The 54957-nt window shown below is 63.6% G+C and carries 61 protein-coding genes and 1 riboswitch (2 of these 62 cut by a window edge); of the genes, 41 read left to right on the top strand and 20 right to left on the bottom strand.

Annotation, left to right across the window (positions count from 1 at the left end; genetic code table 11):
• Positions 1-1263, top strand: partial view of a prolyl oligopeptidase family serine peptidase gene (locus tag ACM9ME_RS04895; RefSeq protein WP_415642320.1) — the 3' portion only. 759 nt of this gene lie to the left of the window's left edge; only the last 1263 of its 2022 coding nucleotides appear in the window; the start codon falls outside the window, past its left edge; it ends in the stop codon at positions 1261-1263.
• A 101-nt stretch (positions 1264-1364) separates the two neighbouring features.
• Entirely contained in the window at positions 1365-1916 is a 552-nt protein-coding gene (locus ACM9ME_RS04890) for a hemerythrin domain-containing protein (RefSeq protein ID WP_415642319.1), read from the top strand.
• Here the strand turns inward: ACM9ME_RS04890 and ACM9ME_RS04885 are convergent, their stop codons facing one another.
• Positions 1917-2780 carry a dienelactone hydrolase family protein gene (locus ACM9ME_RS04885; RefSeq protein WP_415642318.1) on the bottom strand — a complete coding sequence of 288 codons (864 nt, stop codon included), beginning with the start codon at positions 2778-2780 and terminating at the stop codon, positions 1917-1919. It abuts the gene before it with no gap.
• A 158-nt stretch (positions 2781-2938) separates the two neighbouring features.
• Between ACM9ME_RS04885 and ACM9ME_RS04880 the strand changes: the two genes are divergently transcribed.
• From ACM9ME_RS04880 to ACM9ME_RS04855, 6 genes are all read left to right on the top strand, one after another.
• Positions 2939-4336, top strand: coding sequence for a PEPxxWA-CTERM sorting domain-containing protein (locus tag ACM9ME_RS04880; protein ID WP_415642317.1), 1398 nt, complete (start codon positions 2939-2941; stop codon positions 4334-4336).
• A 55-nt stretch (positions 4337-4391) separates the two neighbouring features.
• The gene (locus ACM9ME_RS04875; protein WP_415642316.1) at positions 4392-5021 is read left to right on the top strand and encodes a glutathione S-transferase family protein; all 630 of its coding nucleotides are present in this window, start codon (positions 4392-4394) and stop codon (positions 5019-5021) included.
• An 85-nt stretch (positions 5022-5106) separates the two neighbouring features.
• The gene (locus ACM9ME_RS04870; protein ID WP_415642315.1) at positions 5107-5916 is read left to right on the top strand and encodes a UDP-2,3-diacylglucosamine diphosphatase; all 810 of its coding nucleotides are present in this window, start codon (positions 5107-5109) and stop codon (positions 5914-5916) included.
• On the top strand, positions 5913-6932 hold the full coding sequence (locus ACM9ME_RS04865) for a glycosyltransferase family 4 protein (RefSeq protein ID WP_415642314.1): 1020 nt from the start codon (positions 5913-5915) through the stop codon (positions 6930-6932). The genes ACM9ME_RS04870 and ACM9ME_RS04865 overlap by 4 nt, the downstream gene beginning before the upstream one ends.
• A 100-nt stretch (positions 6933-7032) precedes the next feature.
• The gene (locus ACM9ME_RS04860; protein ID WP_415642313.1) at positions 7033-7716 is read left to right on the top strand and encodes a cell cycle transcriptional regulator TrcR; all 684 of its coding nucleotides are present in this window, start codon (positions 7033-7035) and stop codon (positions 7714-7716) included.
• Between the two features lie 100 nt (positions 7717-7816).
• Positions 7817-8674, top strand: a complete 858-nt coding sequence (locus ACM9ME_RS04855) for a PEPxxWA-CTERM sorting domain-containing protein (RefSeq protein WP_415642312.1) — start codon at positions 7817-7819, stop codon at positions 8672-8674.
• Here the strand turns inward: ACM9ME_RS04855 and nadB are convergent.
• Genes nadB through ACM9ME_RS04840 form a run of 3 tightly spaced genes read right to left on the bottom strand, consistent with a single transcriptional unit; the run spans position 8671 to position 12027 of the window.
• The gene (gene nadB / locus ACM9ME_RS04850; protein WP_415642311.1) at positions 8671-10239 is read right to left on the bottom strand and encodes an L-aspartate oxidase; all 1569 of its coding nucleotides are present in this window, start codon (positions 10237-10239) and stop codon (positions 8671-8673) included. The genes ACM9ME_RS04855 and nadB overlap by 4 nt on opposite strands.
• Positions 10236-11084, bottom strand: coding sequence for a formyltetrahydrofolate deformylase (gene purU / locus ACM9ME_RS04845; RefSeq protein WP_415642310.1), 849 nt, complete (start codon positions 11082-11084; stop codon positions 10236-10238). Before purU ends, nadB begins: the two co-directional genes overlap by 4 nt.
• A 22-nt stretch (positions 11085-11106) precedes the next feature.
• Complete coding sequence (locus ACM9ME_RS04840; RefSeq protein ID WP_415642309.1) at positions 11107-12027, bottom strand: ABC transporter ATP-binding protein; 921 nt, start codon at positions 12025-12027, stop codon at positions 11107-11109.
• A gap of 75 nt (positions 12028-12102) precedes the next feature.
• Here ACM9ME_RS04840 and ACM9ME_RS04835 point away from each other — a divergent pair, with 75 nt between their 5' ends.
• From ACM9ME_RS04835 to ACM9ME_RS04825, 3 genes are read left to right on the top strand one after another with little or no spacing between them, the layout of a single operon-like run.
• Positions 12103-12300 carry a zinc-finger domain-containing protein gene (locus ACM9ME_RS04835; protein ID WP_415642308.1) on the top strand — a complete coding sequence of 66 codons (198 nt, stop codon included), beginning with the start codon at positions 12103-12105 and terminating at the stop codon, positions 12298-12300.
• Between the two features lie 26 nt (positions 12301-12326).
• Entirely contained in the window at positions 12327-13736 is a 1410-nt protein-coding gene (gene tldD, locus ACM9ME_RS04830; protein WP_415642307.1) for a metalloprotease TldD, read from the top strand.
• Positions 13733-14662, top strand: coding sequence for a DUF5996 family protein (locus ACM9ME_RS04825; protein ID WP_415642306.1), 930 nt, complete (start codon positions 13733-13735; stop codon positions 14660-14662). The genes tldD and ACM9ME_RS04825 overlap by 4 nt, the downstream gene beginning before the upstream one ends.
• A gap of 4 nt (positions 14663-14666) precedes the next feature.
• Here the strand turns inward: ACM9ME_RS04825 and ACM9ME_RS04820 are convergent, their stop codons facing one another.
• Positions 14667-15545 carry a DMT family transporter gene (locus ACM9ME_RS04820; RefSeq protein WP_415642305.1) on the bottom strand — a complete coding sequence of 293 codons (879 nt, stop codon included), beginning with the start codon at positions 15543-15545 and terminating at the stop codon, positions 14667-14669.
• Between the two features lie 38 nt (positions 15546-15583).
• On the opposite strand from ACM9ME_RS04820, the gene ACM9ME_RS04815 reads away from it, so the two are divergent.
• Together ACM9ME_RS04815 and ACM9ME_RS04810 are read left to right on the top strand one after the other, a co-directional pair.
• Positions 15584-16660 (top strand): alkene reductase, encoded by a 1077-nt coding sequence (locus ACM9ME_RS04815; protein WP_415642304.1) that lies wholly within the window; start codon positions 15584-15586, stop codon positions 16658-16660.
• 22 nt (positions 16661-16682) lie between these two features.
• Positions 16683-18260: a PHA/PHB synthase family protein gene (locus ACM9ME_RS04810; RefSeq protein ID WP_415642303.1), complete on the top strand. Its 1578-nt coding sequence runs from the start codon at positions 16683-16685 to the stop codon at positions 18258-18260.
• A 51-nt stretch (positions 18261-18311) separates the two neighbouring features.
• On the opposite strand, the gene ACM9ME_RS04805 is transcribed toward ACM9ME_RS04810, so the two are convergent.
• The 3 genes from ACM9ME_RS04805 to ACM9ME_RS04795 are packed head-to-tail and all read right to left on the bottom strand — an operon-like array spanning position 18312 to position 20602.
• On the bottom strand, positions 18312-18554 hold the full coding sequence (locus ACM9ME_RS04805; RefSeq protein ID WP_415642302.1) for a hypothetical protein: 243 nt from the start codon (positions 18552-18554) through the stop codon (positions 18312-18314).
• 48 nt (positions 18555-18602) lie between these two features.
• A complete protein-coding gene (locus ACM9ME_RS04800) occupies positions 18603-19940 on the bottom strand; it encodes an ATP-binding protein (protein ID WP_415642301.1) in 1338 nt (445 codons plus the stop codon).
• On the bottom strand, positions 19937-20602 hold the full coding sequence (locus tag ACM9ME_RS04795) for a response regulator transcription factor (protein ID WP_415642300.1): 666 nt from the start codon (positions 20600-20602) through the stop codon (positions 19937-19939). Before ACM9ME_RS04795 ends, ACM9ME_RS04800 begins: the two co-directional genes overlap by 4 nt.
• 104 nt (positions 20603-20706) lie before the next feature.
• On the opposite strand from ACM9ME_RS04795, the gene ACM9ME_RS04790 reads away from it, so the two are divergent.
• Positions 20707-21348: a hypothetical protein gene (locus ACM9ME_RS04790; protein ID WP_415642299.1), complete on the top strand. Its 642-nt coding sequence runs from the start codon at positions 20707-20709 to the stop codon at positions 21346-21348.
• On the opposite strand, the gene ACM9ME_RS04785 is transcribed toward ACM9ME_RS04790, so the two are convergent.
• Positions 21306-22328 carry a cysteine synthase A gene (locus ACM9ME_RS04785; protein ID WP_415642298.1) on the bottom strand — a complete coding sequence of 341 codons (1023 nt, stop codon included), beginning with the start codon at positions 22326-22328 and terminating at the stop codon, positions 21306-21308. The genes ACM9ME_RS04790 and ACM9ME_RS04785 overlap by 43 nt on opposite strands.
• Before the next feature lie 51 nt (positions 22329-22379).
• Between ACM9ME_RS04785 and ACM9ME_RS04780 the strand changes: the two genes are divergently transcribed.
• The 7 genes from ACM9ME_RS04780 to pepN all read left to right on the top strand — a co-directional run bounded on the left by ACM9ME_RS04780 (position 22380) and on the right by pepN (position 29779).
• A complete protein-coding gene (locus ACM9ME_RS04780; RefSeq protein WP_415642297.1) occupies positions 22380-22865 on the top strand; it encodes a DNA-deoxyinosine glycosylase in 486 nt (161 codons plus the stop codon).
• Positions 22866-22901: 36 nt separating this feature from the next.
• A complete protein-coding gene (locus tag ACM9ME_RS04775; RefSeq protein ID WP_415642296.1) occupies positions 22902-23357 on the top strand; it encodes a hypothetical protein in 456 nt (151 codons plus the stop codon).
• An 81-nt stretch (positions 23358-23438) separates the two neighbouring features.
• The gene (locus ACM9ME_RS04770; RefSeq protein ID WP_415642295.1) at positions 23439-24773 is read left to right on the top strand and encodes a Y-family DNA polymerase; all 1335 of its coding nucleotides are present in this window, start codon (positions 23439-23441) and stop codon (positions 24771-24773) included.
• Between the two features lie 41 nt (positions 24774-24814).
• Positions 24815-25210, top strand: coding sequence for a hypothetical protein (locus ACM9ME_RS04765; protein ID WP_415642294.1), 396 nt, complete (start codon positions 24815-24817; stop codon positions 25208-25210).
• Positions 25211-25252: 42 nt separating this feature from the next.
• Positions 25253-26254, top strand: coding sequence for a threonine aldolase family protein (locus ACM9ME_RS04760; protein ID WP_415642293.1), 1002 nt, complete (start codon positions 25253-25255; stop codon positions 26252-26254).
• Positions 26251-27165: a DMT family transporter gene (locus tag ACM9ME_RS04755; protein WP_415642292.1), complete on the top strand. Its 915-nt coding sequence runs from the start codon at positions 26251-26253 to the stop codon at positions 27163-27165. The genes ACM9ME_RS04760 and ACM9ME_RS04755 overlap by 4 nt, the downstream gene beginning before the upstream one ends.
• A gap of 22 nt (positions 27166-27187) precedes the next feature.
• Entirely contained in the window at positions 27188-29779 is a 2592-nt protein-coding gene (gene pepN, locus ACM9ME_RS04750) for an aminopeptidase N (protein WP_415642291.1), read from the top strand.
• On the opposite strand, the gene ptsP is transcribed toward pepN, so the two are convergent.
• The 4 genes from ptsP to ACM9ME_RS04730 form a co-directional block, all read right to left on the bottom strand.
• Entirely contained in the window at positions 29780-32047 is a 2268-nt protein-coding gene (gene ptsP / locus ACM9ME_RS04745) for a phosphoenolpyruvate--protein phosphotransferase (protein WP_415642290.1), read from the bottom strand.
• Between the two features lie 89 nt (positions 32048-32136).
• The gene (locus ACM9ME_RS04740; protein ID WP_415642289.1) at positions 32137-32787 is read right to left on the bottom strand and encodes a PEPxxWA-CTERM sorting domain-containing protein; all 651 of its coding nucleotides are present in this window, start codon (positions 32785-32787) and stop codon (positions 32137-32139) included.
• A gap of 120 nt (positions 32788-32907) precedes the next feature.
• On the bottom strand, positions 32908-33915 hold the full coding sequence (locus ACM9ME_RS04735; RefSeq protein ID WP_415642288.1) for an NAD(P)H-dependent flavin oxidoreductase: 1008 nt from the start codon (positions 33913-33915) through the stop codon (positions 32908-32910).
• Positions 33916-34156: 241 nt separating this feature from the next.
• Positions 34157-34858 (bottom strand): PEPxxWA-CTERM sorting domain-containing protein, encoded by a 702-nt coding sequence (locus ACM9ME_RS04730; protein WP_415642287.1) that lies wholly within the window; start codon positions 34856-34858, stop codon positions 34157-34159.
• A gap of 160 nt (positions 34859-35018) precedes the next feature.
• On the opposite strand from ACM9ME_RS04730, the gene ACM9ME_RS04725 reads away from it, so the two are divergent.
• Positions 35019-35489, top strand: a complete 471-nt coding sequence (locus ACM9ME_RS04725) for a secondary thiamine-phosphate synthase enzyme YjbQ (protein ID WP_415642286.1) — start codon at positions 35019-35021, stop codon at positions 35487-35489.
• Between the two features lie 449 nt (positions 35490-35938).
• On the opposite strand, the gene ACM9ME_RS04720 is transcribed toward ACM9ME_RS04725, so the two are convergent.
• Positions 35939-37210 carry an aspartate kinase gene (locus tag ACM9ME_RS04720; protein ID WP_415642285.1) on the bottom strand — a complete coding sequence of 424 codons (1272 nt, stop codon included), beginning with the start codon at positions 37208-37210 and terminating at the stop codon, positions 35939-35941.
• 37 nt (positions 37211-37247) lie between these two features.
• On the opposite strand from ACM9ME_RS04720, the gene ubiG reads away from it, so the two are divergent.
• From ubiG to ACM9ME_RS04705, 3 genes are read left to right on the top strand one after another with little or no spacing between them, the layout of a single operon-like run.
• Entirely contained in the window at positions 37248-37970 is a 723-nt protein-coding gene (gene ubiG / locus ACM9ME_RS04715) for a bifunctional 2-polyprenyl-6-hydroxyphenol methylase/3-demethylubiquinol 3-O-methyltransferase UbiG (protein WP_415642284.1), read from the top strand.
• A complete protein-coding gene (locus tag ACM9ME_RS04710; RefSeq protein WP_415642283.1) occupies positions 37963-38757 on the top strand; it encodes a precorrin-2 dehydrogenase/sirohydrochlorin ferrochelatase family protein in 795 nt (264 codons plus the stop codon). Before ubiG ends, ACM9ME_RS04710 begins: the two co-directional genes overlap by 8 nt.
• Positions 38750-39703 carry a zinc transporter ZntB gene (locus ACM9ME_RS04705; protein ID WP_415642282.1) on the top strand — a complete coding sequence of 318 codons (954 nt, stop codon included), beginning with the start codon at positions 38750-38752 and terminating at the stop codon, positions 39701-39703. The genes ACM9ME_RS04710 and ACM9ME_RS04705 overlap by 8 nt, the downstream gene beginning before the upstream one ends.
• Here ACM9ME_RS04705 and ACM9ME_RS04700 read toward each other — a convergent pair.
• Entirely contained in the window at positions 39700-40266 is a 567-nt protein-coding gene (locus ACM9ME_RS04700; RefSeq protein ID WP_415642281.1) for an HNH endonuclease, read from the bottom strand. The two genes, ACM9ME_RS04705 and ACM9ME_RS04700, sit on opposite strands and share 4 nt — an antisense overlap.
• Positions 40267-40331: 65 nt before the next feature.
• Between ACM9ME_RS04700 and gluQRS the strand changes: the two genes are divergently transcribed.
• The 5 genes from gluQRS (at position 40332) to egtD (ending at position 44345) form a co-directional block, all read left to right on the top strand.
• Positions 40332-41186 (top strand): tRNA glutamyl-Q(34) synthetase GluQRS, encoded by an 855-nt coding sequence (gene gluQRS, locus ACM9ME_RS04695; RefSeq protein WP_415642280.1) that lies wholly within the window; start codon positions 40332-40334, stop codon positions 41184-41186.
• A gap of 141 nt (positions 41187-41327) precedes the next feature.
• Complete coding sequence (locus ACM9ME_RS04690; RefSeq protein ID WP_415642279.1) at positions 41328-41558, top strand: twin transmembrane helix small protein; 231 nt, start codon at positions 41328-41330, stop codon at positions 41556-41558.
• Between the two features lie 11 nt (positions 41559-41569).
• Positions 41570-42112, top strand: a complete 543-nt coding sequence (locus ACM9ME_RS04685; protein WP_415642278.1) for a cob(I)yrinic acid a,c-diamide adenosyltransferase — start codon at positions 41570-41572, stop codon at positions 42110-42112.
• Positions 42113-42154: 42 nt separating this feature from the next.
• Complete coding sequence (gene egtB / locus ACM9ME_RS04680) at positions 42155-43405, top strand: ergothioneine biosynthesis protein EgtB (RefSeq protein WP_415642277.1); 1251 nt, start codon at positions 42155-42157, stop codon at positions 43403-43405.
• Positions 43406-43415: 10 nt separating this feature from the next.
• Positions 43416-44345, top strand: a complete 930-nt coding sequence (egtD, locus tag ACM9ME_RS04675) for an L-histidine N(alpha)-methyltransferase (protein ID WP_415642276.1) — start codon at positions 43416-43418, stop codon at positions 44343-44345.
• Here egtD and ACM9ME_RS04670 read toward each other — a convergent pair.
• A complete protein-coding gene (locus ACM9ME_RS04670; RefSeq protein WP_415642275.1) occupies positions 44305-44652 on the bottom strand; it encodes a PilZ domain-containing protein in 348 nt (115 codons plus the stop codon). The genes egtD and ACM9ME_RS04670 overlap by 41 nt on opposite strands.
• A gap of 67 nt (positions 44653-44719) precedes the next feature.
• On the opposite strand from ACM9ME_RS04670, the gene ACM9ME_RS04665 reads away from it, so the two are divergent.
• Positions 44720-45589 carry a 3-hydroxyacyl-CoA dehydrogenase NAD-binding domain-containing protein gene (locus tag ACM9ME_RS04665; protein ID WP_415642274.1) on the top strand — a complete coding sequence of 290 codons (870 nt, stop codon included), beginning with the start codon at positions 44720-44722 and terminating at the stop codon, positions 45587-45589.
• A 33-nt stretch (positions 45590-45622) separates the two neighbouring features.
• Positions 45623-45724, top strand: a riboswitch (TPP riboswitch).
• A 28-nt stretch (positions 45725-45752) separates the two neighbouring features.
• Positions 45753-47672 carry a phosphomethylpyrimidine synthase ThiC gene (gene thiC / locus ACM9ME_RS04660; RefSeq protein ID WP_415642273.1) on the top strand — a complete coding sequence of 640 codons (1920 nt, stop codon included), beginning with the start codon at positions 45753-45755 and terminating at the stop codon, positions 47670-47672.
• Positions 47673-47720: 48 nt separating this feature from the next.
• Here thiC and ACM9ME_RS04655 read toward each other — a convergent pair whose 3' ends face one another.
• Positions 47721-48011 carry a hypothetical protein gene (locus ACM9ME_RS04655; RefSeq protein WP_415642272.1) on the bottom strand — a complete coding sequence of 97 codons (291 nt, stop codon included), beginning with the start codon at positions 48009-48011 and terminating at the stop codon, positions 47721-47723.
• A gap of 552 nt (positions 48012-48563) precedes the next feature.
• Between ACM9ME_RS04655 and ACM9ME_RS04650 the strand changes: the two genes are divergently transcribed.
• The 5 genes from ACM9ME_RS04650 (at position 48564) to arr (ending at position 51902) form a co-directional block, all read left to right on the top strand.
• Entirely contained in the window at positions 48564-49361 is a 798-nt protein-coding gene (locus tag ACM9ME_RS04650) for a hypothetical protein (RefSeq protein WP_415642271.1), read from the top strand.
• On the top strand, positions 49361-49894 hold the full coding sequence (locus ACM9ME_RS04645) for a hypothetical protein (protein ID WP_415642270.1): 534 nt from the start codon (positions 49361-49363) through the stop codon (positions 49892-49894). Before ACM9ME_RS04650 ends, ACM9ME_RS04645 begins: the two co-directional genes overlap by 1 nt.
• Before the next feature lie 257 nt (positions 49895-50151).
• A complete protein-coding gene (locus ACM9ME_RS04640; RefSeq protein WP_415642269.1) occupies positions 50152-50892 on the top strand; it encodes a hypothetical protein in 741 nt (246 codons plus the stop codon).
• 73 nt (positions 50893-50965) lie between these two features.
• Complete coding sequence (locus ACM9ME_RS04635) at positions 50966-51463, top strand: hypothetical protein (protein ID WP_415642268.1); 498 nt, start codon at positions 50966-50968, stop codon at positions 51461-51463.
• A 25-nt stretch (positions 51464-51488) separates the two neighbouring features.
• Positions 51489-51902: an NAD(+)--rifampin ADP-ribosyltransferase gene (gene arr, locus ACM9ME_RS04630; RefSeq protein ID WP_415642267.1), complete on the top strand. Its 414-nt coding sequence runs from the start codon at positions 51489-51491 to the stop codon at positions 51900-51902.
• A 177-nt stretch (positions 51903-52079) separates the two neighbouring features.
• On the opposite strand, the gene ACM9ME_RS04625 is transcribed toward arr, so the two are convergent.
• Positions 52080-52658, bottom strand: coding sequence for a hypothetical protein (locus ACM9ME_RS04625; protein WP_415642266.1), 579 nt, complete (start codon positions 52656-52658; stop codon positions 52080-52082).
• A 96-nt stretch (positions 52659-52754) separates the two neighbouring features.
• Between ACM9ME_RS04625 and ACM9ME_RS04620 the strand changes: the two genes are divergently transcribed.
• A complete protein-coding gene (locus tag ACM9ME_RS04620; protein WP_415642265.1) occupies positions 52755-53018 on the top strand; it encodes a DksA/TraR family C4-type zinc finger protein in 264 nt (87 codons plus the stop codon).
• Positions 53019-53021: 3 nt separating this feature from the next.
• Here the strand turns inward: ACM9ME_RS04620 and ACM9ME_RS04615 are convergent, their stop codons facing one another.
• On the bottom strand, positions 53022-53147 hold the full coding sequence (locus ACM9ME_RS04615) for a hypothetical protein (protein WP_415642264.1): 126 nt from the start codon (positions 53145-53147) through the stop codon (positions 53022-53024).
• A 64-nt stretch (positions 53148-53211) separates the two neighbouring features.
• Between ACM9ME_RS04615 and yacG the strand changes: the two genes are divergently transcribed.
• Positions 53212-53367 carry a DNA gyrase inhibitor YacG gene (gene yacG / locus ACM9ME_RS04610; RefSeq protein WP_415642263.1) on the top strand — a complete coding sequence of 52 codons (156 nt, stop codon included), beginning with the start codon at positions 53212-53214 and terminating at the stop codon, positions 53365-53367.
• 50 nt (positions 53368-53417) lie between these two features.
• Positions 53418-54179 (top strand): class II aldolase/adducin family protein, encoded by a 762-nt coding sequence (locus tag ACM9ME_RS04605; RefSeq protein ID WP_415642412.1) that lies wholly within the window; start codon positions 53418-53420, stop codon positions 54177-54179.
• A gap of 35 nt (positions 54180-54214) precedes the next feature.
• Here the strand turns inward: ACM9ME_RS04605 and ACM9ME_RS04600 are convergent, their stop codons facing one another.
• A complete protein-coding gene (locus ACM9ME_RS04600) occupies positions 54215-54574 on the bottom strand; it encodes a hypothetical protein (RefSeq protein ID WP_415642262.1) in 360 nt (119 codons plus the stop codon).
• A gap of 30 nt (positions 54575-54604) precedes the next feature.
• Between ACM9ME_RS04600 and ACM9ME_RS04595 the strand changes: the two genes are divergently transcribed.
• Positions 54605-54957: the 5' portion of an RcnB family protein gene (locus ACM9ME_RS04595; protein ID WP_415642261.1), read on the top strand. 178 nt of this gene lie beyond the right edge of the window; the window shows 353 of its 531 coding nt (coding positions 1-353); it begins with the start codon at positions 54605-54607; its stop codon lies off the right edge, out of view.

The following is a 54957-nucleotide window of genomic DNA, read 5'->3' as shown; positions in this document are numbered from 1 at the left end:
GCGACCGGTGGCATCACGGCGCTGACCAGCCGCGCGGGGCCGGACGCCAATCCCGTCGTCTCGCCCGACGGGACCAGGATCGCGTGGCTCGGCTTCGACGACCAGTTTCTCGGCTATCAGAACGCCGAGATCTACGTTGCCAATCGCGACGGCAGCGGGCGGCGCTCGCTCACCGCCAGCCTCGACCGCTCGATCGACGATGTAGTCTGGGCGGGGAACGGCGCGCTGCTGGCCAAGTATGACGATCACGCCGGCAACAAGATCGTGCGCATCGACTTGTCGGGGCGGATGACGACGGCGGTCGCCGCGCTCGTCCCGGGCGGCGGGATCGACCGGCCCTATTCGGGCGGCAGCTTCTCCAGCACGCCGTCGGGCAGCGTCGCCTATACCTGCGGCAACGAATATCGCCCCGCCGACATCTGCGTCGGCAATGGCCGTCGCTTGACGCGGCTGAATGAAGATCTGCTGGCATCCAAGGTGTTGGGCAAGGTCAGCAAGCTCGCCGTGACCGCGCCCGACGGTCGTCCGATCGACGCCTGGCTGGTTCTCCCGCCCGATGCCGATCCGGCCAAGCGCTATCCGACGTTCCTCGAAATCCACGGCGGTCCGTTTACGGCCTATGGTCCGTTTTTCTCGACCGACGATCAGTTGTATGCCGCGGCGGGCTATGCGGTGCTTTACGCAAACCCGCGCGGATCGACGTCGTACGGCGCCGAATTCGCCAATCTGATCCATCACAAATATCCGGGCGACGATTATGGTGACCTGATGGCGGCGGTCGATGCGGCAATTGCCGGCGGCCATGCCGATGGCGACAATCTGTTCGTCACCGGCGGCTCCGGCGGCGGGGTGCTGACCGCCTGGACGGTGGGCAAGACCGACCGGTTCAAGGCGGCGGCGACGCAAAAGCCGGTGATCGACTGGGCCAGCTTCGCGCTGACCGCCGACAATCCGGCCTTCTTCGCCAAATACTGGTTCGGCAAGATGCCGTGGGAAGATCCGCAGGGCTATTGGGCGCGTAGCCCGTTGTCGCTGGTCGGTAACGTCAAGACGCCGACGCTCGTTATCGTTGGCAGCGAGGATTACCGCACGCCGGTGTCGGAGGCCGAACAATATTATGCTGCGCTGCAGCTGCGCGGCGTGCCCACGGCGCTGGTCAAGGTGCCCGGTGCGGGCCACGGCACAATCGCCGCACGGCCGTCGCAGAGCGCGGCCAAGGCTGCCGCGATCCTGGCGTGGTTCGACCGATATCGGACGAAATAGCCGATAATTATCATAGGTTAAGCGCCTGAGTGAGAGTGAATCGCAAGAGGAACGGCGGCGGGGCAGGCGAGTTGACGGGGGAGCGAAACAGGAGTGTTCCCATGTCTCTACTCGATAAGGTTGCCGCTGCCGTTGCCCCCGTTGCGAGCGATGAAACCCGCGCCAAAGCGCATGCGGACGCTCGTACGTTGTCCCGCGGCAATGACTGGCTGGGCCAAGTCCTCGACCATCACGAAGAGATCGACGCGCTGTTTGAACGCACCAAGGCCGCGACCGACGTCGCCGACCGTCAGGCTGCGCTCAAGGAACTCGGCGTTCTGCTGACCGGCCATTCGATTGCCGAGGAAGCAGTGCTCTACCCCGCGTTGGTCAAGGCCGATTATGAGGGCAAGGCGACCATCGCCTACACTCAGCAATCGACCGCCAAGACCGAAATGTTCCTGTTGGAAGGTCTTGATCCGACCAGCGAGGAATGGACCGACAAGTTGGAGCACATCATCGGTGCGGTCCGTCAGCACGTCTATCAGGAAGAAAGCAGCTGGTTCGTCGCTCTGGTACAGAGTCCGGACGTCGATCAGGCGTTGCTCACCGAAAAATACGCCGAGCAGTTCGATCGCTATATGGGCGGCGACAAGCCGGCCATGTTTAACTGATCACACCAGCCACTGTCTGAACCATTGCAGGCCGTCAGCCCAGGCTTTCTGGGCGGCGGCCTCGTTATAGCTGGGTCGATAGTCGGCGAGGAAGCCGTGCTCCGCGCCTTCGAACACCTCGATCTTTGACGGCTGATGCGCCGCTGCCAATGCCGCGCGCATCGCCGCGATGTCGGTTTGCGGAATGCCCTTGTCGAGCGCACCGTACAGCCCGAGCACCGGCGCCTTCAGTTGCGGCACGATGTCGATGACAGCCGTTGCATTCCGTCCCTTGGCCAGACCGCCGTAACAGGCGACGCCCGCCTGAACCTTCCGGTTATGCGCGGCATATAGCCAAGTGATCCGCCCGCCCCAGCAATAGCCGGTGATGCCCAGCCGCGCGGTGTGGCCACCGTGCTTGCCGGCGAATGCGACCGTCGCGTCGAGGTCCGCCAGCACCTGTCCATCGGGCGTCGGTATGACGATGGTATCGATCAGCGTCTTGAAGTCCGCGACCTTCGACGCGTCGCCCTTGCGTTGAAACAGGTCCGGCGCGATCGCGTGATATCCGGCCTTGGCATAACGCCGGACCATGTCCTGAACCCATTCGTGCAGCCCGAAAATTTCGTGGATGATCAGGATCACCGGCGCGTTTTTCTTTCCCGCAGGGCGAGCGCTGTAGGCGCGCATGTCGAACCCGCCGGTCGGCACTGTTACCCAGCCCGCGTCCAATCCGGTCGCGGGCGTGTTGATCGCCGTCGCCGAAATCGGCTGCGCGGCGAGTGCATAGCCGGCGGCCACGACCCCGCCGACCATCACCCCGCGGCGCCCCAATGTCGTCGAACGGATCCAGCTTTCGGTATCGGACGGGCGGTCTTCGGACATACGACTCTCCTTTGCGGCTACCCTAGCAGAGCTGAAACCGTCCGAGAACGGTACGGTCTTATGGTTTGACGCAGATCAGTTGGCGTGTGACTTTCAACCGACTCCAACGAGAGGAGCAAAGCCGCGGTCGCATCACACGGAATGGGGGATTTCCGACGATGACGAACTTTGCTCGCCATGCGGCGCTGGTTGCCGCACTATCTACATCCACCGCGGCCTACGCCGGCACGCTGACCGTGATCGCACCGCCGAGCGGCCTCGGAATTGCGAGTGTCGCGGCGCTGGGCATCAACAATGCCGGGTGGACGTCTGGCTCAGTGCTTTACACCGATCCGGCACGCGCCGGCGACGGTTTCTTGCGCGCACCCGACGGCACGTATTCGATTTTCAGCGGCGGCCCCGGACTTTTTACTCAGGGTCGCGCTGTCAGCAATAGCAACGATGTGATCGGCTATACCTCCGACGCGAGCGGTTTCACCGGCGAGTTTCGCCGCGCGGCGGACGGCTCCTTTACGTTCTTGACCAACCCTTCGACCGGCGCGCGCCTGCTTGGGATCGCACAGGGTGTCAACGACAGCGGCGGGATCGTTGGCAATTACCCGGTCACGGTGCCCGGCTTCGGCACCCCTCGCAATCATGGCTTCTTGTTGTCGGGTGGTGCGCTGACCGACATCGCCTATCCGGGACAGCCCGGCTATTCGATCAGCGCGCGCGGGATTGCCAACGACGGAACGATCGTCGGCTTTTCAGGCAGGACGGGGCAGGCCTTTGTTCGCTCGTCTGCTGGCGCGTTTACCTTCATCACACGCCCCGAAGCGACCAACTACACGGTCCTGACGTCGATCAACAATTTGGGGATCGCCATGGGTGGCTATGACGATGCGGCGGCCAACGGCCATGCCTTTCAATATAACACCCATACCGGTATTTTCACCGATGTCGTGATCCCCGGCGCGACGTCGGTGCAGACCTTCGGCATCAACGACAGCGGCCAGTATACTGTGTCGTCCGACGTCGGCTCGTTCATCTATACACCGGGCGGGCCATCGGCACCCGATGGCAGCAATGTGTTCCTGCCGGTGGACGATGGCTCGGCGCCCGACGGCGTCGCCGACTTCAACTTTGGCGTCGTCGCTGGCCAGACCTATTATATCGACCCGAGCTTTGCCCGAGGATTCGAATATCTTAGCGGTGCCAATGTCGACTTCGCCAGCGTGACGCTTCCCGTCGGCGTCGCACCGGGCGACAGCTACACGCTCGCGCTGTGGAACGGCACCAGCTACCATTATGCCGGAACCATCGCGGCGGGTGTTGCCTATAATTTTGCCGGCGCAGTCGATCGTTTCCGTATTTACGGTATCCCGGCGGGTGCAGGAATCGATGCCGCGAACCCCGGCGGTTTTGTCACCGGTGTGACATTTTCCGGCCCTGGCCAATTTAACGGTCAGCAGATCAGCCTGGTCCCCGAACCTGCCAACTGGGCGCTGATGATCGGTGGCTTCGGCTTGGCTGGCATGGCTGCGCGGCGGCGGAAGGCACGCACCGCCATCGCTTGACTCGACTCGGTTGTTCCCCGAATGTTTCGCTTGAGACATTCGGGGACCTGAGTCGATGGCTGCACTGACATTCTACACCAATCCCATGTCGCGCGGACAGATTGCGCGCTGGATGCTTGAGGAGGTTGGTCAGCCGTACGAACAGGTCGTGCTCGACTATGGCACGACGATGAAGGCGCCCGAATACCTTGCGGTCAATCCGATGGGGAAAGTGCCCGCGATCAAACACGGTGACGTGGTCGTGACCGAAGCCGCGGCGATTTGCGCCTATCTCGCCGATGCCTTTCCCGACGCGGGCCTCGCCCCGCCGACAGGGGAGCGCGGCGCTTATTACCGCTGGCTGTTCTTCGCCGCCGGACCGGTGGAGAGCGCGGTCACTGCCAAGTCGCTGGGCGGACTTGCGCCCCCCGACAAGGCGATGATGGCCGGCTATGGCAGTTTCGAAGCGGCGATCGACAATCTGGAACGCGCGATGCCAACGGGCGACGCGTGGATTGCCGGGCCGAATTTCTCCGCCGCTGATGTCTATGTCGGGTCGCAGGTCGACTGGGGCATGATGTTCAAATCGTTCGAACCGCGCCCGGCGTTCGAAGCCTATGCCAAACGGCTGCAAGCACGCCCAGCCTATCAGCGCGCGAAGGCGATCGACACCAAATTGATTGAAGAGATGCAGGCCAAGGGCTGAGCCGGACTGTCACCGTTCGTCCATAAAAGTCGCAACCCACTGTAACATTCCACCGGCATAAGCGCCCAAACGAAGGCGCTTCGTCATGGACAGGGTTTCGGCGGCGACGAACGGCGTGCGGCGACGGTTCCGCACGATCTGGATCAGCGACGTTCACCTCGGCACGCGGGGCTGCAATGCCAAGCTGTTGACCGACTTTCTCGATCATACCGACAGCGACACGCTCTACCTTGTCGGCGACATCATCGACGGGTGGCGGATGAAGAAGCGGTTTTATTGGCCCGCCGGCCACAACGATGTCGTCTGGCGGGTGATGAAGCGCGCCAAGCGCGGCACGCGGGTCGTCTACATCCCCGGGAATCATGACGAGATGTTCCGCCAGTTCACCGGCATGAATTTCGGCGGGGTGGAAATCCGCCGCAAGGCGATTCACGATACCGCCGACGGGCGCAAACTGCTGGTGCTGCACGGCGACGAATTCGATGCGATCATGCTCGCGCACCGCTGGCTCGCGGTCGTCGGCGATCATGCATATGAATGGCTGATGCGGCTGAACGTCGTCGTGAACCGCGTCCGCGCCTGGCTTAAACTGCCTTATTGGTCGCTGTCGAAGCACGCCAAACACAAGGTCAAGAACGCCGTCGCGTTCATCTCACGCTTCGAGGAGGTCGTCGCGCATGAAGCGGGCATGCGCGGCGTCGATGGCGTCGTCTGCGGCCACATCCACAATGCCGAGATGCGCGAGATTGCCGGCGTGACCTATTATAACGACGGCGACTGGGTCGAAAGCTGTACCGCCTTGGTCGAACATTTCGACGGGCGGATGGAAATTCTCCACTGGGCCGAAGAAGTCGCCAGACGCTCCGCCCCCGCACCGCTGAGGATCGCGGCATGAATATCACCATCGTCACCGATGCCTGGGCGCCGCAGGTCAATGGCGTCGTGCGCACCCTGGAAGCAACGCGCGACCTACTCATCCTTATGGGTCACAAGGTCGCGATCATCGCGCCCGATCAATATCGCTCGCTGCCATGCCCGACCTACCCCGAAATCCGGCTGAGCGTCGCTGGCGCACGACGGGTCGGGCGCGACATTGCCGCGACCGCGCCCGATGCGATCCATCTGTCGACCGAAGGGCCGCTGTGCGTCGCCGCGCGCAATTGGTGCGTGGCGCGCGGCATTCCGTTCACCACCGCCTTTCACACGCAGTTCCCGGATTACGTCGCCGCGCGCACCGGTGTGCCGGCGCGCTGGACATGGCGGTATCTGCGCTGGTTTCATGCCCCCGCGCATGCGGTTCTGGTTTCGACTCCGACACTCAAGCGCACACTCGCCACCCACGGCATCGCGTATACGCGGCTATGGGGCCGCGGTGTCGATCTAGGCCAATTCACCCCCGATCAGCCGCTGTCCGCCGCGCTCGCCGGATTGCCGCGCCCGATCCAGCTCTATGTCGGGCGGGTCGCGGTCGAAAAGAACCTCGACGCCTTTCTCGCCACCTCGCACCCGGGCAGCAAAGTCGTGGTCGGCGATGGGCCCGCGCTCGAAACGCTGCGCCGCCGCTATACGCAGGCGCATTTTGTCGGCAAATTACACGGCGTGGAGCTCGCAGCCGCTTATGCCCATGCCGACGTCTTTGTGTTCCCGAGCCGCACCGATACGTTCGGGCTGGTGATGATCGAGGCGATGGCATGCGGCACGCCCGTTGCGGCGTATCCGGTGCCGGGGCCGATCGATGTCGTCTCGACAGAGACGGGCGCGCTCGATCCCGGCCTTGATGCCGCAATCACCCGCGCCCTGGGCTGCGACCGCGACATCGTCGCTGCTTATGGCCGGAAATTCAGCTGGGAAGCGAGCGCGCGCCAGTTCCTTGCCGCGCTGGCGCCGATCGAGCGCCGCATTGCCGCCTGACCGCACGCTTGCCCTTGCGGTTCCCGCGCGCTAGGCAAAAGTTTCACGGGCCGCTCCGATAAGGGGCGGCCCTTTACGTATCTCGTGCAGGAATTTTCGTATGGCCCAGCCGCTCATGCCGCATGCGACCGCCGCCTGGCTGGTCGACAACACCGCGCTCACCTTCGACCAGATCGCGACGTTCTGCGGCCTGCACATTCTCGAAGTTCAGGCGATTGCCGACGATACGGCGGGCAGCAAGCTGACCGGTCGCGACCCGATCCGCAGCCATGAACTGACCCAGGACGATATCGACCGCGGCCAGGCCGATCCGAACTACGTCCTCAAAATGGACCGCGAACCCGAAGCCGCGTCGCGCACCCGTGGCCCGCGTTACACGCCGGTGTCGAAGCGCGCCGACAAGCCCGACGGCATCGCCTGGATCATCCGCAATCACCCCGAAGTGACCAATGCCCAGATCGGCAAGCTGATCGGCACCACCGTCAACACGATTACGGCGATCCGCGATAAGTCGCACTGGAACATGGTCAACATCACGCCCAAGGATCCCGTGACGCTCGGCCTGACCTCGCAGCGCGAACTCGACGCCGCGGTGGCCAAGGCGGCGAAAGCTGCTGGCATCGAGCCTCAGCCCGACATGCGCATCGACGGCGACCGCGCGGCCTTGGTCGAACAGCTCCATAAGGAGCGCGCCGACGCGACGCTTTACGCCGAGGCGGTCGCGCGCGGCGAGATCGAGCCGAAGCCCGCGGCGGAAGCGCTGTTCGACCCGTTTAAGCGATAGTCCAACCGTCCCAAATCGGGATAGTCTATTGGTGGCAATGATTTACGATATTGCGTGGTCGCGCTATCGGCATGCCGTGCAGGTCTTTGGGGGTCGCAAAATGTACAAAGTTCTCTCGCTCATCGCGCTTGGTGTGGCGACGCCCGCCGCGGCGGCGTCTCAGACCGTGTATGACACCAGCCTGTATGCGCTAAACGTCGGTGCGTCGCCCGCTGACCCAGCTTATGCGCGCACTGTCGACGCCGGCAATGGCACCGTGACTTACTCCACCGGCGCGCGCGTTTCTGCGCCGTCCGCATTCGACACCTGGCAGCAAAGCGACGTCGGTGGTTTGGGTGTCGTGGGGATCACCAAGGATTTTGCGCACGACGGCAATGGGTCGCTGGTGTTCGGTGGTACCAACGCCGGCTCGAAAGCCGATCTGGTTTATTACCTGTCCAGTCCGGAACTGCTCGATAGTTTTGGCGGCGCATCGTATGATTGGTACCGCAGCTCGGTGTCGGGCACCGCGTCGTATCTCGTCCCGTCGCTGCGCATCCTCCTGACCAACAATGGCCAGTTCGGCTCGCTGATTTTCGAGCCGATCTATCAGGGCACGGTCGTCACCGACGATCAATGGACGCATTCGGATTATAATTTCCAATCGCAAGTGTGGAACAGCAACGGCAAGCTGACCAACCCCACTGGCAATTACACCAACTCGCTGTTCGATTGGGCCATCGCCAATCCCAATGCGGTGGTCGTCGGATTTTCGACCGGCAGCGGTTCGGGTTGGTCGAATAATTTCGCAGGCGCGGTCGACAATATCAGCTGGCGCTTCGGCGAAGTAAACACGTCGTCATTTAACTTCGAGGTCGCGGGCGTGCCCGAGCCGACGCAATGGGCGCTGATGATCGGTGGTTTCGGTGTGGTCGGCGCGATTTCGCGCCGCCGCCGCCGCGCGGTTGCTGCCGCCTAGGGCACCAGAACGGTATCTTCGGCGACTGGCAGGGTCTCTGGATAATCGAGCGTGTAGTGCAGCCCACGGCTTTCATGCCGGTGGAGGGCGGACCTGACGATCAGGTCCGCGACCTCGACCAGATTGCGGAGTTCGATAAGGTCGGGCGTCACACGGAAATTGCCGTAATAATCGGCGACTTCCTGGCGTAACGTGGCGATGCGATGCGCGGCGCGCTCGAGCCGCTTGGTCGTGCGGACGATGCCGACGTAATCCCACATGAAACGGCGGATCTCGCGCCAATTGTGCTGGACGATGACTTCTTCGTCCGAATCGGTGACGCGGCTCGCATCCCAGGCGCGGATCGGCGGCGGGTCCGACAATTCGCTCGCCAATATGTGCTTCGCCGCCGCCTCGCCGAACACGAAACATTCGAGCAGCGAGTTCGAGGCCAGCCGGTTGGCGCCGTGCAGCCCGGATTGCGTACATTCGCCCGCCGCATAAAGCCCCGGCAGATCGGTACAGCCATGCGCGTCGATCAGTATTCCACCGCAGGTATAATGCTGCGCCGGCACCACCGGGATCGGTCCGGTCGTCATGTCGATGCCGAGCCCAATCAGCTTCTCATAAATGTTGGGAAAATGCCCCTTCACGAATTCGGGCGGCATGTGGCTGATGTCGAGATGGACGAAGTCGAGCCCGTCGCGCTTGATCTCGGCATCGATCGCCCGCGCGACGATATCGCGCGGCGCCAGTTCCTCGCGCTTGTCATAGTCGGGCATGAACCGCCGCCCCGTCTTGGGGTTGATCAGCCGCCCGCCTTCGCCACGTACCGCCTCGGTGATCAGGAAGTTCTTGACCTCCAGATTGTAGAGGCAGGTTGGGTGGAATTGCATGAATTCCATATTGGAAATACGACAGCCCGCGCGCCATGCCATCGCGATGCCGTCGCCCGTCGCGCCCCTCGGCGCGGTCGAATACAGATAGGTCCGCCCCGCGCCGCCTGTCGCCACGATCGTTGCGCGGCCCAGAATCGCCTCGATCTCGCCCGATTTGCGGTCGAGCGCATAGACGCCCCACACCCGGCCATCGCCCGAATAGCGTTCGGCATGCCGCCCGGTGATCAGGTCCACCGCGGCATGGTCGGCAAGCAGCGTGATATTCGGATGCGCCACCGCCGCGCGCTCCAGCGCTTGCTGGATCGCCCAGCCGGTCGCGTCGTTCACATGCACGATGCGACGGTGCGAATGCCCGCCTTCGCGCGTCAGGTGCAGTTCGCCGCCTTGGGTATTGAACGGCACACCGAGCTCTTCGAGCCGCGCGATCGCGGCCGGCGCGCCCGCCACGACCATCTCGACGATCGCGCGGTTGTTGAGCCCCGCGCCGGCGATCATCGTGTCCTCGACATGACTTTCGAAGCTGTCGCCTTCCTCCAGCACCGCCGCGACGCCGCCTTGCGCCCACGCGGTCGAACCTTCGGAGAGGCCGCCCTTGGCGAGCACTGCGACCTTTTGATGCGGCGCGAGGTTAAGCGCTGCGGTCAGGCCAGCGGCGCCCGATCCGATAATGACGGTGTCGTAAGTCATCGTGCAAACACCACGGTTTTCGTGCCGTTGATCAATACGCGCTCCTCGAGATGCGCGTGGATCGCGCGCGCGAGGACCCGTTGTTCGATATTGCGGCCCTTGCGCACCAGATCGTCGGGCGTGTCGGCATGGCTGATCGGTTCGACGTCCTGTGCGATGATCGGTCCTTCGTCGAGGTCGGGTGTGACATAATGTGCGGTCGCGCCGATCAGTTTGACGCCGCGGGCATGCGCCTGATGATACGGCTTGGCGCCCTTGAAGCCGGGCAGGAAGCTGTGATGGATGTTGATGCAGCGCCCGGCATAATCGCGCGCCAGATCGTCGGACAAAATTTGCATATACCGCGCGAGCACGATCAAATCGGCGTGGCTGTCGGTGACGACGGCGCGGATGCGCGCTTCCTGGGTCGCCTTGGTTTCGGGCGTCACGGGCAGATGGTGAAACGGGATCGTACCCAATTCGGCAAAGCTCAGCGCGTCACGCGGATGGTTGGATATGATCGCAACCACATCCATCGCCAGCTCGCCGATCCGCACGCGATAAAGCAGGTCGGCCAGGCAATGGTCGAAGCGCGACACCAGAATGACTGCGCGGGGCCGCGCCGCATTGTCGCGCAGCCGCCAGTCCATTCCCGCCTGCATTGCAAACACGCTGCACCGCGCCGCCACCGGATCGTATCCGTTGGGCGACTGGAACCGTACGCGCATGAAAAAGCGCCCGCTTTCCGCATCCTCGAATTGCTGCGCCTCGAGGATATTGCCCTGTTCGGCGAGCAATCCGGCGCTGACCGTCGCCACCAGTCCCGGGCGATCCGGGCATGACAGGATCAGCGTGTAATCGAACATCGCGGCGCTTCGATCCAACGCGCTAGGCGCCGGCGCGCGTCAGGTTGAGGAATACGTCTTCCAGATCGGGCTCCTTGGTCGACACATCGACGATGCCCAGCCCCGCACCCGTCACCGCTGCCAGGACTTCGCCCGCGTTGGCGCGGTCCTTGCGATAGGTGATCTGCAATACGCGATCCCGCAATACGGTTACCTTCTCGAACACCGGCGATTGCGGCGCTTCCGCCAGATCGCGGTCGACCGTCACTTCGACGATCTTTTCCTGCGCCATATTGACCAGTTCGCGCGTCGGCTGGTTGGTGATCAGCCGCCCGTGATTGATGATCGCGATGCGGTCGCACAATTGCTCGGCTTCCTCGAGGTAATGCGTCGTCAGCACGATGGTCACGCCGTGCGAATTGAGTTCGCGGACATACGCCCAGAGCTGCTGGCGCAATTCGATATCGACGCCCGCGGTCGGCTCGTCGAGCACCAGCACCGGCGGCGAATGGACCATTGCCTTGGCGACCAGCAGCCGCCGCTTCATCCCGCCCGACAGGGTCCGGGCATAAGCGTTGGCCTTGTCCTCCAAACGCATCGCGCGGAGCAGTTCCATCGACCGCCGCTGTCCCTTGGGCACGCCGTACAATCCGGCTTGCAGCTCCAGGGCCTCGAATGGCGTGAAGAACGGATCGAACAGGATTTCCTGCGGAACGATGCCGATCGACGCTTTGGCATTGCGCGGATGATCGGTGATATCGAAGCCCCAAATCTTCGCGGAGCCGCCGGTTTTGTTGACCATGCCGGACAGGATGTTGATCAGCGTCGACTTGCCCGCGCCATTGGGTCCCAGCAGCCCAAAAATCTGCCCGCGCGGCACGTCGAAGGTCACGCCGTCGAGCGCACGCTTCCCTCCGACATAGGTTTTCTGGAGATTGTCGATCACGATGGCGGCTTCGGACATAATCGTCGCTTAGCGTCGAGCGCGCGATTGCCCAACCTTCTTCCGCTCCGTCCTCGCCGCTGCTAACCGGAGTGTATGGCAACACCGGCTCCCGAAACCATCCGCACCCCAAAACGCCGTATCGCGTGCGACGGCGGTGGCGATATCCCCGCCGCGCTCGGCCATCCGCGCGTGTGGCTGGAAATCGACGACAAGGGCTGGGTGGATTGCGGCTATTGCGACCGCCATTACATCCTGATCGGCGGCCCCGCCGATGTTGAGGCTGGCCACTAGGGGATCGCCTCCCTATCTCTCGTGGCATGAACCCCCGCGACAATCTCTACCGAGACCTCACACCCGAACGCGCCATCGAACTCACGCACCAGGCAATCGGCCAATGCGACGATGGCGAGCTGTACCTGCAATATGGCTTACATGAGAGTTTTGCATTCGACGACGGTCGCCTGAAAGTCGCCGATTACGGCACCGATCGCGGCTTCGGCCTGCGCGGGATCAGCGGCGAGACCACCGGCTTTGCGCATGCCGACGAGATCAGCGAACCGGCGATCCGCCGCGCGGCGGAGACGATGCGCCTGCTCGATTCATCGACGCAGGCCTCGGCAGCACCTCGTCGTAGCAACACGCGGCTCTACACCGACAGCGACCCGCTAAGCCTCGTCCCGTTCGAGGATAAAGTCGCGCTGATGGAGCGAATCGACGCCGCCGCGCGCGCCCGCGATCCGCGCGTCGTCCAGGTCTCGGCGTCGCTCTCGGGCAGCTGGCAGGTGATCGACATCGTCCGCGCCGACGGCTTCGTCGCGCACGATATCCGCCCGCTGGTGCGCCTCAATGTCGGTATCGTCGTCGAGACCAATGGCCGCCGCGAATCGGGCAATTTCGGGATTGGCGGGCGCTATCTCTACGACCGGTTGTTCGAAGAGGGCGTGTGGAATCGCGCGATCGACGAGGCGCTGGCCCAGGCTTTGGTCAATCTCGAATCTGTGGCCGCGCCTGTTGGCGAGATGCCCGTATTGCTCGGCCCCGGCTGGTGCGGCGTGCTGCTTCACGAAGCCGTCGGCCACGGCCTCGAAGGCGATTTCAACCGCAAGGGCTCGTCGGCCTTTTCGGGCCGTATCGGCGACCGCGTCGGCGCGCCCGGCGTGACGGTGGTCGATGATGGCGCGCTGCACGACCGGCGCGGCTCGCTGTCGATCGATGACGAAGGCACGCCGACCCAGGAAAACGTCCTGATCGAAGACGGCATCCTCAAGGGCTATATGCAGGACCGCCTCAACGCCCGCCTGATGGGCGTCGCCCCGACCGGCAATGGCCGCCGCAAAAATTACGCTCACGCCCCCATGCCGCGCATGACCAACACCTTTGCGCGCGGCGGCAATGACGATCCGGGCGAACTGCTCAGCCGCATGAAGACCGGCATTTTTTGCAAATCGTTCGGCGGCGGACAGGTCGATATCGTCAGCGGTAAATTCGTGTTCAGCTGCACCGAGGCGTATAAGGTTGAGAACGGCAAATTGGGCGCTCCGATCAAGGGCGCGACGCTGATCGGCGACGGCCCGACCGTCCTCACCCGCGTTCTCGGCATCGGCAACGACATGGCGCTCGACGAAGGCGTCGGCATCTGCGGCAAGGGCGGGCAGTCGGTTCCCGCAGGCGTCGGTCAGCCGAGCCTGCTAATCGATGCGCTGACGGTCGGCGGCACCGCAGCGTGAACGTCGACTGGCCCGCGCTTGATTATGCGGGCTGGGCGGAAACACAGCGCCACTTGCACCTGCTGACGCAAATCGTCGGCAAAGTGCGGCTCGCGCACACGCCGTGGATCAACCACAGCTGGCACGTGACGCTTTATCCCACGGCGTGCGGGCTGACGACCGGGCCAATTCCGGCGGCAGTGGACGTTCAGCTCGACTTCGATTTTGTCGACCAATTGCTGATCATCGCCTCGGCGCGCGGGGACCGGCGCGAGTTTCCTTTACGCTCAGGGAGTGTGGCCGACGCTTATCAGGCGATCATGGCGGCGCTGACGGAACTCGGTGCGCCGACCGTGATCGACGCCATGCCCAGCGAGATGCACGATGCGATCGCCTTTGATCAGGATCGCGCGAGCCGACCGTGGGACGGCGACGCCGTGCGCCGCTTTCACCGCGTGCTGCTGTCCGCCGCACGCGTTTTCACGGCGGACCGGTCGGCCTTTCTCGGCAAGGTCAGTCCGGTGCATTTCTTCTGGGGCAGTTGCGATCTGGCGGTGACCCGCTTTTCGGGCCGACGCGCCCCGCGTCATCCCGGCGGCATGCCGGGTTTGCCCGATGCAGTCGCCTGCGAAGCCTATAGCCACGAAGAAGCCAGTCTTGGTTTCTGGCCCGGCGATGCCCGCCACCCGCGCGCCGCGTTCTATGCCTATGCCTATCCCGCGCCTGCTGGTTATGCAGAGGCTGCGGCCGGACCAGGCGCGTATGACACCGCGTTGGGGGAATTCCTCCTCGACTATGATACGATGAGGCAAACGCCCGACCCTGACGCCACTCTGCTGCGCTTCGCCCGCGTCGCTTATGCTGCCGCCGCGGATCTGGGGGCTTGGGACCGCGCCGCGCTCGATTGCCCCATCGGCGTTCCCGGACAGCCGCGACTGGTCCCCTAGGCGGTCACCGCACCAGCACCAGCGCCACCGCGATCATCACCGCACCGACCAGATCAAGCGGCCCCAGCGTCTCGTGGAACAGGAAATACCCGCCGATCGCCGCGACCACCGGCTGCGTCAGCAGCGTCAGCCCGATCACCAGCGGACTGGTCCGGCCCAATGCGCGCGTCATCAATCCCTGACCCGCGATCTGGCTGCAGAACGACAAAGCGACCAGCGGCCACCAGTTGGTCGGCACGATCGTCTCGCCCATTGCCAGCGCCAGAGCCAGCAACGGCACCGCGCTCGCCAGCGTCGATGCGGCCAGCAATGGCAACGGCGACAAGGTTTCTCGCGCCCGGGCGATCGCGATGAAATAAATCGCGTAAAACATGCCCGCGAGCATGCTCAGCAAATCGCCCACCAAGTGTTCGGGGCTGAGTTCGGCGCTTCGCCCCATCAGCACCGCCGCACCCAGCGCGGCGAAGATCAGCGCTAGCCCCTGCCGCCGCGACGGCCAGGCACGGGCGGCCAGAAAGCCGTAAATCGGGAACAACAGGCTCGCCGAATTGCCGAACAACGTCGCGTTGGCGACCTTGGTCCGCACGATACCGAGGTGCCAACTGGCGAGATCGCCCGCAAATACCAGGCCTGACGCCGCGACGATCAGGATCAGGACCGGCGTGAACCCGCTCGGCTTGCCGCGCCCCGACCACGCCGCCGCGCCGGCAAGGATCGGAAAGGCGATGGCCATGCGCCAGAATGCCGACGCCACCGGCCCGACATCGCTCAGCCGCACCAGCACCGGACCAAAGGCCAGCAGCGCATTGGCGAGGATCAACGCGGCAATCGCGCGCGCGCCTTCATGCCCCCCAAGGGTTTCTTGACTTGCCGATGTCGCCACTGCGTCCCCATAGCGGAGGCAACCCCGAAAGGAACCCGATGCCCACCCTGTTCGACCCGATTAAACTCGGCGCGATCGACGCGCCGAACCGTATCATCATGGCACCCCTGACGCGCGGACGCTCAACGAAAGAGCATGTCCCGACCGAGATCATGCAGACCTATTATGCGCAGCGCGCCGGCGCGGGACTGATCCTCAGCGAGGCGACGGGGATCAGCCGCGAGGGCCTTGGCTGGCCATTCGCGCCGGGCCTGTGGACCGACGAGCAGGTCGAGGCTTGGAAGCCCGTCACTGCCGCCGTTCACGCCGCGGGCGGGCGCATCGCAGCGCAGCTGTGGCATATGGGCCGTATCGTCCATTCGAGTTTTCTCGGCGATCAGCCCCCGGTTTCGGCCTCGGCAACTCAGGCGCCGACCAAGGCGCACACTTATGAGGGGCGGTTGCCCTATGACGTCGCTCGCCCGCTCGAAGTGAGCGAAGTGCCACGGCTGGTCGAAGATTACACCAAGGCCGCGAAAAACGCCCTCGCTGCGGGCTTTGACGGGATCCAGTTGCACAGCGCCAACGGCTATCTGATCGACCAGTTCCTGCGCGATGGTTCGAACAAGCGGACGGACGAATATGGTGGCGAGATCGCGAACCGCATTCGTTTGCTCGATCAGGTCGTGTCCGCATTGGTCGCGGTGGCCGGGGCGGACAAGGTCGGCGTTCGCCTGTCGCCCAATGGCGAAAGCCAGGGTGTCGACGACAGCAATCCAGAGCCGCTGTTCACTGCCGCCGCCGCGGCGCTCGACGCACGCGGCATCGCCTATCTCGAACTGCGCGAACCTGGGGAGAATGGCACGTTCGGCCGCACCGATGTGCCGCGCCTCAGCCAGGCGATCCGCAAGGTTTTCAAGGGGCCGCTGATCCTCAATTCGGACTATACGCTGGAGGCCGCCCAGACGGCGATTGCCAGCGGTGCCGCCGATGCGATCAGTTTCGGCCGCCCGTTCATTTCGAACCCCGATCTGCCCGCGCGATTGGCCTCGGGTACGCCGCTCGCGCCCGATGTCATGGCGCAATGGTATTCGCAGGGTCCGGAGGGCTATATCGACTATCCGACCGCGACCTGACTCGCGGCGACGAGGAGAGCGCATGGCCGATCAGGACCCCGCAATGCCGCTGGCGAACGGCCTTCAGGCGGTGCTCGACGCCTGGGGTCAGATCCTCGCGCCCGTCGCTGCGGCGGGGCGGGGTGCGCTCGATCCAAAGGACAAGCGTTTCGCCGCGCCCGAATGGGATCATCCGGTGTTCGACCTGATGCGCCAGGGCTATTCGCTGATGGCCGACGCGATGATGAAATCGGTCGCGCAATTGCCCGGCCTCGACGATAGCCAGCGTCAGCGCGCCGAATTCGCGATGCGCTCGCTGGTCGAGGCGATGTCCCCCGCCAACTCGCCGTTCACCAATCCGGTCGCGCTGAACAAGGCGATCGAAACGAATGGTCAGAGCCTCGCCACCGGCTTTCAGCATTTGTTGCGCGATTTCGGCGCGGGCCAGCTCAGCCACGTTGCGGAGGGGGCGTTCGAGGTCGGTCGCAACATCGCGACGACTCCCGGCAAGGTCGTTCATGAAACTCCGCTATACCAACTGATCCAGTACAGCCCGACCACCGAAACGGTGCTGGCCACGCCGCTGGTCATCTTTCCGCCGTGGATCAACCGCTTCTACATCCTCGACCTGACGCCCGAAAAAAGCTTCATCCGCTGGGCGGTGGATCAGGGGCTGAGCGTATTCGTGGTCAGCTGGAAGTCCGCCGACGCGTCGATGAAGGATGTCGTCTGGGACGATTATATCGCCGCGCAGATCGAGGCGGTCGACACGATCCGTGATGTGCTGGACGTCCCCGCGGTCCACACCATCGGCTATTGCGTCGCGGGGACCACGCTCGCCGCGACGCTCGCGGTGCTGGCGGCGAAGGGCGAGGCGGCCAAGGTCGCCAGCGCCACCTTTTTCACCGCGCAGGTCGACTTTTCCGAAGCGGGCGAACTGCTCAATTTCATCGACGACAATTACCTCCAGATGATCGAGGCGGTGTCGGGCGAAGGGTTTCTCGACGGGCGGTATCTCGCCGCCGCGTTCAACCAATTGCGCGGCAAGGATCTGATCTGGGGTCCGGTCGCCAACCACTATTTGCTTGGCAAGGACTATCCGGCGTTCGACCTGCTCCACTGGAATGGCGACGTCACCAATCTGCCCGCCAAATGGCACAAGGCGTATTTGCTCGACCTTTACCGCGACAACAAACTGGTCGAGCCCGGTGCGATGAGCGCGCTTGGCGTGCCGATCGACTTGTCGCAGGTCATGACGCCCGCCTTCGTTCAGGCGGGCCGCGAAGACCATATCGCCCCGCTCGCCAGCGTGTGGAAATTGACCGAACATTTTACCGGGCCGGTGAAATTTCTCCTCGCCGGCAGCGGTCACATCGCCGGCGTGGTCAATCCGCCCGCATCCAACAAATACGGCTATTGGACCAACGACGCCGCACTGACCTCGCTCGACGATTTTATCGATGGGGCGACCGAGCACAAGGGCAGTTGGTGGCCCAACTGGATCGACTGGATCCGCAACCGTGACGATGCTGAAGTCCCCGCCAAGGCTGCGCGCATTCCCGGCAAAGGCAAATTGAAAGCGATCGAGGACGCCCCCGGTCGCTACGTCCGCACGCGCTAGATACTCTCCCTCGGGGAGAGGTCGACTCGGCGAAGCCGAGCGGGTGAGGGACTATTTTTTGGCCGCCGAATTCGTGGCCCCGTCGGGGGCGACACCCAGTTGCGCCATCGGGTCGGTCGCATTGCCCATCGCATTCTGCACGGTCGCCTGATTTTCGCCGACCGCATTGCGTTGCACCCCGGCCATCACCGCGAAGAACACGACCAGCAGGACGATGACGAACGCCAACCCGGTAATGCCCACGCGCAATCGCTGCATCTTGCGTTGCGGTTCGTCGGGGGGTTTCGATGCCACGATGGGCAGACTAGAAAGCTAATCGACCAGCGGCAATGCTTGCGATCGTCACGTCGCGATACCGTCACGCGCGGGCAACCGCACTTCGGCCCGCAGTCCGCCCGACGAAGCGGAACCAAGGATCAACTCGCCCCCATAAAGCGCCGCGAGCTCGCGCGCGATGGCCAGGCCGAAGCCATGACCTTCGCCGCGTTCGTCGAGCCTGACACCGGCCTGCAACGCCCGCGCGCGCGACGCTTCGGGGATACCCGGCCCGTCATCCTCGACGACCAGATGCACCATCCCCCCGACGCGCATCCCCGTCACCACCACCCGGCACACGGCATGGCGCACCGCATTGTCGATCAGATTGCCTGAGAGTTCGTCGAAATCGGCCGGGTCCATCGCCACCGCCAAATCCGCCGCGATCACGACATCGATCGCCACTTTGCGCTCGCCCGCCAACCGCATGAGCGTCGCCGCCAGATCGGCAATCGCCGGAGCGATCACCGTGCTTTTGCGAGTGCCCGCCACGCGATCGCGCGTCCGCGACAGATGATGGCGGATGACCGCGTCGATCCGCGCGACCTGCCGTGACGCCCCGGGATCGTCGCGCAATCCGAGCGCGAGCGTCGCCACCGGCGTCTTCAGTGCATGCGCCAGATTGGCGGCGGACGCGCGCGCCGCCGCCAGCGCCGCGTCATTCTCCCGAACCAGTGCATTGAGTTCCCCGGCCAGCGGCGCGAGTTCGTGCGGCTGATCATCGGGCACCGCCGCCGCCCGTCCGGCACGTACCTCGGCCACAGCGCTTTTTAGCGCTCGTAGGGGACGAAGCCCCAGCCGCACCTGGACGGCTGCCGTAACAGCGAGCACGGCCGACAGCGCCGCGAGCAACAGCATCAGCGGCATGGCCGCGGCGCGGATCGGTCGCTGGATCACCTCGCGCGGCGCACTCGCGGTCAGCCGCACATCCCCGCCGGTCGTCTTCAGGATCAACTCGCGTGCGTGCACCGGCGCGTCGTCGGCATCGCGGCCTTCACGCGGCTGCGCGCCACCGTGGCGCCGACGCTCGTCGATCGGCGGACCGGGCAGTTCGGGGTCGAGCCGCGGGAAATCGGCGGGTCCGACGGTCCGCTCCGGCGCGCTGATCTGCCACGACCAGTCGCGCCCGGCGGACAAGGCGTCGCGTACGACCGCCAGCCGCGGCATGTCGATGGTCCCGTTCGCATCGACACTGCTCGCCATCAACGCGATTTGCGCATCGAGCCGCCGGTCGATGCCCTGCGTTACGACCCGCTCCAGCACGCCGCCGATCACCGCAGCGGCAATAGCCAGCGCCACCAGACTGGTCAGCGCCGACAAGGTCAGCATCCGCCCCGCGATCGATTGCGGTAGCCAGCGCCTCACTGCGGGCCCGCCGTCAAACGATACCCGCGCCCGCGCACCGTTTCGATCAGATCGGCCCCGATCTTCTTGCGCAGCCGTCCGATGATCACGTCGAGCGTGTTGGAATCATTGTCGGTGTCGCCCTCATACACTCGCTCGATCAACGCGAGCCGCTCGATCACCACCTCGCGGGACAGCATCAGCGTCGACAGCACACGCCATTCCAGGGCGGTCAGGCGCAACGGAAAGCCATCGAGTTCGAACGCGCCCGACTGACTGTCGAACGACAATGGCCCGCAGGCCACCAATGCCGCCGCATGTCCCGCCGCGCGCCGCACGATCGCGCGCAACCGCATCAACAATTCCTCGAAGCGGAATGGCTTGGTCAGGAAATCGTCGGCCCCCGCCTTGAACCCGGCGACCTTGTCCGACCAGCCGTCGCGCGCGGTCAGGATCAGCACCGGATGCGCCCGCCCCGCGTCGCGCCAGGCTTTCAGAATCGCCAGCCCGTCCATCCCCGGCATGCCCAGATCAAGGACCGCCGCGTCATACGTCTCGGTATCGCCGAGATGCGCCGCGTCGATGCCGTCCGCCGCCAGATCGACCGCGCAATTCTCCCCGCGCAGCGCCTTTGCCAGCGCGGGCCCCAGATCGGGATCGTCTTCGACCAGCAGGATGCGCATACCCCCCGCTACGCGCCTTTAGCTAAACCGAAAATGAGCGGCGGGGTTCAGCGTGGCCGCCGGGTCCGAGTCGTACTTCATCGATCCCCACTGAGGAGGATGAAATGAAGAACATCAACGAAAGACTATCGACACTGTCCGGTTCGGCCAAAGTGGCACTGGCGGCTGGCTTGCTCGCCGTCGGCGGCGTCGCCGGTGCCAGCGTGGCGCACCTTCAGCGCCCGTCGATCGAAATGGCCCCGACCACGGTCAAGCCGATCGCCAATCTGGCCGGTGCGTCGGGCATCGTCGCGATCCGGGGTCGCGTTGCCGAAAACTTCGGCAACAACTTCGTGCTGGCGGACAATAGCGGCCGCACGCTGATCGCCGCCGATCCGAACGCCGCCGCGCCTGCCGTCGGCAGTATCGTGACGGTGCAGGGTCGCGTCGACGACGGCCGTTTGCGCCCGTCGTTCCTGACCGATCAGGCCGGCGTCGTCACGCCGGTCGGCCCGGCGCGCGGTCCGCATGACGGTCCCGGACGTGAAGGTCGCGGTGGTCCGGATCGTGATGGCCCGGGTCGCGATGGCCCGCGTCATGGACCCGATGGCCGCTGTGGTCCCGATGGCGGGCCGCCGCCCCCACCGCCCGGTGCCGGTGCGCCGCCGCCGCCCGCCGCCAACGGCGTGGCACCTCCGCTTCCGTCGGCAAACGCTCCCGCGTCTCAGCCGCAACCCGCCGCTGCACCGCGCGCGCCGTCGGCCTGATCCAGCCAGTCGAAAACCGGCAACCCTTTCGCCCGCAGCCAGTCGGCATTGTACAGGCTGGATAGATAGCGGAAGCCGGTGTCGCACAGGATCGTGACGATCGTCTTGCCCGGGCCCAGATCCCGGGCAAGGCGCATCGCCCCCGCGACGTTGATCCCGCTCGACAGGCCAAGGCACAGGCCCTCGTCGCGCAGCAATGCGGCGACCTGTTCAAGCCCCTCCTCGTCCGACACGCGATATTGCGTGTCGATCGGTGCGCCTTCGAGGTTGCCGGTGATGCGCCCCTGACCGATGCCTTCGGCCACCGAACTGCCCTCGCTGTGCAACTCGCCATACGCATAATAATCGTACAGCGCCGCGCCATGCGGGTCGGTCAGCGCAATGGTGATGGTTTCGTCCCTGGCCTTCAGACCCATGCCGACGCCCGCCAGCGTCCCGCCAGTCCCCACCGAACAGGTAAACCCATCGATCCGCCCGCCGGTCTGCGCCCAGATTTCCTCCGCCGTGCCGACGATGTGCGCGCGGCGATTGGCGACGTTATCGAACTGGTTGGCCCACAGAGCGCCCGGCGTTTCCTCGGCGATGCGCCGCGACTGGTGTACGAAATGGCAGGGGCTGGAATAGGCGGCGGCGGGAACGGTCACCAATTCCGCGCCCAATGCCCGCAACGTGTCCATCTTCTCGCGGCTCTGCGTCTCGGGCATGACGATGATCGTCTTGTAGCCCTTGGCATTGCCGACCAGCGCCAGCCCGATGCCGGTATTGCCCGCCGTCCCCTCGACGATTGTCCCGCCGGGTTTCAGCGTTCCTGCCGCTTCGGCATCCTCGACGATGAACAAGGCGGCGCGGTCCTTGATCGACGCGCCGGGGTTGGCGAATTCGCATTTGCCGAGGATTTCGCAGCCGGTGGCCTCGCTTGGCCCGTTGAGGCGCACGAGGGGCGTATTGCCGATCAGGGCGAGCGGGTTGGCGATAATCACGGACTTTGCCTATCACGCGACGGTGCGCGGGCAAGGCAGTTAGGTAAGTGCATGATCAAGCGCAGCTTTCCACCGGTGGTCGATACGCAAACGCGCCTGTTGATCCTCGGCAGCCTGCCGGGAGACGCCTCGCTCGCGGCGCAGCGCTATTATGCGCACCCGCAAAACGCGTTTTGGCGGCTGCTCGGCGCGGTGTTGAACATGAACCTCGCCGCCCTCGACTATGAAACTCGCCTGACAATCTTACGCGCTCATAAAATCGGTTTGTGGGATGTCGTCGCGGATGCCCGCCGCACGGGTAGCCTCGATGCCGCAATTCGCCACGCCACGGCAAACGACCTCCCCGCGCTTATCGCCGGCTTGCCCGGTCTGCGCGCCATCGCCTTTAACGGCCAGACCGCCGCGCGCCTCGGCCGCCTGGCGCTGGGCGACTCGCCACTCGCCCTGATCGACCTGCCGTCGAGCAGCCCCGCCTATACTTTGCCCTTGGCCGAAAAGGCTGCGCGCTGGTCGGTGCTTGCGCCGATCCTCGCATGACCGTATTGTCCATATAACACAGTCCGGAGCCTGACCATGCGCATACTGCTTCTCGTCACGATCGCCGCCCTGCCGCTCGCCGCGTGCGACATCCAACGGACCAACAAGGACGACAAGACCGTCACCTTCAACGCGTCGGACAATGGCGCGGTGGCGTTTCAGGTGCCGGGCGTGAAGGGCAATATCAAATTGCCCGGCACGATGAGGATGCACGGCGATATGGATATCGACGGCGTGAAGATCTTTCCCGACAGCCGTGTCGGCAGCGTCAACGTAAACGACCAGGATGTCGTGATCGGGTTCAAATCGCCCGGCACGGTCGCAACGGTGAAGGATTATTACGCGAAGCAATTTGCCGAAAAAGGCGTCAGCGTCACCGCCGATGGCGACGGCTTCACCGGCAAGACCAAGGACGGTGACGACTTCGCGCTGACCCTCGCCGACAGCGGCGGCGCCACGGCCGGAACGATGAAAATCCACGACAAGGAATAATCTCGCAACTCTGGTTGGTTTCTGTTATGTTCTCGCCGCGATGATTCTTGCGACGGGGCAAAGCGGCTTGGCGTTTGCGCAGTGACCAAAGATCCAGGGGTTTTTTGCGACAACGGTGCGTCACCTTTGTCACCTTTGCCCGACCTTCCGCCCCGTCCGCTGCGCTGGCTGTTCCTCGATCTGAACGCCTATTTCGCGAGCGTCGAACAACAGGAACGGCCCGAATTGCGCGGCAAGCCGATCATCGTCGCGCCGGGGGGTCGCGACACCACCGTCGCCATCGCTGCGTCCTACGAGGCCAAGGCGCGCGGCGTGAACACGCTGATGCCGGTATGGGAAGCGCGGACGCGTTGCCCCGACATCGTCGTCGTGAACCCGCGTCACGAACTCTATGTCGATTATCACGAACGCATCGTAGCGGAGATCGAGCGCCACATTCCCGTGACCAAGATTTGTTCGATCGACGAAGTCGCCTGCCGCCTGCTCGATAACGAGAATGACGAGGCGTCGGCACAGGCGCTCGCCCTGCGCATCAAGGCGGGGATTCGCGACAATGTCGGCGATTGGCTGCGCTGTTCGATCGGCATCGCGCCCAACCGGCTGTTGGCAAAACTCGGCACCGATATGCAGAAACCCGATGGATTGGTCGTGCTTCGTGCAGAAGAATTGCCACAGCGCCTCTACGCATTGCCCCTCACCGCCATCGCCGGAATCGGCGCAAAAATGGCCGCGCGGATGGCCAAGGATGGCGTCAACGACATCGAGCAATATTGTGCGCGCAAGCCGAAGGACGCGGGCCATGCCTATGGAGGGCGCGATGGCGACCGTTTGTGGTACGCGCTGCACGGCGTCGAACTGCCCGAAAAGCGCAGCGAAATGCGCTCGGTCGGCCACAGCCACGTGCTCAGCCCGCGTCACCGCGCCTCCGAGCCCGCGCGCCTCACCGCGCGTCGGCTGGCGATGAAGGCGACCGCGCGGATCCGGCGCAAGGGTGTCACCGCCCGGCTGCTGGTGATCCACGCGCGGTTCGAGGAGGGCGGCGGCAAGTGGCGCGGCTCGATCAAACTGCCCGCCACTGACGACAGTTTTCAGGTGATTGCCCAGCTCGACGCCTTGTGGCCGCGGCTGGTGGCGGAGGCGCCGAAACCGCTCAAACTTCGCATGGTCGGCGTCGCACTGACCAACTTGTCCCCCGCGCAAGGCGGGCAGGGGTCGCTCTTCGCGCAACTTGCCCCCGATCACGAACTGGCGCGCGGGGTCCGGACTGCCTCGCTCAGCCTCGCGCTCGACCGGATCAACACGCGCTTCGGCAAGAATGCGGTGTCGCTCGGGCCGCTGACCGGCGGACGGATCGACCGTGTCGGCACGTCGATCGCCTTTGGACGCATTCCCGACATCGCAGAGTTCCACGAATGACGCTTGACGATTGCGCTGCGATGCACAATTCCAGAGGACCTATGACCAAGCTCCCCCTCATCGCCGCTGCCGCGGTGCTCGTCGCGCTCTCCGCGTGCAACAACAACGCAGCCAAGCAGGACGCGGCGAACGCTGCGGCCGCCGCCAACGCCGCCGCTGCTGCCGAAGAGGCAAAGGTCGTCGCCGACATGCCCCCGCCGATCAAGACCCAGAAGGTCTATCGCTGCAAGGATGCCAGCGTGATTTATGTCGCGTTCCTCGAAGGCGACACGCAAGCGACGTTGCGCGATGGTGACAAGAACGCGATGCCGACCGCACTGAAGGCTGAAGCCGCTGGCAAGCCATTCACCGCCGAAGGCGGCTATTCAGTTTCTGGCAACGGCTCGGCAATCACCGTCGAGCGCCCAGGTAAGCCCAGCCAGGCCTGCAAAGCCTAGTCTCACATTGACCCTGCACGCCGCGCCACGCATGGCGCGGCGATGCGCTTTTTCTCCGACAATGCCGCCTCGGTGCACCCCGCGGTGCTCGAGGCGGTTGTGGCTGCCAACGCCTCCGACATCGCTTATGACGGCGACGCGATTTCCGCGCGGCTCGACGCGGCATTCTCCGACGTGTTCGAAACTCAAGTCAGCGCGCTGTGGATCGCGACCGGAACCGCCGCAAACTGCCTCGCCCTCGCGACGCTCTGCCCGCCATTTCGCGGTACGCTCTGCGCCAATGACGCGCACATCAACCAAGACGAAGCCGGCGCACCCGAATTCTACAGCGGCGGCGGCAAGCTGATCACCGTCGATGCGCCGGGCTCCAAACTGACGCCCGCCCTGGTCGAAGCGCGGCTCGGCATGATCGCCAACGACGTCCACCGCACGCAGGCGGCAGCAATATCGATCACCAACGCCACCGAATATGGCCTCAGCTACGCCGCATCCGAGGTCGGATCACTGGGCGAATTGGCCAAATCCCGTAACCTGCGCTTTCACATGGACGGCGCGCGCTTCGCCAATGCCGTGGTGCACACCAGCGCATCGCCCGCCGACCTGACATGGCGTGCAGGCGTCGATGCGCTCAGCTTCGGTTTCGTCAAAAACGGCGGCCTGTCGAGCGAAGCGCTGATCCTGTTCGATCGCGACCTCGCCGAGGAAGTGCGCGTCCGCCGCAAACGCGCCGGGCATCTCAATTCCAAGGGCCGCTTCCTCGCCGCGCAGTTGCTCGCGTTGTTGAAGGACGATTTGTGGCTCACCAACGGTCGTGCCGCCAACGATGGCGCGGCGCGACTGGCGCGGGCGGCGGCAAATCGCCTACTCTTCCCGGTGCAGGCCAACGAACTGTTCCTCCGCATGACCGTCAGCGAGGCGACCGAACTGCGCGCGCAGGGCTTCCAATTTTACGACTGGGCCGAAGGCGAAGTGCGCTTCGTCGTGTCCTGGGATCAGGATGCGCGTGAAATCGACGCGCTCGACGCCGCGCTCGCCGCGCTGTGACGCAACAGACCCTCGCCACACCCCGGGTCTTCATCCCTTTCATCGTCGCCACTTTGGTGTGGGGATCGACGTGGATCGTCATCCGCGATCAGTTGGGCGTGGTCCCGCCGGGCTGGTCGATTACCTACCGGTTCACCATCGCCGCCTTGGGCGTGTTCGCTTACGCGCTCGTCACCCGCGCGCCGTTGCGGTTGGGGCGGCAGGGCCAGATGTTCGCGGCGACTTACGGCCTGTTCCTGTTCGTGATGAACTTCAACTTCGTCTACAGGGCAGAAGCGCACATTACTTCGGGGCTGGTCGCGGTGATCTTTGCGCTGCTGATCGTTCCCAATTCGATTTTGGGGGCGATCTTCCTCGGCCAGCGATTGTCGGCGCGTTTCCTGTTGGGATCGCTGGTTGCGCTGGCGGGCGTGGCCTTGCTCATCGTCAACGAGGCGCGCGGCGACAGCTCGTCGGGCGGGCAGACCTGGCTCGGCCTCGGCCTGACCATGGCCGGCGTGCTGTGCGCCTCGGTCGCCAATGTGATGCAGGCAACGGATCGCGCGAAGGCCTTGCCGATCGTCTCGTTGATCGGCTGGGGTATGGTCTGGGGCGCAGTGTTCGACGCGATTTTGGCATGGGTCACGGTCGGCCCACCGGTGATCGAACATCGCCTGTCCTATTGGCTGGGTACCGCGCATCTCGGCCTGCTGGCCTCGTCTCTCGCGTTCATCTGCTATTTCAGCGTGATCCGCGCGATCGGCCCCGGGCCGGCGGCCTATTCGGGTATTCTCACACCGATTTTTGCGATGATCCTGTCGACATTATTCGAAGGCTATCACTGGACGATCCTCGCCGTCGGCGGTGGCGTGCTCGCCTTCGCGGGACTGCTTATCGCGCTGACCGCTCGCAAAGCGCCTAGCTCCGCCTGACCTGTATCCCTACATCTGTGGCATGGATGTCCAGACCACGCTCGCCGCCGCAACGCCCCCGACCATCCGCCGCGAGGATTATCGCCCGCCCGATTGGCTGGTCCCCGACATCGCGCTCGATTTCGATTTGGCCGCCGAGCGTACCCGCGTCCGCGCGAAACTCGATGTCGTCCGCAACGGCGATCATGCCCGCGCTCTGGTCCTCGACGGCGACGAACTGACCCCGCTGTCGGTGCATGTCGACGGACAGGCGATCAACGATTGGCGGATCGAGGATGGCAATCTGGTCATCGATTTGCCTGCCGACGCGCACGTCATCGAGACCGAAATCGAACTTCATCCCGCCGCCAATACGAAGCTGATGGGGCTTTACGCGTCGGGCGGACTGCTCTGCACCCAGTGCGAGGCTGAAGGCTTTCGCCGCATCACCTTCTTCCCCGACCGGCCCGATGTCCTCAGCCGCTACACGGTGAAGTTGGCCGCGGATCGCAATGCTTACCCGGTCTTGCTTGCGAACGGCGATAATGTGGCAAATGGCGATGGGCTGGACGGTCGCCACTGGGCTGAATGGAACGACCCCTTTCCCAAACCGAGCTATCTCTTCGCGCTCGTCGCGGGCGATCTTCAGGCCAATCGCGACAGCTTCACAACCATGTCGGGCCGCAAGATCGACCTCGGCATCTGGGTTCGCGCTGCCGACCTGCCCAAGACGCATCACGCCATGGCCGCCCTCAAGACCGCGATGAAATGGGACGAAGACGTTTACGGCCGCGAATATGATCTCGACATTTTCAACATCGTCGCGGTCGACGATTTCAACTTCGGTGCGATGGAAAATAAGGGGCTGAACATCTTCAACAGCCGTTACATTCTGGCCGATCCCGACACCGCGACCGACGCGGATTACGACGCCATCGCCGCAGTCGTCGCGCACGAATATTTCCATAATTGGTCGGGCGACCGCGTCACGTGTCGCGACTGGTTCCAGCTGTCGCTCAAGGAAGGGTTTACCGTCTTCCGCGACCAGCAATTCTCTGCCGACCAGGGCTCGGCGGCGGTCAAGCGGATCGAAGACGTCCGCACGCTCCGCGCCGCGCAATTCCCCGAGGATGCCGGCCCGCTGGCGCACCCGATCCGCCCCGAAAGCTACATGGAGATCGGCAACTTCTACACGGCGACGATCTATAACAAAGGTGCCGAAGTCATCCGCATGATGCACACCTTGCTCGGCGCCGAGCGGTTTCGGGCGGGTGCCGACCTCTATTTCGACCGCCACGATGGCGAAGCCGCGACCTGCGAGGATTTCGTTGCCGCCATGGAAGCGGGCGGGGGCATCGACCTGTCGCGCTTCCGCTTATGGTATGCACAGGCTGGCACACCCAAGGTTACCGCCCGGCTGGCGCACGACCCGATTTCCAAGGCCGCCACCTTGCGCCTTACGCAAGAGGCGCCCCCCACGCCGGGCCAACCGGTAAAGCAGCCCATGCCACTGCCCCTCTCGCTCGCCTTGTTCGCGCAAGACGGCGAGAAGCGGCACGAGCAACTGTTCGTGTTCGAGGACGCGGAGGCGGATCTGAGTTTCGACGGCTTTGCCGACGCCCCTGTCCTGTCGATCAACCGCAATTTCTCCGCGCCGGTGATCGTCGAGACCGACCGTACGCCTGCGGATCTCGCTTTCCTGTCCGCGCACGACGACGACCCGTTCGCGCGCTACGAGGCGATGCAGCAGCTGATGCTCGACACGCTCAAGGCGACGATCGAAGGCCGCACGCATGACGATGACGCGGTCGTCGCGGCGGTGCGCGCGACGCTTGAAGACCCCGCACTCGATCCCGCCTTTGTCGCGGAAGCAATGCTGTTGCCGTCCGAGCAGTTCATCGGCGACGCCATGGCCGTGGTCGATCCGGATGCGATTGCGACGGCGCGCGATGCGCTGCGTCTCAAGCTGGCGACCGAGCTCGACGGCCTTTGGCGCGACCGCTACCAGCGTCACGCCGCCGCGCAGTTTGAATACTCGCCCGCCGCCAAAGGAGCGCGACGGATGCGCAATCTGGCACTGGGCTATCTGGCGGCAAGCGGCTCTCCGGAGGTCGGCGCACAAGCGTTTGCGCAGTTCGAGGCGGCCGACAACATGACCGATCGAATCGCGGCGCTGGGAACTCTTGCAAATGGGATGTTTGTCGAACGTGCGGAGGCACTGGCTGCCTTCCATGCTCGATACTGCGACAACCCGCTGGTGATCGACAAATGGTTCACCACCCAGGCGCTGTCGCTACGCGCCGATGCGGCGGAACAGGTCGTCGCCTTGCTCAACCACCCGGATTTCGCGCTGACCAACCCCAACCGGTTCCGCAGTTTGGTTGGCGCATTCTCGGTCAATCAACGTGCATTCCACCGCGTTGATGGAGCCGGTTACGAATTGCTGGCGCAACAGATCGCGGCGCTCGACCCGATCAACCCGCAAACCGCCGCGAAGATGGTCCCGGCACTGGGTCGCTGGCGGCGGTTCGACGAGTCGCGGCAGGTGAAAATGCGCGCCGCGCTGGAACAGATTTTGGCCACCCCCGGCCTGTCGAAGGATGTGTTCGAACAGGCGTCGAAGTCGCTCGGCTAGTTAGGCGATCTCGACGCCCGAGCTTTCGGCAAATTCGGTCAGCCGCGCGCGAATGTCCGGCTCGCCCGCGTCGATCCATCCGGCCAGTTGCGCGCGCAGCGCGGGCACGTCGAGCGAGCGGACCATCGCCTTGACCGGTCCGATGGCGGCGGGCGTGATCGACAGCCGCTCGATGCCCAGCCCGATCAGCGCCATCGCCTCCAGCGGTCGGCCGCCCATTTCGCCGCAAACCGTCACCGGCGTCGTATCGCATTCGCGGCGCACCCGGCGCAGGAAGCGCAGGATCGCCGGGCTCAGCCAGTCGTATCGCTCGGCCAGCTTGGGATTGGCGCGATCGGCGGCGAACAGGAATTGCGTCAGGTCGTTGGTACCGATCGAGATGAAATCGAGCTTTGGCAGCAAGATGTCGAGCATTTCTGCCAGCGCGGGGACCTCGAGCATCGCGCCATAGCGGATCGACAATGGCCGCTTGCCGCGTTCGTGCAACCACGTCCGCTGCGCCTCGAACATCGCCTTCGCTTCGTCATACTCCCACGGTTCGCTGACCATCGGGAACATCACGTTGAGGGTGCGGCCGTGCGCCGCTTCGATCAGCGCACGCGCCTGTGCCTTCATCAGCCCCCCGCGGTCGAGCGCAACGCGGATCGCGCGCCAGCCCATCGCCGGATTTTCCTCGCCGTCGCCATCGTCCTGGCGAAGATAGGGCAGCGCCTTGTCGCCGCCGATGTCGATCGTGCGAAACACCACGGGCCGGTCGCCCGCGGTTTCGAGCACGTCGCGATACAGCCGCTGCTGCTGCTGGCGCAGCGGCATGGTTGCGGAGACGAGAAACTGGAATTCGGTGCGGAACAGCCCGATGCCGTCCGCGCCGGTCAAATCGAGCGCCGCTGCATCGTCGCGCAAGCCGGCATTTACCATCAGCGTGATCCGCGTGCCGTCCTTGGTCACCGGTGGTTTGTCGCGCAGCGCCGCGAATTGCGCGCGCCGCTTGGCACCGATGGTCAGCTTGGCCTTGAACGCATCCTCCAGCGCGGCGGTCGGGCGCACGGTGACGCTGCTCTCGCTCGCGTCCAGCAACAGCAATTCGCCCTCGCTGACATGTCGCCGCACATCGCGGGTCCGGCCCAGCACCGGCACGCCCATCGCGCGCGCGACGATGGTGACATGCGCGGTCAACGACCCTTCCTCCAGGATCACGCCCTTCAGCCGCCGACGGTCATATTCGAGTAACTCAGCCGGGCCGAGGTTGCGCGCGATCAGGATTGTGTCCTGCTTCAACCCCTGTGATGCGGCGGTGCCCAATTGCCCGGACACGATGCGCAGCAACCGGTTCGCCAGATCCTCCAGATCGTGCATCCGGTCGGCCAGCAACGGATCGTCGATCTGCCGCATCCGCATCCGCGTGCGTTGCTGGACGCGTTCGATCGCCGCTTCGGCGGTCAGACCGCTGTCGATCGCTTCGTTGATCCGCCGCGACCAGCCTTCGTCATAGGCGAACATCTTGTAGGTCTCGATGACCTCGCGGGTTTCGCCGTCCACGCCGAATTCGGCGTCGCGGCCCATCCGGTCGATGCCTTCGCGCATCTTCGCGAACGCCGAATAGACGCGGCGGCGCTCGGCTTCGGTGTCCTCGGCGACGGTGTGTTCGATGACGATGCGCGGCTGGTGGAACACCGCATGGCCGCGCGCCATGCCATCGACGAGTTTAAGGCCGGTCATCCGCACCGGCTGGTTCGACTGCGCGCCCTTGTCGCCCGCGCGGCGGGTCTCGTCGACCAGGCCGGCATTGGCGATGAGTTCGCTCAGCACCATCGCCACTGTCTGCAGCGCCTCGATTTCCTCATCGGCATAGCGGCGCGGATCGGCATGTTGCACCGCCAGCACGCCGACCGCGGCTTCGCGCCGGACGATCGGCACACCGGCAAAGCTGTGGAACAGTTCCTCCCCGGTTTCGGGTCGATAGGCGAAGTCCGGGTGACTGGTCGCTTCATCGAGGTTCAGCGTCTCGACATTCTCGGCGATGGTCCCGATCAGGCCTTCACCCAGCGCCAATTTCGTAACGTGAACCGCTTCCTGATTCAGCCCGCGTGTGGCGAACAGTTCCAGTGCGCCTTCGCGCAACAGGTAGATCGAGCAGACTTCGCTGACCAACGCTTCGCCGATGATCCCGACGACCTGATTGAGCTTGGCCTGCGCACCCGTTCGCGCGGCCATCACGTCGTGCAGCCGGGTCAGGATTTCGCGGGCGGAAGTGGCGGCGGCGGGCATGCTCCGGGACTAGCAGACCGCCACACAAAACAAAGCCCGCCGGCGCAATGGGCACCGGCGGGCTTCGTTCACCCGGCAGGGATTCGAGTTCAGGCGGTGACGGTCGTGACCGCACGGCGACGGCGGCTCACCGCACCGACGACGCCGAAGCCGCCGATCATCAGGCCCCAGGTGGCGGGCTCGGGCACATTACCCACGGTCGAAAGGACCGAACCCGACAGCGCGTTGCCGTCCATATAAGCGGTCAACGCGGTGCCGCCGCCATTTTCGTCCTGATAAATCAGGATCGAGTGGAAACCCGAAGACAGGCTGACATTATTTGCAGTGATCAGGCTGGGGCTGTGCTGGCCGCTGTTATCGACGATGAGATTGCCGTCGATGTACAAGCGCGAGCCGTCGTCCGAATACAGACCAAAGCTGTGCGTACCGGTCGAGTTGATAAAGCCGCTGAGCGTCAGGGCATGATTTCCGACATAGTCATATGGCAGTTCATTCGACAGATTGGTGGTATAACCCTGGGGAACGCCGAGGAATGTGGACAGGGCCACGCCATCGCCGGTGTCATAGCCGCAACCCGGAAAGCACACCGTGTTCGTGATGAACGTTGCCGCGGGGGTGCCGCTGGTCGGCGCGGGATAATTGCCGACATAATAGGCGCCGTTAAGACCCTGAACCGCTTGCGCAGCCGTGAACGGCGCGACGAGTGCTGCAATGGCTGCGAAAAACTTGATCGATTTCATAGCATCTGTTCCGAAAGATGGACCGGTGCGACCCGTTCCGTTAACAATGGCGTCAGTATTATTGGCACCACCCGTCGTCATCAACCCGAACTTTTGGTCAGGGAGTCTCGACGTGGGACATTATCCACGTGTCCCTAGGGCCGTGTCCGCCTGTTGCACCAATTCGGATATGATTTCTGCAATCGGTTCTTCTTGCTTGACCATGCCGACTGACTGCCCCGCCATTAAAGACCCGTTCTCCACATCGCCATCGATGACCGCGCGGCGCAATGCACCCGCCCAATAATGCTCGATCTGGAGTTGCGCTTCCATCATCGCCAGGCCGCCTTCGTCGAGCCGGTTGGCGACTTCACGCTGTTTGGCGGTGAACAATTCGCTGCCCGCATTCTTGAGTGCGCGAACCGGGATGACCGGCAGGCGCGGGTCGATCTGGACGCTCGCCACGGCATCGCGGGCGGAGGCGCGGAAGAACGCCTTTTTGAAATTGGCGTGTGCGATGCTCTCCGTTGCACAGGCGAATCGCGTCCCCAGCTGGACCCCCGCCGCACCCATTTCGAGGTACGCGGCAATCGCCTCGCCGCGCCCGATGCCGCCCGCGACGAACACCGGCATCTGATCGGCGATTTCGGGGAGCATTTCCTGCGCGAGGACGCTGGTCGACACCGGGCCAATATGCCCGCCCGCCTCCATCCCCTCGATCACCAAGGCATCGACGCCGCTGCGGATCAATTTCTTGGCAAGGCTCAGCGCGGGGGCAAAGCAGATCAGTTTCGCGCCCGCACCCTTTATCGCGTCGAGGCTGCCCGATGGTGGCAAACCGCCCGCAAGCACGATGTGCGTCACCTGATGCTTCGCGCAAACCGCGATCAGATCCATCAGCTGCGGGTGCATCGTGATCAGGTTCACCCCGAACGGTTTTTGCGTGAGCGTCTTGGTCGCGGCGATTTCCGCGTCCAGCAATTCGGGCGTCATCGCGCCGCACGCGATCAGCCCGAAGCCGCCCGCGTTCGACATGGCGGCAACGAGATTGCGCTCGCTGACCCAAGACATCGCACCGCAAATGATCGCAACGTCGCTGCCAAGGAAATCGCAGCCGCGTTGCATGAGTTGGGTGAGCCGCGGACTCATGCGCTGGCACCCTTAAGGTGACAAAGGTGACACACCGTCTCTCCCGAAACACCGGCCCGTGATGGCGCGACTGCGGCTCGGGATTGGGGGCGACATGGCAAGGCGGCGCGGGGGCTAAAGATCATGCCGCCCGCTCAAGCATGAAGCCGGGGGTGTAGGACAGAAAAAAATGACCGGACTGTTCGATGATGCCGAAGCACCGTCGAACAGCCCGGTCGAGACACACGGGTTCTGAGGCGAATTAAGCCGCGACGAGCGTCCGGCGACGGCGCATCGCGCCACCGGCCAGGCCGAAGCCGCCGATCATCAGCGCCCAGGCCGCTGGCTCCGGGACTGCCCCGGCCAGCGTGGTGCTGCCCAGACGGTCCGCGCCGAAGCTCGCGCCGCCGACATAGGTGTAGCCGAGGCTCTGCGTCGCGCGCAGGCGGATCAGATCGCCCACGCCCGGTGCGGCTGCGCCGAAATAGTTGAACCCCGAGATCGGCATCGAGAAGACCGAGTTGGGAATGCGGAATTCGAGGCTGGTCGCCGTCGACGCGACGGTGATGCCGGACAGCGGGTGCTGCGCAAAGGTGTCGAAATCGGCGGCATAGGCGCTGCCATTGCCGTTGACGCCGATGATCATGTCCGATCCGCTCGACGGACCGGCCGGCGCGTTCGGATCGATATCGACGTAAAGGTTGGCGAAGTTGTTGCCGCCGATCGCGCCCGTCGCCTGGAACAGCACCCACACCGCGCCGTTCTGGCCCTTGAAATAGACGGTATAGCCCGGACCCTCGGTCGTCGCCGACGGCGCGGAGAAATTGCTGTTCGGCGCGGCATCGTCATGCGCGACGGCGACGCCCGTGCCATAGTCGGATTCGTAATTGCCATCGAGCGTGATCGTGGCGCCCGCCTGCGTCGCCGCAAGCACAGCCGTAGCGGCGAGAATCGATTTGATCATGGTAACCCCCTAAAAAGACAAGGTTCGATAATCCGCCCGAACCCGCGCCTCAAGAATAAAGTTAATGTCTCTGTGTCAGTTTGGCACAATGGTTTGGCCGTTGGATAGATTGCCACGGCCGGGGATATCTGAACGGCAAATATTCGGGCAGCTTCCCGTCATGCATCAAGCCGTCACCGAACTAACCATCGCCACGCCGGGGCAGGGGCTGCACGACTTTACCCGCACGGTTATCGATTGGGTTGCGGCGCAAGGCGTGACCACTGGCCTGCTGACGTTGTTCGTGCGCCACACCAGCTGTTCGTTACTGATCCAGGAGAATGCCGCCCCCGCCGCGCGGCGGGATGTGGAACGCTATTTCGCGCGGATTGCGCCTGAGGATAGGACCTCTCCCCATGAGGGAGAGGTCGACTCGCGCAGCGCGCGAGCGGGTGAGGGGTTGTACGAACATGACGACGAAGGCCCCGACGACATGCCCGCGCACCTCCGCGCCGCGCTCACCGCGACGAGTTTGTCGGTGCCGGTGATCGGTGGGGCGCTAGCGCTGGGAACGTGGCAGGGGATTTATCTGTTCGAGCACCGCCGGGCGCCACATCGGCGGCGGGTGGCGGTGCATTTGATGGGGGAGTAACGTGAAGCGAAGTGCAAAGGTCTTAATCGGACTATCTGTTCTCACGGTTGCAATAGTATGTGCGACTTTGGCGCGCGCGCCTTTGGGTCGGACCAGACCAGATTTGGTTGCGTGGCCGGGCTTCGACCACGTCTATAACTCCGGAGATGTCGGGCCTTTTGCAGTTGGCGAAACCACGCATCAGGTTCTTGATGAACTTTCGCGGCAGCGTCCGTTCCAACAATTTATCAAAGGGACCGCCGCCACTGGTGAGGTTGAGGTTTGGCTAGAAGCAAAGTCCGGCGGACACGCAGGATATTTTCTGACGATCCAAGGAGGTCGGGTGTCTCAGATTAGAGTCTTTTATCATATGCTAGCCGGGCTTTAAGAAGATCAGCATGGGCAAAGCCCATGCTTCGTCGGACGGCTGCGCCGCCGGCCGGGCCAATCCGTCGGTCGTTTAGCTGACGCTAACCGCTCGCGGATTCGGCCCCATCCAACCCATAAGCTGTGTGCAGCACACGCACCGCCAGCTCGGTATAATCCTCTTCGATCAGCACGCTGACCTTGATCTCGCTGGTCGAGATTGCCTGGATGTTGATGCCGCGGTCGGCGAGCGCGCTGAACATCGTCGATGCCACGCCCGCATGGCTGCGCATGCCGACGCCGACGATCGAGATTTTGGCGACCTTGGTGTCGTGGACGATGCCCGCGAAACCGATCGCGTCCTTGGCCTTGTCCAGCGCATCCAATGCGCGGGCCAGTTCCGCCTGCGGCACGGTGAAGGTCACGTCGGTGCTGCCCGAATTGTGCGCGATGTTCTGGATGATCATATCGACGTTGATCGACAGATCGGCGAGCGGGGAGAAGATTGCGGCGACCGCGCCGGGCTTGTCCGGCACGTCGGTCAGCGTGACCTTCGCCTCATTCTTGTCGTGCGCGATGCCGGTGATCAGCTGGCGTTCCATGTCATCTCCAATTTCATCGTCGCCGACGATCATCGTTCCGGGAAGGGTATCGGCCATCGGCGCGGCGTCGGGATCGTCGAAGCTCGACAACACCTGGACGCGCACGCCCTCTTTCATCGCCAGCCCGACCGAGCGCGTCTGCAGCACCTTTGCGCCGACCGACGCCAGTTCGAGCATTTCCTCGTAAGTCACGCGCTTCAGTTTTTGAGCGCGCGGCACGATACGCGGGTCGGTGGTGTAGACCCCGTCGACATCGGTATAGATGTCGCAGCGGTCGGCCTTGACGGCGGCGGCCAGCGCCACTGCCGATGTATCGGACCCGCCGCGGCCCAGCGTCGATATACCGCCGCCTTCGGCCAAGCCCTGGAAACCCGGCACGACCGCGACTTCGCCTTTGCTCAGCGAGGTATTGAGTTCGGCAGTCTCGATGGCCTCGATCCGTGCCGAGGCGTGGGCTGAACTGGTGCGGATGGGGAGTTGCCAGCCCATCCAGCTGCGCGCGGGGACGCCCGCCGCCTGCAATGCGATGGCAAGGAGGCCCGAGGTGACCTGCTCACCCGACGCGACCACGACGTCATATTCGCGCGGATCGGCGAGGGGGCTGGCTTCCTTGCAGAAGCCGACGAGCCGGTCGGTCTCGCCGGCCATGGCGCTGACCACGACCGCGACCTGGTTGCCCGCGTCCACCTCCCGCTTCACGCGCCGCGCGACCGAGCGGATGCGCTCGATCCCCGCCATCGACGTGCCGCCGAACTTCATGACGATGCGCGCCATGCTTCCCCTTTCGTCGGGGCGCTGTAGGGTGCAGGCGATGGAAAGCGCAACCGTTCGTCCGGAGGAAGCCGCGCGTTTCGGCGCAATGGCCGCAGAGTGGTGGAATCCGCGCGGGTCGTCGGCGATGCTGCACAAGCTCAACCCGGTGCGCCTGCGCTATATCCGCGACCAGGCCGACCGGCATTGGGATCTGGATTCCGCCGACCGCCGCCCGCTGAGCGGCAAGCGCGCGCTCGACATGGGCTGTGGTGCGGGATTGCTCGCCGAACCGCTCGCGCGGCTGGGCGCGGCGGTGACCGGCGTCGATGCGGCGGCGGAGACCGTGGCGGTCGCGCGCGCGCATGCCGCGGCGGGCGGTCTAGACGTGATGTATCGGCAGGGGGATGCCGATGTCGTGGCGGGGGAAAGTTTCGACCTCGTCACCTGTCTCGAAGTCATCGAACATGTCGCGGACCCGGTGGTGTTTGTCGCGCAACTGGCAGCACTGGTCGCGCCGGGCGGACTGCTGATCCTATCCACCCCGGCCAAGACCGCTTTGTCGCGCTTCGCGATGATTTCGGTCGGGGAAACGCTGGGCGGCATTCCGCCCGGCACGCATGATTGGGACCGGTTTGTCGCGCCCGAGCAACTCCGCGCTGCCGCCGAAGCTGCGGGCCTGCGCGTGATCGATCAAAGCGGGCTGAGCTTTTCCCCTGCGCGCGGTTTCGTGCTCAGCGACAGTATGGCGCTCGATCATTTCCTGACGGCGGTGCGTGCATAGCCTGCCGATCTTCGTGCGGCTTGCTGGACGCCCGGTGATTCTCGTCGGCTCCGGCGACACGGCCGATGCGAAGCGCCGCTTGCTCGAGCGCGCCGGGGCGCAGGTGGTCGGGGAGGATGCCGAGGCGCAATTGGCGATCGTCGATAACGACGATTCGGCGGTGGCGCGGCTCAAGGCGCGCGGCATCCTCGTCAACGCCGTCGATCGGCCCGACCTGTGCGATTTTACGCTACCAGCGATTGTTGACCGCGATCCTGTGTTGGTGGCGGTCGGGACGGGTGGGGCGAGCGCGGGATTGGCGGCCGCGTTGCGGCAGCGGCTGGAAGCTGTGTTGCCGACGCATCTCGGTGATTTGGCGCGGTCGCTGCACAAAGCGCGCGAGCAACTGCGCTTGCGTTGGCCCGATCCGACAGCACGGCGGCGGGCCATTGGCGAATTGATCGACGATGGCTTTGATTCCGGCACCCTTAATCTGACTGTCGCCCCTGCGCAGGCAGGGGCCCAGATGATCCCCCCAAGCGAAACCAGATCTCATGAGGAAAGCAACTTGGACCCCTGCCTGCGCAGGGGTGACATGGTTAGGGTAGTGGTGGCCTCCCCTGACCCTGACGAGCTAACGGTCCGCACTGCCCGCCTCCTCGGCCAAGCCGACCGCATCTACCATTCCGCCGAAATCCCTCCGGCGATCCTCGCCCGCGCGCGTGCCGACGCAGTGCGAACAATCGGCCCGGCACCCGATCAACCGGAACCCGGCCTGACGCTAATATTGGAACTGGCCGATGGGTGAACGCTGCTGGGTTTTCGACGGCAAGGCCGCGAAGAAAGTATCGCGCGATGAAGCGGCGGCGGCGCTTGGCACGGCGCCGCTGGTCTGGGTTCATTTGCCCGGCAGCCACGCCGATACCGGCGACTGGCTCAAGGCGCAGGGGCTGAGCGAGATCATCGTGTCGGCACTCACGGCGATGGAGACGCGACCGCGGACCGAACCGTTCGATGACGGCGCGCTGGTCAATCTGCGCGGGCCGGTGACGCGCGAAACCGATCATCCCGATGTGCTTGGGTCGGTGCGGTTGTGGGTGTCGGACAAGCGTGTGTTCTCCGTGGCATTGACCGATCTCGAAGCCACGCACGAAGTCGAGCGGCAACTCGGCGAAGGCAAGATTCTCGACGCGGGCGATCTCGTCTGCGTCATGGCGACGGCGATCACCGCCGAGCTCGACCCCGACGTTGCCGAACTGGGCGATTCGCTCGACGATTGCGAGGAAATGCTCGATCCCAAGCGAGCCTTTGCGATGCGGGCCGACATTGCCCGCATTCGGTCGCGCGCCATCGTCTATCGCCGCTTCCTGCAGCCGCAGCGCGTGGCTCTTGAGGAACTCGCCGAGATTCAAGGGGACTGGCTGGCCGAGGATGACCGCCGCCATTTGACCGAAGCCGCCGACCGCGCCGCGCGCATGGCCGAAGAACTGGAGGCGATACGCGAACGCAGCGCGCTGATGCACGAACAGCTGACCGATTTGCGCGCCGAATTGATCGACACGCGCAGCCTGATCCTCGCCATCGCCGCGATGATTTTCCTGCCGCTGACCTTCATCACCGGGCTGTTCGGGATGAACGTCGACGGCATCCCGTACCAGCATCACCCCGCGAGTTTTTGGGTGATCACGGTTTTTTGTATGCTCGTCGCGGTCGGTGTAACGGTCTATTTCGTGTGGCGCCGCTGGTCGCGTTAAGCCAACAATTCGACATCCCAGTACAACCAATCGCGCCAGCTCGAATGCAGATGGTTCGGCGGAAATGCGCGCCCGTGTTCCTGCAGCTGCCAGCTGGTCGGGCGGATCGGCGCGATGTGCAGCGGCATGTGCGCCTGTTTCGGTGTCCGCCCGCCCTTCTTGAGGTTGCACGGCGCGCAGGCGGTGGCGACGTTTTCCCACGTCGTCTTGCCACCTTGGGCGCGCGGGATGACATGGTCGAAGGTCAGATCCTTGGGCGTGCCGCAATATTGGCAGACGAACCGGTCGCGCAGGAACAGGTTGAAACGCGTGAACGCCGGATATTGCGATGGCCGCACGAAGGATTTGAGCGCGATGACCGACGGCAGCTTGATGCTGTGGTTTGGCGACCGCACCTCGCGTTGGTACGTATCGACGATATCGACGCGATCGAGGAACACTGCCTTGACCGCGGTCTGCCACGGCCACACCGACAGCGGGTAATAGCTCAGCGGCGTATAGTCCGCGTTGAGCACGAGCGCGGGGCAACCATCGGGGTGTCGCATCAGGTCGGGATGATACATGTTGAGCCCCAGTTCCCCGTCTTACGCTATCGCTAGTGGTTACACATCCAAATCATGACCGGCGCATGACAGCATTTTCGCCCTTTGACGGTCAAGCGGTTTCGCGTTTCGCGCCATCGCCGACGGGTTTGTTGCATCTCGGCCACGCTTACTCGGCGGTGTTGGCCCGCGGTGCGGCTAGCCGCTTCCTATTGCGGATCGAAGACATTGACGGCGGGCGGTGCCGTCCGGAGTTCGTCACGGCGATCTTTGACGATCTGCACTGGCTGGGCGTGGACTGGGACGGGCCGCCGGTGATCCAGTCCGAACAGGCCGCTGCGCATGATGCGGCTTTGGCGAAGTTGCGCGATATGGGCCTGGTCTATCGCTGCATCTGCACCCGCGCCGATATCGCCGCAGCCGCCGGAGCGCCGCAAGGCGAACAGCCGCCGCTTTACCCCGGCACTTGTCGCGGTCGCTCGTTCGATTTCGCCCAGCCATTCGCGTGGCGGCTGGACATGGCACAGGCCATCGCGCGCGTCGGCCCACTGCACTGGCACGACACGCTCGTCGGCGACATTCGCGCGACGCCCGAAATCTTCGGCGACGTGGTCGCCGCGCGCAAGGACGCCGGGACCAGCTACCACCTCGCCGCGACGGTCGACGATGCGGCTATGGGCATTACAAAGATCGTGCGCGGGCAGGATCTGTTAACCGCGACGCATGTCCACCGCCTGCTTCAAGCGCTGCTCGACCTGCCGACGCCTATCTATCACCATCACCGACTGATCCTCGGCGCGGACGGGAAACGCCTCGCCAAGCGCACCTCCGGCGCGACGCTCGCGGATTTGCGCGCCAGCGGGGTCGATGGGCGCGCGCTGGCGGCGGATTTACGGGCTGGCGGCCTCCCGCACGGCTTCAGCTTCGATCCCAAACCGTAACCGTCACCCCGGACTTGATCCGGGGTCCATTGGCGCTCTGTCCCGAACTGACAGCGAATGGACCCTGACTTTCGTCAGGGTGACGTTAGATGTTCGTAATCCCGCATTGGTTTCTCCTTCGACCGCGCCTAAATAAGACGCATGAACGCTTTCCTGATCATCCTGATCGTCCTCCTCGCCGCTGGTGCGGTCTTTGCCCTGGTGCGTGGCATCGTCGCGTTTCTCAAAACGACCGAGGAGGATCTGAAAAGTCAGGGCAACGGCCCCAGTGCCTCGGGCCTTCGCCAGAACAAGATGATGTTTGCGCGCATCGGCTTTCAGGCCGCGGCCATTCTCGTCGTGGTGGTGCTGCTCCTGCTCAACCGCCACTGACATTTTAGCCGGTGGTCAAGCTCAACAAGATCTACACGCGCACCGGCGATGACGGCACGACCGGGCTGGTCGATGGCAGCCGCGTCGCCAAATCCTCCGCGATCATGGCGGCGATCGGCAATGTCGATGAAGCCAACAGCTTGATCGGTGTCGCGGCGGTCCATGCCGAGGGGCATTTGCGCGCGCAATTGACCACGATCCAGAACGACATGTTCGATCTGGGTGCGGATATCGCGACACCGTCAGGGATCGAAGGCGCGCTTCGGATCGTTCAGTCGCAAATCGACCGGTTGGAAAGCGAAATCGACGCGTGGAATGCCGGGCTTCATCCTTTGACGAGTTTCGTCCTGCCCGGCGGATCGGCGTTGGCGGCGGCACTGCACGTCGCGCGGGCGGAGACCCGTCGGGCCGAACGCGCGCTGGTTGCGGCAGACGTGAATGCCGCGCCGCGCGCCTATATCAATCGCCTGTCCGATTGGCTGTTTACCGCCGCGCGCGTCGCCAATGGCAATGGCGCGGACGATATTTTGTGGGTGCCCGGCCAGTCGCGCTGATTTGCGCTAGGCAATCGGCGAATGTTCTTTTAGTGTTCCTGCATGGCTAAGCTGGCCGCAGGGGCGGCGACTTCTCCTTTGCTTGCGGCGTTCAACGCGCGCCGCGCCCTCACGCTCGACCTCGCGGCACAGCTGTCGGACGCCGACGCGACGGTTCAGTCGATGCCCGATGCGTCGCCGGCCAAATGGCATCTGGCGCATACGACATGGTTCCTGGAAACCTTTGTACTGCGCGACCACGTCGCCGGTTACGAGCCGTTCGACGCGGACTTCGCCTATCTGTTCAACAGCTATTACGAGGCGGAGGGCCAGCGTCATGCCCGGACCGCGCGGGGAATGATCACCCGGCCATCGCTCGACCGCGTCCGTGATTATCGCGCGCATGTCGATGCGGCGGTGCAGGCGGCCCTGCCCGCGCTCCCAGCCGATGCGCGCGCGCTGATCGAACTCGGTTGCCATCACGAGGCGCAGCATCAGGAGTTGCTGCTCACCGATCTGTTGCACCTAATGTCGCTCAACCCGACCGACCCCGCAGTGTGGCCGCGCGTGCCGCGACAAACCAGCGATGCCGCGCCCCTCGGCTGGATCGAGGGGTGCAGCGGTTTGGCCGAGATAGGCCACGATGGCGATGAATTCGCGTTCGATTGCGAAGGCCCGCGCCACACGGTCTACCTCACACCCCACGCGCTCGCCGATCGCCTGGTCACCAATGGCGAGTGGCAGGATTTCGTCGATGCCGGCGGTTATCAGGACGCTTCGCTCTGGTTGTCCGACGGCTGGGCATGGGTTCAGACGAATGCCATCGAGGCACCCCTGCACTGGCGTTCGGACTGGCAGCAATTCGGCCTCGATGGCTGCACCCGCCGTGACCCCGCCGCACCGGTGACGCATATCAGCCATTATGAAGCCAATGCCTATGCGCATTGGACCGGATACCGCCTGCCGACCGAAGCCGAATGGGAATCCGCCGCCGCTGGGATCGACCCGGCATCGGGCAATCAGCTCGATCACGCCGGGCCGGTGAGAACTCTGCCCTCCGAAGGCAGGAGTCTATCGCAGATGTTCGGCGACGTATGGCAATGGACCGCGTCGGCTTTCTTGCCGCATCCCGGTTTCCGCGCGGCCGAGGGTGCCGTCGGCGAGTATAACGGCAAGTTCATGTCGGGGCAGATGGTCCTAAAGGGTGCCAGCTGCGCTACGCCGCGCGGCACCTCGCGCGCCACGTACCGCAATTTCTTCCCGCCTTCGGCGCGCTGGCAGTTCACCGGATTGCGATTGGCGCGCGACCTTTGAGTCATTTTCGGTGAGCGATTTTCGGGGGGACGTTCTCGCGGGCCTTGCGGCACGTCCGCGCGCCATTCCCGCGCGCTATTTCTATGACGACCAGGGGTCGGCAATTTTCGAGGAGATCACCCGGATCCCCGAATATTATCCGACACGCGCCGAACAGGCGTTGCTCGACGCGCACGCCGGTGAAATGGCGCTGGCGTGCAGCGGCTGCGCGATCGTCGAATACGGCTCGGGTGCTTCGGTCAAGACGCGCACCCTGCTCCGCGCGGTGGCACCCGCTGCCTACGTCCCGATTGACATTTCGGGCGATTTCTTGCGGGCGACGGCGGACGCGTTGCGCGCCGACTTTCCCGATATGCCGGTCTATCCGGTCGAAGCCGATTTTTCGGATGCGATCGCGCTGCCGCCCGAGATTGCCGACCTGCCCAAGCTCGGCTTTTTCCCCGGATCGACGATCGGCAACCTGGTCCCCGCCGATGCGGTCGACCTGCTCCGCCGGATGCGCGTGACGCTGGGCGAGGACTCACGGCTGCTGATCGGCATGGACCGGGTCAAGGACGTCGGCACGTTGGTCCGCGCGTATGACGATGCCGCCGGGGTCACCTCGCGCTTCAACCTGAACCTGCTGGCGCGGATCAATCGTGAGCTTGACGGCACGATTCCACTCGGTGCCTTTGCTCATGAAGCGCGATGGAACGACGATCTGTCGCGCATCGAAATGCATTTGCGGTGCGAGGCCGATGTCGCGTTCACCGTCGCCGGCAAAGACTTTGCGATGGCGGCGTGCGAGACCATTCACACCGAAAACAGCCATAAATACAGCGCGCGCGCCGGGCGCTTGTTGCTCGCGGCGGGTGGCTGGACGGTGGTCGGCGAATGGGCCGGCGACGGTGCCTTCGCGCTCAGCCTGTGCGAAGCGCGCCCGGCGTCGACGGCGCCGTAAACCGGAAACGCTGCGCGATGGTATCGACCACTGCGGGGTAAAGCGGGCGGACGAATTGGAAACCGTGCAAATTGCCGTCGCGCCACATGACGCGCGCGGGGAACGGCGCAAAGCTTTCGATCTGCAGGAACACGGTCTTGCCCAGCCCCAATATGTCCCAGGACTCGCACGAAAATCCCGTCTCGCTCAGGTCCAGCACGTCGACCGGATACCGCGCCGATCCGCTTTCGCGCAGGTCTGCACGCAGAGTCAGCGCGCGCCGATTGGCACGGCGAGCTTCCTTGGAACTGCGGGATGTCGCGAACATGGTGTCAGCCTAGCCGTTTGCGGTTAACGACAGCTTTGCAAATGGATCGTTCGAGAAGGTTTTTTGAATGAAGATTATCGGGGTTATCGGCGCGGGCCAAATGGGCGCGGGCATAGCGCAAGTGTCTGCGGCGGCGGGTTATGACGTGTTGCTCAGCGACCGTGACAAGCCCTTGGCCGACAAAGGCGTGGCCGGGATCGCCAAAATTCTCGCGCGGTCGGTCGAAAAAGAAAAGATTTCCACCGCTGACCGCGACGCCACGCTGGCGCGGATCAAGACCGTCGGGTCGACCGCCGACTTCGGCCCGTGCGACCTCGTTATCGAGGCGGCCACTGAGCGCGAGGAGATCAAGCGCGCGATCTTCGCCGAGGTCGGCAAGGTGCTGCGCACCGACGCGATCCTCGCCAGCAACACGTCGTCGATCCCGATCACGCGCCTGGCTCAGGCTGCGCCCGATGCCAGCCGGTTCATCGGTGTGCACTTTTTCAACCCGGTGCCGGTGATGGGGCTGATCGAATTGATCCGCGGCCTCGCCACTAGCGACGCAACGCTCGCCGCCGTCGAAGCCTTTGGCCGCAAACTGGGCAAGGAAATCGTCCACGCCAACGACGCGCCGGGGTTCATCGTCAACCGCGTTTTGATGCCGATGATCAACGAAGCGATCTTTGCGCTGGGCGAAGGCGTGGCGACGATGCAGGACATCGACGCCGGTTGCCGGCTCGGCCTCAACCACCCGATGGGGCCGATCACGCTGGCGGACTTCATCGGCCTCGACACCTGCCTCGAAATCATCCGCGTGCTGCACAGCGGCACCGGCGACCCCAAATTCCGCCCCGCGCCGCTGCTCGTGAAATACGTCGAGGCAGGCTGGACCGGCAAGAAATCGGGCCGCGGCTTTTACGACTGGACCGGGCCGGAGCCGGTGCCGACGCGATAGCGCTTTTCACGGCGGCGGGGACGGCGTAGGCTTGGCGCATCCCCGGGGTGCCGCGTGATCGGCTGAGATGGCGAGAGCCGAACCCGCGAACCTGATCCCGTTAGCACGGGCGGAGGAAGGGAGCGGTTTTCGCGCCCGCACTCCGTCACTGGAGAGCACGCGCATGGCCGATTACGAAACCCCGACCCCCAAGGTGACCACCGGCCCGATCCGCGGCTCGCGAAAAATCCATGTCGGCCCGCTCGGCGTCAAGATGCGCGCGATCAACCTTGAGCCGTCCTGCGGCGAACCCCCGCTCAACGTCTACGACACCAGCGGCCCGTACACCGATCCGTCGCAGATCATCGACATCGCCCGCGGCCTCCCCGAAATCCGCCGCGACTGGATCCGCGCCCGGGGTGATGTCGAGGAAGTCCAGCAACGCGAAGTCCGCCCCGAGGATAACGGCCAGCTCGGCCCGGACCGCAGCGGCGGCGTCGATCCCTTCCCCCACGTCCGCAAGACGGTGCTGCGCGCCAAGCCCGGCGCCAATGTCAGCCAGATGCACTATGCCCGCCGCGGCATCATTACCCCCGAAATGGAATATGTCGCGGTCCGCGAAAATATGGGCCGCGAGGCGCTGATCGGCCATATCCGCGACGGGCAGGATTTCGGCGCCAGCATCCCCGACCACGTCACCCCCGAATTCGTCCGCAGCGAAGTCGCGCGCGGCCGCGCGATCATCCCCAACAACATCAACCACCCCGAATCCGAACCGATGGCGATCGGCCGCAATTTCCTGGTCAAGATCAACGCCAATATCGGCAACAGCGCGGTCGCATCCGACGTCGCCTCCGAAGTCGACAAGATGGTCTGGTCGATCCGCTGGGGCGCGGACACGGTGATGGACCTCTCCACCGGCCGCAACATTCACGACACGCGCGAATGGATCGTCCGCAACTCGCCCGTCCCCATCGGCACCGTGCCGATCTATCAGGCGCTGGAGAAAGTCGGCGGCGTAGCCGAAGACCTGACCTGGGAAATCTTCCGCGACACGTTGATCGAACAGGCTGAGCAGGGCGTCGATTACTTCACCATCCACGCCGGCGTGCGCCTGCCCTACGTCCCCCTCACCGCCAAGCGCGTGACGGGTATCGTCAGCCGCGGTGGCTCGATCATGGCCAAATGGTGCCTGTCGCACCACAAGGAGAGCTTCCTCTACGAACGCTTCGACGAGATTACCGAGATCATGAAGGCGTATGACATCGCCTATTCGCTGGGCGACGGCCTGCGCCCCGGTTCGATCGCCGACGCCAATGACGAAGCGCAATTCGCCGAGCTCTACACGCTGGGCGAACTGACCAAGCGCGCCTGGGCGCAGGACGTCCAGGTGATGATCGAAGGCCCCGGCCATGTGCCGATGCACAAGATCAAGGAGAATATGGACAAGCAGCTGGAGGCGTGCGGCGAAGCGCCGTTCTACACCCTCGGGCCGCTGACTACCGACATCGCACCGGGCTACGACCACATCACCAGCGGCATCGGCGCGGCGATGATCGGTTGGTACGGCACCGCGATGCTTTGCTACGTCACGCCCAAGGAGCATCTGGGCCTGCCCGATCGCGACGACGTGAAGGTCGGCGTGGTGACCTACAAGCTCGCCGCCCACGCCGCCGATCTGGCCAAGGGGCATCCGGCGGCCAAGCTCCGCGACGACGCCCTATCGCGCGCGCGCTTCGAATTCCGCTGGCGCGACCAGTTCAACCTGTCGCTCGATCCCGACACCGCCGAAAAATACCACGACCAGACTTTGCCAGCCGAAGGCGCCAAGACCGCCCATTTCTGCAGCATGTGCGGCCCCAAATTCTGCAGCATGAAGATCACGCAGGAAGTGCGCGATTTTGCGGCGAAACAGAACACGTCCGAGTTCCTGGCCACAACGAACCCTCTCCCCTCGGGAGAGGGCGACTCGCCTGCGGGCGAGCGGGGTGAGGGCGTTACGTCGGAGAGCGAAGCCGAAGCCGGCATGGCCGACATGAGCAAACTCTACAACGAAACCGGCCGGGAACTGTACATCGGCGCGGGCGACCGCGAACACGATTGATCGTGCCGCCCCACCCGCGCCGTTAAATCCCGCGCCGCTAAACCCGGTTCAGCGTTGGGCGATTTCGACCACAGCCGACGTGCGCCGGACGTCGCTCATCGGAAATGCGATGGGCGCGCCGTCGAACGACCCAACGACCTCGTTGCCACGGACGACCAGCTCGAACGGGATCGAACCAGCGGTCCCCGTCAACACCTGAAACCCCTTATGCTGCGCGACCGCATAGACATAAGTCGTGCCATCGCGAACGAATGTGATCGGGGTGGTGCCAGCCTGCGCGGCAACCGGCAGGGACAAGGCGGCGGCAAGGCCGGCGAACATTATGGTTTTACGGATCATGGCAATAACTCCCTGTTGCAGGACGAATTGCTTCCGGAACCCTCTTATTGCAGTGCAGCATAAGTACGGCTTTGCAACTGACAAGTGCGTTTTGATCATTCGCGATTGCAGTTTGTGGAAGGGCGGCGCGCAGTTTGACGCAAACGCTCCGCCGATCTGGTTCTACGCAGTCACCAGCTTGGTCCACGCGATCATTATGGCCGCCTGTCAATCACGATCCGAATGCGGCACGGCCACAAGCTGGTGATATGCCTTTATTAGTATTGGTGACCATATTCCTCGGCTGCCTGATTTTGCGGTTTTATGAACACGGGACCACTCTGGCGCCAGCGCGAAAGTGAAAGCGGCTGTTAAAATCTTCAAGAACGATCAAATTTCGTCCAAAACCGTGCGGACCAATTTACTGCGCGAGAGAAAAAGCTAAAGAGGTAGATAGATTGGAGGTGGCATGCCACACGCTATTGGAGTCCGGATTTACAAGGTTTCGTTTCCGAGAAAGGGTCCTCAAAGGAAGTCTTGTTTAAAAGCCTCCCGTCGGATCCAATGGCGTTGGTGAAGGAGTTCCTTAAGCACCACCAGAAGCGGACTAACGATAAAGATCGTGAAAGATCATGGTATGTCGAAAAACCTCAGGAAGATACGAGTGGTACGGTTGCCGGTCTTCTCCATTATGGTTCGTACGGCTTCACCAGCAAGCTACTAGACGGCGTGTCTAACGCAAAAAGATATGATCGGTTGGCGTCTGATGTTGAGCAGATCCCCCTGATCTACAAATTTTGGAAACCAAAAAACTCAGACTATTTGCTCGTTGCCCTACAATCTTTCGGTGTTCGCTCTTGCGTCGATTTAGTTCAAGGTGGATTCAGGTTGTTCGCAGAGAAGAAGTGGCCTAAGCATTCGATTAGATTCAGAAAAGTTATGCCAAACGATTCTAAAGGAAGTCTTTTCGGTAGTGCTCCGGTTAAGCGGCTTGTTTTTGTATCGCCAAGAGCGAATTCGGACATTGCGGATCGTCTATCGCCATTCAAGCCCACTTCGCCAGTCGATATTGAGGTCGTTATTAAGGCTAGGAGACGTAGCACTCTTTGTGCTCTGGCGGATGTAATGGACGATGTCACGACCAAAGATGGCGTCATCATGCACGAAGGATTGGAGTTCAGAGAGGCATTTGCTGATATTCGCGTTGGTGGCCGTGCCCGTAAGGTAGGCATCATCGGACCGAGTGCTGACACTGGAACGATCGACCTCAGCGATGGACTCAAAATTGTAGACGGTCATCTAGTGTATGCTGATGCGGTCAAGGAGATTGACGCGATCTTGGCCGATTTCCATGAAAAAATTGGAAGCTGATGACATCCAAAATTGATCTGAGAGACATCCTCGTTGCTCACTGGCAGACGTTAACTACCGAGAATGGCCAGGGAATATACGTTTGGGATGCAGTTACCTTTTATGCGCTACCTGTTGCCTTAGGTTGTGTGTCATCGTGGCAGGGATGGCTATTTAACGCCCAGATATATTACACTTCAACGTCCGTCTTCGGAATATTTGCAGGCTTGTTGCTGAACGTTCAAATTGGTCTGTTCAATATTCACGTCCGTAATTGGCGCTCGCCGGATAACACGCTCTATAAGAAGGCCCTTGCAGATGTTGAGAATGCTAAGCGAGTAACGTTACGACAGCTCAATGCAAATGTAAGTTATCTCATAATGATAGCCTCCGTTGGCGTCGTGATGTCACTTATTTACTACGCACTTCCCACTAATAGAGGTATTTATACGGCGATCTTAATTGCGCTGTACTCGCATTTCTTGCTGAGTTTTTTGATGTCAGTTAAGAGGTCATATCTGCTGTTTGCCCAAGAGTATGAGCACGAATCTTAGACATCTCGACGACGGATGTGTCAGACCGTGGTCAGCTCTCCGCGGGCTAGGCCTCGAAGTATGTGTAGCGCATACAAAACTCTTCCAAAATAGGGAATCTCCTGCGCTACCCTCGTGGATGAGCACACAACCTCACCCCATCGCCCCCGCCGCCGCGTCCTTCGCGCCGGCTCCCGTCCACAACTCCGGCGAGTTCGATCACTGCGCCGAGGGAGGTCGCGTTCGACACCGAATACGACCCCGCCGACTATCGCTGGGTGCCTGTTCGCCGCCGCCGTCGCGCGGACGGCTGGACGCCGGAGCGGCAGCGGCGCTTTGTCGAGGTTCTGGCCGATACGGGCGTCGTCAAACTGGCCGCGATGGCGGTGAACATGACCGAGCAGGCGGCCTATGCGCTGAAGCGTGCGCCGGGCGCCGAAGGCTTTGCCGCCGCGTGGCGAGCCGCGCTCGACAATGCGGCCGACCTGCTCGAAGCGACCGCCTATGAACGCGTGCTGCGCGGGGTCGAACAGACAATCTATGCCCGCGACGGCAGCATCATCGGCACGCGCATCGTCTATAACGACCGCCTGCTTCAATTCCTCCTCCGCGCGCATCGTCCCGAAATTTACGCCCGAGACACCGAGCGTGAGCGAAACGCAGCGAAGCGAGAGACGCGCGCAACAAGCGCTGGCGATTGCCGGCCAGCTTCGCTGCAGGCGGGGTCCGACGAGGCCGGAGTCACGCCGGCCCAGGCGCCCAGCGTTGCCGAGGCGCTCCGTGCGATGGAGCCGCAACTCCCCGCGCCGCCCGAGGACCTGTCGCACGATATCGTCAGCGACATTCAATGCGCCGACATCATGGACGGCGAAATCTCCGGCCATTGGCGTGACTGGACCGACCCCGGGGACTTTGCCCTGCCGCCCGAAAAGGAGGCGGCGCTGGAGCGCCTGAAACACGCCCCGCCGGTGAAGACGCGCCAGCGGCGCAAGCGCGTTTCAGGGCTAAAGTTAGACTAAAGTTTCGCGACTTGCATCGCTCGCGGATCGCCCCGAATCGTGTTACGCTCGCGCCATAACTTCGGGGGAAGTCGTGATGATGTTCGGCCTGTCGCTCGCCGCCTTTACCGATTTGCATACTGTGATCAGCCTGGTGGCGATTGCCGCCGGATTGATTTTTTTCGGTGCGCTGGCGTTCGGCGGGCGGTGGTTGTGGGCGGCCAATATGCTGTTCCTCGCCTTCACTATCCTGACTAGCGCCACCGGCTTTCTGTTCCCGCTGGTCGGCGTGACGCCAGCGGTGATTTTCGGGGTGATCTCGCTGATACTCCTCGCGCTGTCGCTTTACGCGCTGTTCGCGGTTCGGCTCGCCGGCCGGTGGCGTATCGTCTACCTCGCCACCGCATTGATCGCGCAGTGGCTCAACATGGTCGTGCTGGTGGTCCAGTCGTTTCAGAAAGTCCCCGCGCTCCACGCCTTGGCCCCGACGGGTGCGGAGCCTGCGGTGCTGGTGGCGCAGGGCATTATGCTGGTGCTGGTTGCGTTCGCGGCCTGGCGTACCCTGTGGCGTGCGCGGGGCGTTGCCGCCTGATCATGCTGTGGGTTAGGGTTTGGAGATGACCGACCACCCTATCGCTCCGCCACCTTACTATCACGGCACCCGCGCGAACTTGGCCGTGGGGGACCAGCTTCAGCCCGGCTGGATGACCAATTTCGGCACGGGCAAGCCCGCCGGCTGGATCTACTTTGCCGCCACACTGGAGGCTGCGATCTGGGGTGCCGAACTGGCCCAGGGCGCCGCGCGCGAACGCATCTACCTGGTCGAGCCCAGCGGCGCGGTGGAAAACGATCCCAACGTCACCGACAAACGCTTTCCCGGCAATCCGACCAAATCCTATCGCACCCGCGGCTCCTTGCGCGTGGTCGGGGAAGTGACGGAGTGGTCCAGCCACCCGCCGGAACAATTGCAGGCGATGAAGGATTTCGTCGCCCGCATGACGGCGGAGGGGGTGGAGGCCGAGGACGACTGACCTTATGCAACCGCTGACGCAGTGGCACGTTGTCCTGTCATGAACCGTATCCCAGCCCTGCTCACCGCGACGCTCATGTTGCTTGTCGTCACCGTCGCCGCGCCGGCATTGGCGGCTCCGGCGTCCACGCCGATCGCCGAGGTTGCTGCGGGCCGTTAACGCGCCGACATCGGAGCGCTATTTCGGACCCAGGCCCGTTACGTTGGCGATGAAGCCGGGCGTGCCATAGATTGACAGATTGACCTGACTGCTGGTCTTCGCGCTAGTTTTGATAAAGAACCATTTCGAACTCTGTCCCGGCGGGATCGCCAGCTTGGGATCAAAGTAAAAATTGATCAGCTTTTCCTTGGGGTTGCTGTCCAGTGCATTGTGGTACCGCGACACCGTCAACGGCCGCGCATTGCCCATGCCGTCGATGCGATATTCAACCTCATAAGCGGTCATGCCCGGCCAGCTGTGTACGTTGAGCGTGTTGATCGCCCCCTTCGATGCCGGGGCATTGCTGATCCGCCAGTAATAATGGAACCCGGCGGTCTTTTTGCTCTTGACCACGCGGACCTGGATTGTGCCGTTGATGCCCTTGCCGCCAAACGGTGTGCTGCTGTCCTGCACTACCGTGCCGGCCAAGGTCGCATCGCTTGCCGCCGTGACGCCCGTGAGCGGGTTGTTCTTGCTGTCGCCGGCCGGAAGCGTGACGGCCATGGCCGTGCCGCCCATGACACTCGCCAGTGCGATCGCCAGTATCGTCTTACGCATATCTGCCTCCCCCAAACTTTCCCGCGATCATCGCACGGACGGGCGCAGAATCAAGCGGCGACGGGAAACGTAACGAAGTCAACGCGTTCTCCTCTTATGGCTGGTGGATGGACGCGCGACGGCGCGGTACAGGATCAAATCGACGACACCATCGCCGATGCGGTGATCGCGGCGCGGGCGCGCTTGTCCCATGGTGCAGGCGCCGAGGATTGCGATGATTGCGGCGATGCAATCCCCGCCAAACGACGCGCGGCCGTTCCGGGCGTCCGCACCTGTATCGCCTGCCAGTCCCTACGTGACGCCCGGCCGCAACCGGCCTTGTTCAACCGGCGCGGCTCGAAGGACAGCCAGCTGCGGTGACGCCTATTCCTTGATCGTCGTCATCCCGACGACCTTGCCCTTCTGGCTCGGTTGCGATGCGTTGGTCTTGACCTTTTCCTTCTTCGGCTTGCGCGTTTCCTTGCTCGATTTCATCTGACCCTTGGCCATGATTAAGTGCTCCGTTGAACGTGCAAGTCTTGCATGCGCCCGCGCGATGCACAATCTCTGACCCATGCCTGCCGCCAACACCTGCCCGGTCTGCGATCGCCCTGCGACAGGGGAACACCACCCCTTTTGCTCACAAGGGTGCCGCGACCGCGACCTGATCCAGTGGCTCGATGGCAATCGCGCCATTCCGGGTCCGCCCGCCGAGGAAACCGAGGACTAGTTTCCTCCCGCTACCCATTGTGGCATGCTCCCTCAAAGAGGAGAGCAATGATGGCGACCGCACTCAAGCCGCAACAGGACATGTCCGAAGCCGAACGCGCGGCGCGGCAGGAGCTCGCCGCTTGCTACCGTGTGTTCGCGCACATGGGTTGGTCGGAGATGATCTATAACCACATCACCGTTAAAGTGCCGGGCGAGGAGGGCGCGTTCCTGATCAACCCGTACGGGATGCATTTTTCGGAAATCACCGCGTCGAGCCTGGTCAAGATCGATATCGAGGGCAATGTGCTCGCGCCGACCGAATGGCACGTCAATCGGGCCGGCTTCGTCCAGCATGCCTTGTTCCACAAACACATCCCCGACGCGCACGCGATCGCGCATACGCACACGACGGCCGGCATGGCGGTGTCCAGCGTCGAAGGCGGGCTGCAGCCGGTCAATTTCTATGCCTGCAACTTTGTCGGCCAGCTCGGCTATCACGACTTCGAAGGCGTGACGGTGCGTGACGAGGAGGGGCCGCGCTTCCTCGAAAGCCTTGGCAACAAGCGGATGATGCTGCTCAAGAATCACGGCATTCTGGTAATGGGCAAGACGCTCCCCGAAGTGTTCATCAAACATTGGGCGCTGCAACGCGCGTGCGAGATTCAGATCCAGACGATGTCGATGGGCCAGCCTATTGTCGTGCCCGACGATATCGTCGCGATTCATCAGCGGGATCTGCACCACACGCAAATTCCCGGTGGTGCGGGCGCGGCGGGGTTCGCGGCGATGGTCCGGCTGGTCGACCGCACGGACAAGAGCTGGCGCGAATAGCTTTCTCGTTGCTGCACAGTGAGTTCAGCCCTGCGCTAGATCATTTGTGCGAATCGGATGGTCATCAGGGAACCGCAATCGCGCGGAACCGCTTTGAGGACATGACGATGAGAAAGATGATCGTAATGGCCGGCTTGCTCGCGGCGGCGTCCGCGATCCCGGCAATGGCGCAGCGCGGTGAAAACCGTGATCGTGGGATGCAACCGCAAGCCGAACGCGGTGAGCATCGCGATCGTGGCGAACGCCAGCAACGTGCACAGCCCGCGCCGCAAGCGCAGGCTCAGGCACCGGCCCAGGTTCAGGCACCCCGTGCCGAATTCCAGGGCCGACGCAATTTTGGCGGGCAAGGCAATGCTGCAGTCCAGGCGCGAGCTCAGGCTCAGGCTCAGGCTCAAAATCGCTTCCGCGACCGTGATGGTGATGGCGTGCGCAATCGCTATGACCGGGATCGTGATGGCGACGGTGTGCGTAACCGCCGCGATGCCGATGCGAACGGCAATGGCCGCGTCGATGCGCGCTACGACCGCAACCGCGATGGCCAGATCGACCGGCGTTTCGACCGCAACAACAACGGTCGCATCGACCCGCGCTACGGCAATGGGTACGGACGCCCCGGGTACGGCAACGGTTATAATGGCGGCAACAACTGGAACCGCGGCTGGCGGAACGACAACCGCTACGACTGGCAGCGTTACCGGAGCGCGAACCGGTATCTCTATAGTCTCCCGCGCTATTATGCGCCTTACGGCTGGAATTACGGATATCGGCGCTTCGACAT

It is taken from the genome of Sphingomonas antarctica, assembly GCF_965137005.1.
In the GTDB taxonomy this organism is placed as follows: Bacteria; Pseudomonadota; Alphaproteobacteria; order Sphingomonadales; family Sphingomonadaceae; genus Sphingomonas_O; species Sphingomonas_O antarctica.
Note: the sequence above shows the minus strand (reverse complement) of the source record. Positions and strands in the feature narration are given on the sequence as shown.

Coding starts and splice junctions, on each gene's coding strand:
- ACM9ME_RS04705 (WP_415642282.1), top strand. CDS start 38,750: ATGGGTGAACGCTGCTGGGTTTTCGACGGCAAGGCCGCGAAGAAAGTA.
- ACM9ME_RS04645 (WP_415642270.1), top strand. CDS start 49,361: ATGACATCCAAAATTGATCTGAGAGACATCCTCGTTGCTCACTGGCAG.
- arr (WP_415642267.1), top strand. CDS start 51,489: ATGACCGACCACCCTATCGCTCCGCCACCTTACTATCACGGCACCCGC.
- ACM9ME_RS04885 (WP_415642318.1), bottom strand. CDS start 2,780: ATGTCCGAAGACCGCCCGTCCGATACCGAAAGCTGGATCCGTTCGACG.
- purU (WP_415642310.1), bottom strand. CDS start 11,084: ATGTTCGATTACACGCTGATCCTGTCATGCCCGGATCGCCCGGGACTG.
- ACM9ME_RS04765 (WP_415642294.1), top strand. CDS start 24,815: ATGACCAAGCTCCCCCTCATCGCCGCTGCCGCGGTGCTCGTCGCGCTC.
- ACM9ME_RS04700 (WP_415642281.1), bottom strand. CDS start 40,266: ATGTATCATCCCGACCTGATGCGACACCCCGATGGTTGCCCCGCGCTC.
- ACM9ME_RS04740 (WP_415642289.1), bottom strand. CDS start 32,787: ATGAAATCGATCAAGTTTTTCGCAGCCATTGCAGCACTCGTCGCGCCG.
- egtB (WP_415642277.1), top strand. CDS start 42,155: ATGGCTAAGCTGGCCGCAGGGGCGGCGACTTCTCCTTTGCTTGCGGCG.
- ACM9ME_RS04815 (WP_415642304.1), top strand. CDS start 15,584: ATGCCCACCCTGTTCGACCCGATTAAACTCGGCGCGATCGACGCGCCG.
- ACM9ME_RS04855 (WP_415642312.1), top strand. CDS start 7,817: ATGTACAAAGTTCTCTCGCTCATCGCGCTTGGTGTGGCGACGCCCGCC.
- ACM9ME_RS04860 (WP_415642313.1), top strand. CDS start 7,033: ATGGCCCAGCCGCTCATGCCGCATGCGACCGCCGCCTGGCTGGTCGAC.
- tldD (WP_415642307.1), top strand. CDS start 12,327: ATGAACCCCCGCGACAATCTCTACCGAGACCTCACACCCGAACGCGCC.
- ACM9ME_RS04865 (WP_415642314.1), top strand. CDS start 5,913: ATGAATATCACCATCGTCACCGATGCCTGGGCGCCGCAGGTCAATGGC.
- ACM9ME_RS04835 (WP_415642308.1), top strand. CDS start 12,103: ATGGCAACACCGGCTCCCGAAACCATCCGCACCCCAAAACGCCGTATC.
- ACM9ME_RS04735 (WP_415642288.1), bottom strand. CDS start 33,915: ATGAGTCCGCGGCTCACCCAACTCATGCAACGCGGCTGCGATTTCCTT.
- ACM9ME_RS04870 (WP_415642315.1), top strand. CDS start 5,107: ATGGACAGGGTTTCGGCGGCGACGAACGGCGTGCGGCGACGGTTCCGC.
- ACM9ME_RS04665 (WP_415642274.1), top strand. CDS start 44,720: ATGAAGATTATCGGGGTTATCGGCGCGGGCCAAATGGGCGCGGGCATA.
- ACM9ME_RS04810 (WP_415642303.1), top strand. CDS start 16,683: ATGGCCGATCAGGACCCCGCAATGCCGCTGGCGAACGGCCTTCAGGCG.
- ACM9ME_RS04890 (WP_415642319.1), top strand. CDS start 1,365: ATGTCTCTACTCGATAAGGTTGCCGCTGCCGTTGCCCCCGTTGCGAGC.
- ACM9ME_RS04605 (WP_415642412.1), top strand. CDS start 53,418: ATGGCGACCGCACTCAAGCCGCAACAGGACATGTCCGAAGCCGAACGC.
- ACM9ME_RS04880 (WP_415642317.1), top strand. CDS start 2,939: ATGACGAACTTTGCTCGCCATGCGGCGCTGGTTGCCGCACTATCTACA.
- ACM9ME_RS04620 (WP_415642265.1), top strand. CDS start 52,755: ATGGCTGGTGGATGGACGCGCGACGGCGCGGTACAGGATCAAATCGAC.
- gluQRS (WP_415642280.1), top strand. CDS start 40,332: ATGACAGCATTTTCGCCCTTTGACGGTCAAGCGGTTTCGCGTTTCGCG.
- ACM9ME_RS04615 (WP_415642264.1), bottom strand. CDS start 53,147: ATGGCCAAGGGTCAGATGAAATCGAGCAAGGAAACGCGCAAGCCGAAG.
- ACM9ME_RS04655 (WP_415642272.1), bottom strand. CDS start 48,011: ATGATCCGTAAAACCATAATGTTCGCCGGCCTTGCCGCCGCCTTGTCC.
- ACM9ME_RS04720 (WP_415642285.1), bottom strand. CDS start 37,210: ATGGCGCGCATCGTCATGAAGTTCGGCGGCACGTCGATGGCGGGGATC.
- ACM9ME_RS04775 (WP_415642296.1), top strand. CDS start 22,902: ATGCGCATACTGCTTCTCGTCACGATCGCCGCCCTGCCGCTCGCCGCG.
- ACM9ME_RS04760 (WP_415642293.1), top strand. CDS start 25,253: ATGCGCTTTTTCTCCGACAATGCCGCCTCGGTGCACCCCGCGGTGCTC.
- ubiG (WP_415642284.1), top strand. CDS start 37,248: ATGGAAAGCGCAACCGTTCGTCCGGAGGAAGCCGCGCGTTTCGGCGCA.
- ACM9ME_RS04790 (WP_415642299.1), top strand. CDS start 20,707: ATGAAGAACATCAACGAAAGACTATCGACACTGTCCGGTTCGGCCAAA.
- pepN (WP_415642291.1), top strand. CDS start 27,188: ATGGATGTCCAGACCACGCTCGCCGCCGCAACGCCCCCGACCATCCGC.
- ptsP (WP_415642290.1), bottom strand. CDS start 32,047: ATGCCCGCCGCCGCCACTTCCGCCCGCGAAATCCTGACCCGGCTGCAC.
- ACM9ME_RS04875 (WP_415642316.1), top strand. CDS start 4,392: ATGGCTGCACTGACATTCTACACCAATCCCATGTCGCGCGGACAGATT.
- thiC (WP_415642273.1), top strand. CDS start 45,753: ATGGCCGATTACGAAACCCCGACCCCCAAGGTGACCACCGGCCCGATC.
- ACM9ME_RS04780 (WP_415642297.1), top strand. CDS start 22,380: ATGATCAAGCGCAGCTTTCCACCGGTGGTCGATACGCAAACGCGCCTG.
- nadB (WP_415642311.1), bottom strand. CDS start 10,239: ATGACTTACGACACCGTCATTATCGGATCGGGCGCCGCTGGCCTGACC.
- ACM9ME_RS04730 (WP_415642287.1), bottom strand. CDS start 34,858: ATGATCAAATCGATTCTCGCCGCTACGGCTGTGCTTGCGGCGACGCAG.
- ACM9ME_RS04625 (WP_415642266.1), bottom strand. CDS start 52,658: ATGCGTAAGACGATACTGGCGATCGCACTGGCGAGTGTCATGGGCGGC.
- ACM9ME_RS04795 (WP_415642300.1), bottom strand. CDS start 20,602: ATGCGCATCCTGCTGGTCGAAGACGATCCCGATCTGGGGCCCGCGCTG.
- ACM9ME_RS04840 (WP_415642309.1), bottom strand. CDS start 12,027: ATGTCCGAAGCCGCCATCGTGATCGACAATCTCCAGAAAACCTATGTC.
- ACM9ME_RS04725 (WP_415642286.1), top strand. CDS start 35,019: ATGCATCAAGCCGTCACCGAACTAACCATCGCCACGCCGGGGCAGGGG.
- yacG (WP_415642263.1), top strand. CDS start 53,212: ATGCCTGCCGCCAACACCTGCCCGGTCTGCGATCGCCCTGCGACAGGG.
- ACM9ME_RS04690 (WP_415642279.1), top strand. CDS start 41,328: ATGAACGCTTTCCTGATCATCCTGATCGTCCTCCTCGCCGCTGGTGCG.
- ACM9ME_RS04670 (WP_415642275.1), bottom strand. CDS start 44,652: ATGTTCGCGACATCCCGCAGTTCCAAGGAAGCTCGCCGTGCCAATCGG.